Annotated in this window: 50 protein-coding genes, 1 tRNA gene and 1 pseudogene (2 of these 52 only partly in view); 24 read left to right on the top strand and 28 right to left on the bottom strand. The window is 62.4% G+C overall.

Going from position 1 to position 57,005, the window contains the following annotated elements; all coding sequences use genetic code 11:
* Positions 1–702, top strand: the 3' portion of a protein-coding gene (locus H7X45_RS12690) for a M28 family metallopeptidase (protein ID WP_187335204.1). Its footprint begins 657 nt before the window's first position; only the last 702 of its 1,359 coding nucleotides appear in the window; its start codon lies off the left edge, out of view; the stop codon is at positions 700–702.
* Between the two features lie 19 nt (positions 703–721).
* On the opposite strand, the gene H7X45_RS12685 is transcribed toward H7X45_RS12690, so the two are convergent.
* Positions 722–2,977 carry a TonB-dependent receptor family protein gene (locus tag H7X45_RS12685; protein WP_187335203.1) on the bottom strand — a complete coding sequence of 752 codons (2,256 nt, stop codon included), beginning with the start codon at positions 2,975–2,977 and terminating at the stop codon, positions 722–724.
* A 248-nt stretch (positions 2,978–3,225) separates the two neighbouring features.
* On the opposite strand from H7X45_RS12685, the gene H7X45_RS12680 reads away from it, so the two are divergent.
* The 3 genes from H7X45_RS12680 to H7X45_RS12670 all read left to right on the top strand — a co-directional run bounded on the left by H7X45_RS12680 (position 3,226) and on the right by H7X45_RS12670 (position 7,924).
* Complete coding sequence (locus tag H7X45_RS12680; RefSeq protein WP_187335202.1) at positions 3,226–4,554, top strand: TrkH family potassium uptake protein; 1,329 nt, start codon at positions 3,226–3,228, stop codon at positions 4,552–4,554.
* Complete coding sequence (locus H7X45_RS12675; RefSeq protein ID WP_187335201.1) at positions 4,544–5,203, top strand: potassium channel family protein; 660 nt, start codon at positions 4,544–4,546, stop codon at positions 5,201–5,203. The genes H7X45_RS12680 and H7X45_RS12675 overlap by 11 nt, the downstream gene beginning before the upstream one ends.
* An 81-nt stretch (positions 5,204–5,284) precedes the next feature.
* Complete coding sequence (locus H7X45_RS12670; protein ID WP_187335200.1) at positions 5,285–7,924, top strand: sensor domain-containing phosphodiesterase; 2,640 nt, start codon at positions 5,285–5,287, stop codon at positions 7,922–7,924.
* A 37-nt stretch (positions 7,925–7,961) separates the two neighbouring features.
* On the opposite strand, the gene H7X45_RS12665 is transcribed toward H7X45_RS12670, so the two are convergent.
* Entirely contained in the window at positions 7,962–9,269 is a 1,308-nt protein-coding gene (locus H7X45_RS12665; protein WP_187335199.1) for an FAD-dependent oxidoreductase, read from the bottom strand.
* Positions 9,270–9,511: 242 nt separating this feature from the next.
* Complete coding sequence (locus tag H7X45_RS12660; protein ID WP_187335198.1) at positions 9,512–11,068, bottom strand: amino acid permease; 1,557 nt, start codon at positions 11,066–11,068, stop codon at positions 9,512–9,514.
* 198 nt (positions 11,069–11,266) lie between these two features.
* Between H7X45_RS12660 and H7X45_RS12655 the strand changes: the two genes are divergently transcribed.
* From H7X45_RS12655 to lepA, 3 genes are all read left to right on the top strand, one after another.
* Positions 11,267–11,740 carry a hypothetical protein gene (locus H7X45_RS12655; RefSeq protein ID WP_187335197.1) on the top strand — a complete coding sequence of 158 codons (474 nt, stop codon included), beginning with the start codon at positions 11,267–11,269 and terminating at the stop codon, positions 11,738–11,740.
* Positions 11,741–11,891: 151 nt separating this feature from the next.
* Complete coding sequence (locus H7X45_RS12650) at positions 11,892–12,653, top strand: hypothetical protein (RefSeq protein WP_187335196.1); 762 nt, start codon at positions 11,892–11,894, stop codon at positions 12,651–12,653.
* A gap of 136 nt (positions 12,654–12,789) precedes the next feature.
* Positions 12,790–14,592 carry a translation elongation factor 4 gene (gene lepA, locus H7X45_RS12645; RefSeq protein ID WP_187335195.1) on the top strand — a complete coding sequence of 601 codons (1,803 nt, stop codon included), beginning with the start codon at positions 12,790–12,792 and terminating at the stop codon, positions 14,590–14,592.
* Between the two features lie 208 nt (positions 14,593–14,800).
* On the opposite strand, the gene H7X45_RS15185 is transcribed toward lepA, so the two are convergent.
* The 8 genes from H7X45_RS15185 to prfB all read right to left on the bottom strand — a co-directional run bounded on the left by H7X45_RS15185 (position 14,801) and on the right by prfB (position 22,304).
* Positions 14,801–14,980, bottom strand: coding sequence for a hypothetical protein (locus H7X45_RS15185; protein WP_214645498.1), 180 nt, complete (start codon positions 14,978–14,980; stop codon positions 14,801–14,803).
* Positions 14,981–15,314: 334 nt separating this feature from the next.
* Positions 15,315–15,530, bottom strand: coding sequence for a hypothetical protein (locus H7X45_RS12640; protein ID WP_187335194.1), 216 nt, complete (start codon positions 15,528–15,530; stop codon positions 15,315–15,317).
* Between the two features lie 27 nt (positions 15,531–15,557).
* Positions 15,558–15,773: a hypothetical protein gene (locus H7X45_RS12635; protein ID WP_187335193.1), complete on the bottom strand. Its 216-nt coding sequence runs from the start codon at positions 15,771–15,773 to the stop codon at positions 15,558–15,560.
* Positions 15,774–16,399: 626 nt separating this feature from the next.
* Positions 16,400–18,517, bottom strand: a complete 2,118-nt coding sequence (locus H7X45_RS12630; protein WP_187335192.1) for a peptidase domain-containing ABC transporter — start codon at positions 18,515–18,517, stop codon at positions 16,400–16,402.
* A gap of 1 nt (position 18,518) precedes the next feature.
* On the bottom strand, positions 18,519–19,748 hold the full coding sequence (locus H7X45_RS12625; RefSeq protein ID WP_187335191.1) for an HlyD family secretion protein: 1,230 nt from the start codon (positions 19,746–19,748) through the stop codon (positions 18,519–18,521).
* A 482-nt stretch (positions 19,749–20,230) separates the two neighbouring features.
* A complete protein-coding gene (locus H7X45_RS12620) occupies positions 20,231–20,386 on the bottom strand; it encodes a hypothetical protein (protein ID WP_187335190.1) in 156 nt (51 codons plus the stop codon).
* A gap of 68 nt (positions 20,387–20,454) precedes the next feature.
* Positions 20,455–21,177: a class I SAM-dependent methyltransferase gene (locus H7X45_RS12615; RefSeq protein ID WP_187335189.1), complete on the bottom strand. Its 723-nt coding sequence runs from the start codon at positions 21,175–21,177 to the stop codon at positions 20,455–20,457.
* The gene (prfB, locus tag H7X45_RS12610; protein WP_187335188.1) at positions 21,177–22,304 is read right to left on the bottom strand and encodes a peptide chain release factor 2; all 1,128 of its coding nucleotides are present in this window, start codon (positions 22,302–22,304) and stop codon (positions 21,177–21,179) included. Before prfB ends, H7X45_RS12615 begins: the two co-directional genes overlap by 1 nt.
* A 178-nt stretch (positions 22,305–22,482) precedes the next feature.
* Between prfB and gntA the strand changes: the two genes are divergently transcribed.
* Together gntA and H7X45_RS12600 are read left to right on the top strand one after the other, a co-directional pair.
* On the top strand, positions 22,483–23,160 hold the full coding sequence (gntA, locus tag H7X45_RS12605; RefSeq protein ID WP_187335187.1) for a guanitoxin biosynthesis heme-dependent pre-guanitoxin N-hydroxylase GntA: 678 nt from the start codon (positions 22,483–22,485) through the stop codon (positions 23,158–23,160).
* Positions 23,157–23,744 carry a DUF1989 domain-containing protein gene (locus tag H7X45_RS12600; RefSeq protein WP_187335186.1) on the top strand — a complete coding sequence of 196 codons (588 nt, stop codon included), beginning with the start codon at positions 23,157–23,159 and terminating at the stop codon, positions 23,742–23,744. The genes gntA and H7X45_RS12600 overlap by 4 nt, the downstream gene beginning before the upstream one ends.
* A 35-nt stretch (positions 23,745–23,779) precedes the next feature.
* On the opposite strand, the gene H7X45_RS12595 is transcribed toward H7X45_RS12600, so the two are convergent.
* Positions 23,780–24,022 carry a hypothetical protein gene (locus tag H7X45_RS12595; RefSeq protein ID WP_187335185.1) on the bottom strand — a complete coding sequence of 81 codons (243 nt, stop codon included), beginning with the start codon at positions 24,020–24,022 and terminating at the stop codon, positions 23,780–23,782.
* Between the two features lie 187 nt (positions 24,023–24,209).
* Between H7X45_RS12595 and H7X45_RS12590 the strand changes: the two genes are divergently transcribed.
* A complete protein-coding gene (locus H7X45_RS12590; RefSeq protein WP_187335184.1) occupies positions 24,210–25,787 on the top strand; it encodes an alkaline phosphatase in 1,578 nt (525 codons plus the stop codon).
* Positions 25,788–25,795: 8 nt separating this feature from the next.
* Here the strand turns inward: H7X45_RS12590 and H7X45_RS12585 are convergent, their stop codons facing one another.
* From H7X45_RS12585 to H7X45_RS12565, 5 genes and pseudogenes are all read right to left on the bottom strand, one after another.
* Positions 25,796–26,524 carry a ZIP family metal transporter gene (locus tag H7X45_RS12585; RefSeq protein WP_187335183.1) on the bottom strand — a complete coding sequence of 243 codons (729 nt, stop codon included), beginning with the start codon at positions 26,522–26,524 and terminating at the stop codon, positions 25,796–25,798.
* Between the two features lie 108 nt (positions 26,525–26,632).
* On the bottom strand, positions 26,633–27,592 hold the full coding sequence (locus tag H7X45_RS12580; protein WP_214645497.1) for a formate/nitrite transporter family protein: 960 nt from the start codon (positions 27,590–27,592) through the stop codon (positions 26,633–26,635).
* 146 nt (positions 27,593–27,738) lie between these two features.
* Positions 27,739–28,690, bottom strand: a pseudogene (locus H7X45_RS12575) (cation diffusion facilitator family transporter).
* 87 nt (positions 28,691–28,777) lie between these two features.
* Positions 28,778–31,261: a penicillin-binding protein 1A gene (locus H7X45_RS12570; RefSeq protein ID WP_187335182.1), complete on the bottom strand. Its 2,484-nt coding sequence runs from the start codon at positions 31,259–31,261 to the stop codon at positions 28,778–28,780.
* A 121-nt stretch (positions 31,262–31,382) separates the two neighbouring features.
* Positions 31,383–32,585 carry an N-acetylmuramoyl-L-alanine amidase gene (locus H7X45_RS12565; RefSeq protein ID WP_187335181.1) on the bottom strand — a complete coding sequence of 401 codons (1,203 nt, stop codon included), beginning with the start codon at positions 32,583–32,585 and terminating at the stop codon, positions 31,383–31,385.
* A 597-nt stretch (positions 32,586–33,182) separates the two neighbouring features.
* Between H7X45_RS12565 and H7X45_RS12560 the strand changes: the two genes are divergently transcribed.
* The 3 genes from H7X45_RS12560 to H7X45_RS12550 all read left to right on the top strand — a co-directional run bounded on the left by H7X45_RS12560 (position 33,183) and on the right by H7X45_RS12550 (position 38,248).
* Complete coding sequence (locus H7X45_RS12560; protein WP_187335180.1) at positions 33,183–35,939, top strand: Rne/Rng family ribonuclease; 2,757 nt, start codon at positions 33,183–33,185, stop codon at positions 35,937–35,939.
* 100 nt (positions 35,940–36,039) lie between these two features.
* Positions 36,040–37,392, top strand: coding sequence for a M48 family metalloprotease (locus H7X45_RS12555; RefSeq protein ID WP_187335179.1), 1,353 nt, complete (start codon positions 36,040–36,042; stop codon positions 37,390–37,392).
* 43 nt (positions 37,393–37,435) lie between these two features.
* The gene (locus H7X45_RS12550; protein WP_246449460.1) at positions 37,436–38,248 is read left to right on the top strand and encodes a DsbA family protein; all 813 of its coding nucleotides are present in this window, start codon (positions 37,436–37,438) and stop codon (positions 38,246–38,248) included.
* A gap of 18 nt (positions 38,249–38,266) precedes the next feature.
* Here the strand turns inward: H7X45_RS12550 and H7X45_RS12545 are convergent, their stop codons facing one another.
* Both H7X45_RS12545 and H7X45_RS12540 read right to left on the bottom strand, forming a co-directional pair.
* A complete protein-coding gene (locus tag H7X45_RS12545; protein ID WP_187335178.1) occupies positions 38,267–38,908 on the bottom strand; it encodes an RlmE family RNA methyltransferase in 642 nt (213 codons plus the stop codon).
* Positions 38,905–40,002, bottom strand: coding sequence for a Ppx/GppA phosphatase family protein (locus H7X45_RS12540; RefSeq protein ID WP_187335177.1), 1,098 nt, complete (start codon positions 40,000–40,002; stop codon positions 38,905–38,907). The genes H7X45_RS12545 and H7X45_RS12540 overlap by 4 nt, the downstream gene beginning before the upstream one ends.
* Positions 40,003–40,165: 163 nt before the next feature.
* Between H7X45_RS12540 and H7X45_RS12535 the strand changes: the two genes are divergently transcribed.
* Together H7X45_RS12535 and H7X45_RS12530 are read left to right on the top strand one after the other, a co-directional pair.
* A tRNA-Gln gene (locus H7X45_RS12535) sits at positions 40,166–40,239 on the top strand.
* A 202-nt stretch (positions 40,240–40,441) separates the two neighbouring features.
* Positions 40,442–40,681 carry a hypothetical protein gene (locus H7X45_RS12530; RefSeq protein ID WP_187335176.1) on the top strand — a complete coding sequence of 80 codons (240 nt, stop codon included), beginning with the start codon at positions 40,442–40,444 and terminating at the stop codon, positions 40,679–40,681.
* 52 nt (positions 40,682–40,733) lie between these two features.
* Here the strand turns inward: H7X45_RS12530 and H7X45_RS12525 are convergent, their stop codons facing one another.
* Positions 40,734–42,209, bottom strand: a complete 1,476-nt coding sequence (locus H7X45_RS12525; protein WP_187335175.1) for a S41 family peptidase — start codon at positions 42,207–42,209, stop codon at positions 40,734–40,736.
* A gap of 210 nt (positions 42,210–42,419) precedes the next feature.
* On the opposite strand from H7X45_RS12525, the gene H7X45_RS12520 reads away from it, so the two are divergent.
* Positions 42,420–43,559, top strand: coding sequence for a beta-ketoacyl-ACP synthase III (locus H7X45_RS12520; RefSeq protein ID WP_187335174.1), 1,140 nt, complete (start codon positions 42,420–42,422; stop codon positions 43,557–43,559).
* A 9-nt stretch (positions 43,560–43,568) separates the two neighbouring features.
* Here the strand turns inward: H7X45_RS12520 and H7X45_RS12515 are convergent, their stop codons facing one another.
* From H7X45_RS12515 to H7X45_RS12505, 3 genes are all read right to left on the bottom strand, one after another.
* Positions 43,569–43,751: a hypothetical protein gene (locus tag H7X45_RS12515; protein ID WP_187337198.1), complete on the bottom strand. Its 183-nt coding sequence runs from the start codon at positions 43,749–43,751 to the stop codon at positions 43,569–43,571.
* 148 nt (positions 43,752–43,899) lie between these two features.
* On the bottom strand, positions 43,900–44,232 hold the full coding sequence (locus H7X45_RS12510; protein WP_187335173.1) for a PilZ domain-containing protein: 333 nt from the start codon (positions 44,230–44,232) through the stop codon (positions 43,900–43,902).
* A gap of 81 nt (positions 44,233–44,313) precedes the next feature.
* Positions 44,314–44,493, bottom strand: coding sequence for a PspC domain-containing protein (locus tag H7X45_RS12505; protein ID WP_246449459.1), 180 nt, complete (start codon positions 44,491–44,493; stop codon positions 44,314–44,316).
* A gap of 443 nt (positions 44,494–44,936) precedes the next feature.
* Here H7X45_RS12505 and recF point away from each other — a divergent pair, with 443 nt between their 5' ends.
* Both recF and H7X45_RS12495 read left to right on the top strand, forming a co-directional pair.
* Positions 44,937–45,989, top strand: a complete 1,053-nt coding sequence (gene recF / locus H7X45_RS12500; protein ID WP_187335171.1) for a DNA replication/repair protein RecF — start codon at positions 44,937–44,939, stop codon at positions 45,987–45,989.
* A gap of 93 nt (positions 45,990–46,082) precedes the next feature.
* Complete coding sequence (locus H7X45_RS12495) at positions 46,083–46,703, top strand: CHAP domain-containing protein (protein WP_187335170.1); 621 nt, start codon at positions 46,083–46,085, stop codon at positions 46,701–46,703.
* 6 nt (positions 46,704–46,709) lie between these two features.
* On the opposite strand, the gene H7X45_RS12490 is transcribed toward H7X45_RS12495, so the two are convergent.
* The gene (locus H7X45_RS12490; protein WP_246449458.1) at positions 46,710–47,033 is read right to left on the bottom strand and encodes a DUF3297 family protein; all 324 of its coding nucleotides are present in this window, start codon (positions 47,031–47,033) and stop codon (positions 46,710–46,712) included.
* A gap of 278 nt (positions 47,034–47,311) precedes the next feature.
* On the opposite strand from H7X45_RS12490, the gene rpmF reads away from it, so the two are divergent.
* The 5 genes from rpmF to H7X45_RS12465 all read left to right on the top strand — a co-directional run bounded on the left by rpmF (position 47,312) and on the right by H7X45_RS12465 (position 50,265).
* A complete protein-coding gene (rpmF, locus tag H7X45_RS12485) occupies positions 47,312–47,491 on the top strand; it encodes a 50S ribosomal protein L32 (RefSeq protein WP_187335169.1) in 180 nt (59 codons plus the stop codon).
* Positions 47,492–47,524: 33 nt separating this feature from the next.
* Positions 47,525–48,568 (top strand): phosphate acyltransferase PlsX, encoded by a 1,044-nt coding sequence (gene plsX, locus H7X45_RS12480; protein ID WP_187335168.1) that lies wholly within the window; start codon positions 47,525–47,527, stop codon positions 48,566–48,568.
* Complete coding sequence (locus tag H7X45_RS12475) at positions 48,565–49,527, top strand: beta-ketoacyl-ACP synthase III (RefSeq protein ID WP_187335167.1); 963 nt, start codon at positions 48,565–48,567, stop codon at positions 49,525–49,527. Before plsX ends, H7X45_RS12475 begins: the two co-directional genes overlap by 4 nt.
* A gap of 64 nt (positions 49,528–49,591) precedes the next feature.
* A complete protein-coding gene (locus H7X45_RS12470; protein ID WP_187335166.1) occupies positions 49,592–49,891 on the top strand; it encodes an integration host factor subunit alpha in 300 nt (99 codons plus the stop codon).
* Positions 49,892–49,950: 59 nt separating this feature from the next.
* Positions 49,951–50,265 carry a MerR family transcriptional regulator gene (locus H7X45_RS12465; protein ID WP_187335165.1) on the top strand — a complete coding sequence of 105 codons (315 nt, stop codon included), beginning with the start codon at positions 49,951–49,953 and terminating at the stop codon, positions 50,263–50,265.
* Positions 50,266–50,283: 18 nt separating this feature from the next.
* Here H7X45_RS12465 and H7X45_RS12460 read toward each other — a convergent pair whose 3' ends face one another.
* The 3 genes from H7X45_RS12460 to H7X45_RS12450 form a co-directional block, all read right to left on the bottom strand.
* Positions 50,284–51,075, bottom strand: a complete 792-nt coding sequence (locus H7X45_RS12460; protein WP_187335164.1) for a peptidase — start codon at positions 51,073–51,075, stop codon at positions 50,284–50,286.
* 124 nt (positions 51,076–51,199) lie between these two features.
* Positions 51,200–51,745 carry a SixA phosphatase family protein gene (locus H7X45_RS12455; RefSeq protein ID WP_187335163.1) on the bottom strand — a complete coding sequence of 182 codons (546 nt, stop codon included), beginning with the start codon at positions 51,743–51,745 and terminating at the stop codon, positions 51,200–51,202.
* A complete protein-coding gene (locus H7X45_RS12450) occupies positions 51,742–54,510 on the bottom strand; it encodes an ATP-dependent DNA helicase (RefSeq protein WP_187335162.1) in 2,769 nt (922 codons plus the stop codon). The genes H7X45_RS12455 and H7X45_RS12450 overlap by 4 nt, the downstream gene beginning before the upstream one ends.
* A gap of 11 nt (positions 54,511–54,521) precedes the next feature.
* Between H7X45_RS12450 and H7X45_RS12445 the strand changes: the two genes are divergently transcribed.
* Positions 54,522–56,132, top strand: a complete 1,611-nt coding sequence (locus tag H7X45_RS12445; RefSeq protein WP_187335161.1) for a lysine--tRNA ligase — start codon at positions 54,522–54,524, stop codon at positions 56,130–56,132.
* 12 nt (positions 56,133–56,144) lie between these two features.
* Here the strand turns inward: H7X45_RS12445 and argE are convergent, their stop codons facing one another.
* Positions 56,145–57,005 carry the 3' portion of an acetylornithine deacetylase gene (argE, locus tag H7X45_RS12440; protein ID WP_187335160.1) on the bottom strand. 300 nt of this gene lie beyond the right edge of the window, so only the last 861 of its 1,161 coding nucleotides appear in the window; the start codon falls outside the window, past its right edge; its stop codon occupies positions 56,145–56,147.

Here is a 57,005-nt window from a genome sequence, read left to right as displayed (position 1 = left end):
CAACATGTGGCGGATAAGGTGCGCGTGTTCTCCGAGGGCATCCGCGCCGCCGCGGACGAACAGGGCATCGCCATGCAGCGCGCGATCGGCGGAGAGGACGACAGCCCCTCCCGATCGCTGGCCAAGGCGATCGACCGCATTTCCACCGCTGCGCCGGGCCGCCTCGAAGTGCTCGCGATCCGCCGTCCGGACCGCTTCCGCCGCGGCGGGGACCACATTCCTTTCCTGAAGCGCGGCTATCCCGCCGTGCGCTTTTCCGAAGTGGCCGAACATTACGATTATCAGCATCAGGATTTGCGCACCGAAAACGGCCGCGAATATGGCGACACTATCGACAAGATGGACTTCGACTATCTCGCGCGCGTCACCGCGCTGAACGTGGACGTGATCCGCGAGCTGGCGAGCGCGCCGGCCGCCCCCGCCACGGTAGAGATTGAAGGCGCGGTGAGCGCGGATACGAGCGTAAGCTGGACGCCGGTGAAAGGCGCCGCAGGATATCGCGTCCACTGGCGCCCCGCGAACGAGATGGCCTGGGCCGAAGCGATCGACCTGCCCGCCGGACAGACCGAAACGGTGCTGAAAGGCGTCATCATCGACAACAATTTCTTCGGCGTGTCCGCGCTATCGGACAATGGCGCGGAAAGCGTCGTCACCTTTGCCGGCATGCCCGGCGGCAGCGGCGCGAACGGGGCGGCGGAATAAGCCACCAGCCCCGGTCACATCACAGATCGAACGCCGCGCCGATCACGAAGCGGCGCGGACTTCCGGGCCGAAGCCCATAAGGCCGCCGCGCAACCGGATACTGGTTGTCGAGCAGATTATCGACCCGTCCGAACAGCGAGATCGTGTCGGTAAAGGCGAAACGGCCCGCCAGATCGAGCAGGAAGTGATCGTCGATCCGTTCCTGCTGCGGGATCGGCCCGCTTCCGGCCTCGGTCCGCATCGGCGACACATAGCTTGCGCCCAGGGTTAGCGACGAGCGATCGTACCTCAGCCCCGCCTCCACATAGGCGCGGTGGCGCGCGATATAGGGCAGGTCGTCCCCATCCTGAACCGATCCGAAGAATTCGCTGTCGAAGCTGCGATCGAAGCGGGCGTCGGTGAAGGTGTAGGTTACCGAAATCGGTGCGGACAGGCGCTCGGTGATCGCGGGCGCAGCCGCGGCGGTGAACTCGACGCCGCGCGTCGTAACCGCGCCGCCGTTGAACTGATCGCCGATGTCGCCCACCCGGCAACCGACCGAGACCGTGCAGCTGCCCAAAAGGTTGGAATAGTCGTTCCAGAAGCCGATCACCTCGGTACGGAAAGACGGGTTCGCGTAGCGGAAGCCCGCTTCGTAATTCCAGCTCTTCTCCGAACGGGCATCGGTGCTGCCCGGTCCCGGCGGGGAGAAACCGCGCGAGATGCCCGCCAGCAGCAGCAGATCGCCAATTTCGTAAGTGGCGCCCAGCGCGGGCAACCACTCATCGACATTGCTGGTGCGTACGCGCGTCGGGCCGGCTGCACGGGTGGGATCGCTGCCCGCATAATCGAGGCGGGTGAGGTCGATCCCCTCATAACGGATGCCGGGCGTCAGCGTCAGCGCGCCGATCTCGATCCGGTCCTCGACGTAGAAAGCCAGCGCGTTCGCCTTCGCCTCGCGATTGGCCTGCACGCCCGGGGCGGTCTGGGTCACGAAGTTCAGCGTGCCGCCGGTCTGGGTGTAGAACTCGTCGTTCTGCAGGCGGTCTTCCTCATCCTCATGATAGCGGACGGAAAAATCGAGCACGTGGCGCAGCTTGCCGGTCTGGAAGGGTCGCGAAAAGGAGACCTGCACGCCCTTGCTGTCGTAGGTGCGGTTGTTGTTGCGCACGCGCACCGAGCCCGGCGTGCTGTCCGCACCGCGCAGGATGGCGAGCGCGCCCGGATTTCCGGCGGGATCGTCGAACACCGCATTAATCGAATCGAAGCGGCCATCGCCGTTGAAATCGATATCCTGCAGCTTGGACCAGTTGCGCTCGAAATCATTTTTGTAAGCGGTGACGGTCAGCAGCGTATCGTCCACGAACGCCAGCGTGCCGGTGAGGCGATATTGATTCTGCTTGCCCAAAAAGTTGTCCCGCTGGCTGGCGGCGTAGCGGCGATAGGGATCGGCGGCAAAGTCATCGTCCGACAGTCCCAGATAGGTCTCGTTCGCGTCCAGCTCGCTATAACCATAGGTGAATTCCAGCCGGCCATCGACCGACGCACCCGGTGCCGTATGCAGCGCCACCTTGCCGCGATAATCCTGGCGCTGGAAGCCGGTATCGGCATCGGGGAAGAAGTCGATCGTCTTGAAGCCGTCGCTGCCCAGCTGATAGGTCTCGATGAGCGCGCCGACATAGTCGGTGTCGATCCCGGCATAGACATGTCCGGCATAATAATCGCGCGATCCATATTGCCCCATGGCGCGCGCGGTAATGCCGTCTTCGGGGATCGAGGTGGAGCGCAGGTTGATCGCACCGCCGATGGTGCGCGGGCCGTAGCGCACGGACGCCGCGCCCTTGATCACCTCGACCGCTTCCATCCGTCCGATGGCGGGGAAATAATAAGCGGCGGGCGCGGCATAGGGCGCGGGCGCGATCAGCACGCCGTCTTCCATCAGCGTGATATTGCCGGAGCGTTCCACCGGCGTGCCGCGAAGGCCGATATTGGGAAACAGCCCGAAGCCGTCCTCCTCCTGCAAGTTCACGCCGGGCACCTGCCGCAGCACGCGGTTGGGATCGGAATAGTCGAACAGGCGCAGTTCCTGTGTATCGACCAGCGTCGCCGAGCCCGCGATCGCACTCGGATCGATGTGGCCTTCCACCGTAATGATGGAATCGACAGAATTTACCAAAGCCTCCTGTTCGGTCTGCGGCGCGGCTGGCGCAGGCGCTTCAGGAATTTCGGCGGACGCAGCAAAGGGCGCGAACAGGGCGACGGCCATCGCCACCGGCGAGGTCGTGATACGCAGCATGGATATCCTCCAACAAAGCATGCCGCAGGACGCGGCAGTCATCGATCCGATGGCGAACGTCCATAGAGCTGGCCCGTTTGTTGTCAATGAGAGTAATTCGCAGTATCGATTGGTTCACTTGGTTCATACGCGTCATGGGCTGATATGGCCAGCGATCTTTGCGGTTTCACCGCCGCAGCGGCGCCGCCTCTCTCATTCAATTTCTGCCGCTTGTCGGCCCCGCCGCATTCGTACATGGCGAGACTTGCATGAACGCACTGCGCAATCCGATCCGGCTGATCCCCCTGCTGTTTCTTGGCGCGATCGCGATCGGGACGGTACTGCTCAGCCTGCCCATCGCCACCGCGGACGGCACGCGCGCGCCGCTGATGACCGCGCTGTTCACCGCCACTTCGGCGGTGGCGGTAACCGGACTGATCGTGCAGGACACGCCGACCTACTGGTCCGGCTTCGGGCAGGTGGCGATCATGGCGATGTTCCAGATCGGCGGGCTCGGCATCATGACGGCCGCGACGCTGTTCGGCCTGATCGCAGGGCGGGGCTTCGGCCTGCGGGACCGGATGGCGACGCATGTGGAACGCAGCCGCCTGAACCTGATATCCGCGCCGTCGGTGATCCGCATGATCCTAGGCATCACGATCACCGTGGAACTGACCGTGGCGATCATGCTGACGCTCCGGTTCGCCACGCACTGGAACATGTCCTGGGGCCAGGCCGCCTGGCACGGCCTGTTCCAGTCCGTCAGCGCCTTCAACAATGCGGGCTTTTCCACCTTTTCGGACAGCCTCATGAGCTTTCAGGGCGACTGGCTTATCCTGGTCCCGATCGGCCTGTCGGTGATCTTTTCCGCGCTGGGCTTCCCGGTGATGGAGGACTGGCGCGAACATGGCTGGCGCTGGCGGCAATGGACGCTGCATTCCAAAATGACGCTGGCCGGCACGCTCCTGCTGCTGATCGGCGGCTTTGCGGCGATCCTGGGCATGGAATGGAGCAATCCCGGCACGCTAGGGCCGATGGGCTGGGGCGAGAAACTGCTGAACGCCGCGTTCCATTCGGTCATGCCCCGCACGGCGGGCTTCAACAGCCTCGATCTCGGCGCGATGCGAGAGGAGACGCTGGTGGTGAACAATGTGCTGATGTTCATCGGCGGCGGTAGCGCCGGCACGGCGGGCGGGATCAAGATCACCACATTCATGGTGCTGCTCGCCATCGTTCTGGCCGAGATATTGTCGCGGCGCGATGCGGGTATGTTCGGCCGCCGCTTCGGCCACGCTATCGAGCGGCAGGCTCTCACCGTCGCCTCGATCGCGCTGCTGCTGGTACTGTGCGCGACGATGTTCATCAGTTCGGTCACGCCGCTGGCGTTCGAAGATATCCTGTTCGAGGCGATTTCCGCCTTTTCCACCGTCGGCCTGTCCACCGGCATCACCGCACAGTTGCCGCCGTCGGCTCTCTTCGTGCTGGTGATGCTGATGTTCGTTGGACGGGTGGGCACGATCACCGCGGCCACCGCCCTTGCCCTTGGCAGCAGCGAGCGGCGCTATCGCTATCCCGAGGAGAATCCCATTGTCGGCTGATAAGAGAAAACCCGTCCTGGTCGTGGGCCTTGGCCGGTTCGGCAGCGCCGTCGCGACCACGCTGGAGCGCATGGGCCATGAAGTTCTCGGCGTGGACGTGGACGGTGATTTCGTGCGCGAGCACAAGGATGCGCTGACCCAGGTGGTCGAAGCGGACGCGACCGAGATCGATACACTGAAACAACTGGGCGTCGCCGACTTCGACACCGCCATCGTGGCCATCGGCACGAATGTGGAGGCCAGCCTGCTGGTTGTGCTGGCGCTGGTCGATATGGGCCTGAACAATGTCTGGGCGAAGGCCAATACCGATCGCCACGGCCGCCTGCTGGAGCGCACGGGCGCACATCATGTCGTCTTTCCAGAACGCAAAATGGGAGAGCGCGTCGCCCATCTCGTGAACGAGCGCCTGCTCGATTTCATCGCTTTCGATGCCGAGTTCGCCATCGCCCGGCTGAAAGCGCCCGAAACCGTCGTCGGCCTGCCGCTGATGATGAGCGAGTGCCGCAAGAAGTTCGACGTAACGGTGGTCGGCGTGAAGCGGGCGGGCGAAGACTTTATCCATGCAGTGCCCGACACGATCATCTTTCCGGACGACGAGCTGGTCGTTTCCGGCCGCATCCGCGACATCGAGAAATTCGCCGCGATCTGATTTCCAGGCGCGGCCGCCCTCGTCATGTTCCTGTAAGAACATAAAAGTTTAAGGTTATTCCCCTATCGCCGCGCTGTGCAGATGGGGAATCACAATTTCGCGCTAACCGAAAGCGAACGCCTTGCCGCGCTGGCGGACCTGGCGATTCTGGACAGCGGGGACGAACGCGAATTCGATGCCATCACCCGGATGGTGGCCGCCGTGCTGGGCGTATCCAGCGCAGCGGTGAGCCTGATCGACCGGGATCGCCAATGGTTCAAATCCCGCCAGGGCATCGATTTCCGCGAGACCCCCCGCGACGTCGCCTTCTGCGATCAGGTGGTGGAACGGCGCGCGCCGCTCGTCATACTCGACACGCTCGAGGACGAGACGTTTCGCACCAACCCGCTTGTCACCGGCGATCCGCACATCCGCTTCTATGCCGGTGCGCCGCTCTATTTGCGGTCCGGCCATTGCATCGGCAGCCTCTGCGCGCTCGATGGCGCGCCGCGCAGCCATTTTCCGGACGCGAACATCCTGTTTCTGGAAGAACTCGCCCAAGTAGTCAGCGAGCTGATCGAGGCCCGGCGCGCCCGCTATCAGGCGCATATCGCTGCGCAGGTCGTGGCTTCCACGACCGACGCGGTCATCGCGGCCAACCACGCCGGAAAGATCGTTTACTGGAACGAGGCCGCCGCGCACATGTTCGGCCATTCCGCAAAAACCGCGATCGGCCGCGACGTTACAGAATTCATCCCCGATGGGCTCGATCAGGATTACAGCCCGCCCTGTGAGACGGCCTCCGACGAGGAACCTGCACGCGCGCCGACACCCTCCAAAGAGCTTACGGGTGTCCGGCAAGACGGTGCCACATTCCCCATCGAACTTGCGCCCGCACCTTGGGGGGATGAGGCGAATGGTGGCTTCGCCTCGGTCGTCCGCGATATCTCTGCGCGTAAGAAACTCCGCGCCGAACGAGACAGCAGCCGCACGTTTCTCAAGGCGGTCGTCGCGAACCTGCCCTCGATGCTCTATGTGAAGGATTCCGAAACGCAGCGCTATCTCCTGCTCAACAAGAAAGCAGCAGACATGATAGGCCGCCCTGCGATGCACATGATCGGCAAGGACGACGATGAACTGTTTCCGGAACAAGGCGACCGATATAAGCAAAACGATCGCGACGCAATTTCCGGCGGCATGCCCAGGCAAACGGAAACCGAGTTCGAACGGGACAATGGCGAACGGGTCAATATTCGCACGACCCGCGTGCTGATCGACGGCCCCGACCGGCCGGGCCAGTATCTCCTGGGGCTGTCGGAGGATGTCACCGAAATCCGCCGTTCCGAGGCGGACCGCTGGCGGCTATCGCGCTATGATATCCTGACAGGCCTCTTGAACCGCGCAAGCTTCCTGGAACGCGTCGATCAGCTGATCAACGATGCGGAGCCATTTGCGCTGCTCAATATCGATCTGGATCGGTTCAAGTCGGTCAACGATCAGTTCGGCCATGTCATGGGCGACGAAGTGCTGAAGCTGATCGGCCAGCGGCTGAGCATCATCGCCGACGAACATTCGGAAATTGCCCGGATCGGCGGCGACGAGTTCGTCTGCCTTCTAACGGGCGACAACTTGCGTTCGCGCGCGCTGCGCATTTCCGGCAATCTCATAGAGAGCATCTTCGCGCCCATTTCGGTAGGCGGTATTACCGCGCATATCGGGGCTTCGATCGGCGTCGTTCTCCACCCCAAGGACGGCGACACCATCGAGACGCTGCGCCAGAATTCCGATCTTGCCATGTACCGCGCCAAGCAGGAAGCAAAGCGCCAGCCATGCTTCTTCGACGATCAGATGGATGCAGCCGAGCGCGACCGGCGCACGCTGGAGACCCATTTGCGCGCGGCCGTCGATACCGATGAGATCGACGTTGCCTATCAGCCCATCATCGAAGCCAGGTCCGGTGACATCATCGGTTTCGAAGCGCTGGCGCGCTGGACGCAGATCGATCGTGGACCGGTTTCGCCCGATCTGTTCATCGCACTTGCCGAAGATTGCGGGCTGATCGAACAATTGGGCGAGCAGGTGCTGCGCAAGGCATGCCGCGACGCGTGCAGCTGGCCGGCCTCCATCAAGGTGGCGGTAAACCTGTCTCCGCGCCAATTCTATTCGGGCCACTTGGTCGAGACGATCCTGACCGTCCTTGAGGAGACCGGCCTGCCCGCCGAACGGCTTCAACTGGAAGTCACCGAAAACCTGGTGATCCAGAATGCTCATGAAGCCTTCGCGCAGCTCCAGCAACTGCGCGACATCGGCATCCGCATCTCGATCGACGATTTCGGCATCGGCTATTCCTCGCTCAGCTACTTCCAGCGATTTACCTTCGATACGGTCAAGATCGACAAATCGTTCGTTTCCGAGATCGAGGGGTCGCAGGCGGCCAAGGCGATCGTCACGGCCGTTGTCGGCCTGGCTCGCCAATTGTCCATGGCCGTTGTCGCGGAAGGTGTGGAAACCGCCGAGCAGCAAAAGATGCTGGAAGACCTGGGCTGCACCCATCTTCAGGGTTTTCTGTTCAGCCAGCCGATTGCCCGCGAAGAAATCAGCCATATCGTCAGTGCGAGCAGAAAGACCGCGTCTTCCGAAGTCCGGGCGTCCGCCATTCAGAGGACCCCCATCTTGCGCAATCTCCCTATGAAATCGAACCTTGCTCCCTTCAACACGCCGGTAGCGGTTTCGAAGCGTTAGCCAGCCGCGCGGACGGCTGCGGCAGGTTTTTGGTGCCTCATTCGCCCCGATGCGCGGCGATCATGTCTTCCACCCGAACGAATTTTTCGCGCGGCGCCCCCTTCATGGCGCGCGCCACCTCCGCCTCGTCGATCTTCTGCCAATCGGCAAAGGTCACGATATCGACCCCGCGCTCTTCCAGCAGCGCGTCCAGCCCGGCACGGCCGGCCTTGCCTGCCCCCTCGCCGATATCCTGCGCGATGCGATCGACCAGCTCATAGCCATCCGGGCGATTGGTGCCGATCGTCCCCGTCGGCCCGCGCCGCGCCCATCCGACGCAGTAGAGCCCCGGCTGGATGCGCCCGTCCTCATTGGCGAAACGCCCCGCACCTTCATCATAGGGCACGCCCTCGATGCGCGGGCTGCGATAGCCGATGCAGGTGACGACGAGCTGCGCGGGGATATCGTAGGTCTCGCCCGTGCCGCGCGGGCGATGTTCTCCGTCCAGCTCGGTCCGCTCCACCCGCACTCCTTCGACCCGCTCCTCTCCGAGAAGTTCGACCGGTGATGCGAAGAAATCGAACATAATCGTCTTGCCCTTACCCGCGCCGTCCGCGCCCGCGGCGAACTCGCGCAGGATGCCGACCGATTTGCGCTGGCCCGGCTCCAGCCCCTCGTCCTGCGCCTCGGGCGGCAAATCCGACGGATCGACGCTCGGCGCGGCGTTCTCCAGCCGCCCCAGTTCGCCCAGTTCCTTGGGCGTCATCGCGATCTGATGCGGCCCGCGCCGGCCCAGGATCGTGATCGTCCGCGTCCCCGCCGCATCCAGCGCGTCCAGCGCATGGCGCGCGATGTCGCTGCTTTCGAACTCCGCGCGCGTCTTGGACAGGATGCGCGCCACGTCCAGCGCCACATTGCCATTGCCGATCACCACCACATCGCGCCCATCCAGCGGCGGATCGACGGCGGCAAAATCGGGATGGCCGTTATACCAGCCGACGAAGGATGCGCTGCCGTAAACCCCGGCCAGATCGCTGCCCGGCAGATCGAGCGTGCGATCATGCGGCGCGCCGGTGGCCAGCACCACCGCGTCGTACAGCTCCATCAGCTCGGCGATCGCGATATCCTCGCCCACCGAAACATGGCCGACGAAGCGTACATTGTCGCTCAGCGCCACCTTCTCATAACGGCGCGCAACCTTCTTGATCGATTGGTGATCGGGCGCCACGCCGAAACGGATGAGGCCGAAGGGCGTCGGCAGCCGATCGAGAATATCGATCCGCACATCCTCCCCGAACGCCTTCTGCGCGGCCTCCGCGGTGTAATAGCCCGCAGGGCCAGATCCGACGATCGCGATATGGCGCATGGCGGCACTCTCCTTCGCAAGCGAGGCTAGCGACGTGACGCGCGAGGGCAAGGGGGTTGGGCCTTACTTGAAAACATCCGTTCGCCCTGAGCCTGTCGAAGGGCCGTACTGTCTCGCGGTCGGAAGCTAAGCCAAGAAGGAAGACGGTGCTTCGACAAGCTCAGCACGAACGGGATCGGAGACGGGCAACAAAAAGGGGCAGGAGAATATCCCCTGCCCCTCCAATCTCTTCCCGCCCGCAATCAATTATGCGGCGGTACCGGTTCGGGCGGCGCATCGCTGTCCAGCTCGTGAACCTCCACGATGCCGCGCGCGACGTTGCTCTTGCGATATCCGTAGAGGAAATAAATCACCAGGCCGATGCCGCCCCAGATCGGCAGCACCAGCATCGCCTCCACCGGCAGGCTGACATAGAGCCCGACGGTACCGATGATGGCGAGCGGCGCGACGATCCAGATGAACGGCGTCTTGAACGGCCGCTCCCGGTCCGGCTGGGTGCGGCGCAGGATCAGCACCGACAGCGCCACCATGAAGAAGGCGAACAGCGTGCCCGAGTTGGAGATATCGGCCAGCTTGCCCACCGGCAGGAACGCTGCGAACGCTGCCACCGCAACGCCGGTGATCATGGTGATGACGTGCGGCGTGTTCCACTTGGGGTGGATCTTGGCCAAGCCCGTGGGCAGCAGCCCGTCGCGCGACATCACGAAAAAGATACGCGTCTGGCCGAACAGCATGATCAGGATCACCGAAGGCAGGCCCAGGAACGCGGCGATACCGATGGCATTGCCCAGCCAGGGATGCCCCGCCTCGCGCAGCACGAAGGCCAGCGCTTCTTTGGAGCAGACCAGCGGCTCGCGGCCCATGTCCAGAAGGCTCTGGCAGCGCGCGGCGAATTCGGTGCTTCCGGGCTGCAGCAGGCCGCCGTCCGGCCCCATGATCGGCTGCGCGCCCACGGTGCCGATCGCACCAGCGGACACGAGAAGGTAGAACACCGTGCAGATGCCGAGCGCGCCGATCAGGCCGATCGGCACGTTACGCTGCGGGTTGACGGTCTCCTCGGCAGCGGTCGAAACCGCGTCGAAGCCGACATAGGCGAAGAAGATGGAGGCCGCCGCGCCCAGCGCGCCGAGGCCGGAGCCGAGGCCAGGCCCGGTCCAGCCATTGGGCATGAAGGGCTGGAAATTCTGCCCGTTCAGCATGGGAAGCGTGATGACGATGAAGATGACGAGCGCGGTGACCTTCACGGTCACCAGCACCGCGTTTACCCGCGCGCTCTCGGTCGTCCCGATCATCAAGAGGCCGGTGATGACCAGCGCGATCAGCATGGCCGGCAGGTTGATGAACCCGCCCGGCGCGTAAAAACCCTGGGTTAGCGCGGGTGGCAGGTTTATCCCCGCATTCGCCAGCAAGCCGACGAAATAGCCCGACCAGCCGACCGAAACTGCGCTGGCGGATACCGCATATTCCAGGATCAACGCGAAACCGACCATCCAGGCCAAAAGCTCGCCCATCACGGCATAGGTGTAGGTGTAAGCAGACCCGGCAACCGGCACCATCGATGCCAGTTCCGAATAGCAGAGCGCCGCCACCGCACAGACCAGGCCGGCAATGACAAAACTCCACATCATGCCGGGGCCCGCCTTCTGCGCGGCCTCCGATGTGAGCACGAAAATCCCGGTGCCGATGATCGCGCCGACGCCGAGCAGCGTCAGCTGCCACGGCCCGAGTGTGCGCGTGAGCGATTTCTTTTCCGCCGTTGCGAGGATCGCATCGAGCGGCTTTACGCGTCCGAATATCATGTAAGGTTGGACCTCTCCCTGGAACGCGAAGGCCCACCCACCACGTCCGGCATACAGCCGGGAGAAGTGTCTATGCCGATTTTCGAAGCTTGCAATCGGAATTGCGCGGGGCGAGGACATCGGTCGATGAACGCAATCGCTCCGTGCCGCCCGCCCCGATCTGCGACCGCCCGCCACCGGGGCACGCGGCCTGCGTCGATGCTCCGCTCAGGCATGGTCGGCGGGGCGCTGCTTGGGCTTGCCGCCTGCGCGCCAACCGTCAACGGGGTCAGCCGTTCGCCCGCGCCGCTGGTGCGCCTAACGCCTGAGCAGGCGGTGATGAACGCAGCCGAAGTGGCTCCGCAAGGCGTCAGCGGCCTGTTCGAGATGACGGTGCGCGGCAGCGGTGTCGCCGATGCCGGGCGCCTTTATCTGAATTCGCAGCCCGATTACCGCGATCCGCGCAATCTGAGCGTGGTTCTCACCCCCGCCATCCAGGCGCAACTGCGCGAACGCTTCGGCGCGGACCCGGCCGAGTTTCTGGACGGCAAACGCATCGCCGTTCGCGGCACCGCGCGGCGCGTGCGCATTGTGTTCGTAGCCAATGGCCGGCCGACCGAGAAATATTACTACCAGACCCATCTGGTGCTGCAGCGCGCAAGCGACCTCAGCGTAGCGCCCCCACCGCTCTGATCGGCGCGCCCCCCGCATTGGCTGCGCGCGGCCTCGAGACAGCGGACAGGAGCGGAACTCCGCCTTGTATCGCCGCGTTATGCGGGCTCGCCCGCCGATAAACTTCCGGCCTTCCGCTGGATCGGTCTGGGCCTGAAGAAAGGTCTTCCCCATGCGATTGATTAAACTCGCCCTCTGCGGCGTCGGTATGGCCGCGCTTGCCGCCTGCAGCGGCGGCGGCGAACAGCCCGAAGCGCAGCCGTCCACCGAAGCGGCCTCCGATGCCGGCGCGGCGCAGGCACCCGCCGTCGCCGCCGACCATGTGCGCGGCGCGCTGACCGCGATGACCGATGCATCGCTCACCGTGCAAACCTATGATGGCCAGAGCGTGGACGTGCCGACCGGCAACGACACCGCTTACGCCTGGGTGGTTCCGGCAACGCTCGCCGACGTAAAGGACGGCGACTTCATCGGCACCGCGACGACGGGCCCGAAGGACGCGCTGCGCGCCGTGGAAGTGGTGATATTCCCCGAATCCATGCGCGGTAGCGGCGAGGGCCATTATGAATGGGATACCCCCGGCGTGATGGCGGCCAGCGGCGGTGGTAGCGGCGGATCCAGCGCTATGACGAATGGTACGGTCCAGCAGCAGAGCGCCATGACCAACGGCACCGTTCAGCAGCAAAGCGCCATGACCAACGGCACGGTGACGAACGCGACCAGCGCAGGCAATGCCGGAAAGGCGCTGACCATCGCCTATGAAGGCGGCACCGCCGAGGTCGCCGTTCCCGAAGGTACACCGATCGTGCGCTTCGAGCCTGCGGACCGGTCCATCCTGAAGGCGGGCCAGAAGCTTTTCGTCAAAAAGCCCGCCAATGTAGCCGCGGCGCAGTTCGTCGCTGTCGGTAAAGACGGTCTAACCCCGCCGATGTAAGGCAGCATCGACAAAACATTCCGGAAGCGCATCTTCCGAAGACAGCGCGCGGGCTGGCCATGTTCCGGCCCGCGCCAATGGCACCGCCACATGCCGGATGACAGCCGCGCCCTCGCAGGCTATTTGCGCGCTCGACATGACAGACCTCTCCAAAATCCGTAATTTCTCCATCATCGCGCATATCGACCATGGCAAATCCACCCTGGCCGATCGCCTCATCCAGCTGACCGGCGGGCTGACCGAGCGCGAGATGTCGAGCCAGGTGCTCGACAATATGGATATCGAGCGCGAGCGCGGCATCACCATCAAGGCGCAGACCGTGCGGCTGGATTACACCGCCGCGGACGGAGAGACCTATCAGCTGAACCTGATGGACACGCCCGGCCATGTCGATTTCGCCTATGAGGTCAGCCGCTCGCTCGCCGCGTGCGAGGGCGCGCTGCTGGTGGTCGACGCCGCGCAGGGCGTGGAGGCGCAGACGCTGGCCAATGTGTACCAGTCGATCGAGCATGACCATGAGATCGTGCCCGTCATCAACAAGATCGATCTGCCCGCGGCCGAGCCCGACAAGGTCCGCACCGAGATCGAAGATATCGTCGGCATCCCCGCGGACGATGCGGTGCTCACCAGCGCCAAGTCCGGCATCGGCATCGAGGATGTGCTGGAAGCCGTCGTCCAGCGCATCCCCCCGCCGACGGGAGACCGCGACGCGCCGCTCAAAGCCATGCTCGTCGATAGCTGGTACGATCCCTATCTGGGCGTCGTCATCCTGGTGCGCGTGATGGACGGCGTGCTGAAGAAGGGCATGAACATCCGCTTCATGCAGCAGGGTTCGCAGCATCTGGTGGACCGCGTGGGCTGCATGAAGCCCAAGATCACCCAGCTGCCCGAACTAGGCCCCGGCGAAATCGGCTTCATCACCGCGCAGATCAAGGAAGTGGCCGACACCGCGGTGGGCGACACCATCACCACCGTGAAGGGCGGCGCGGACAAGGCGCTGCCGGGCTTCAAGGAAGTGCAGTCGGTGGTGTTCTGCGGCCTCTTCCCGGTGGACGCCGCGGACTTCGAGAAGCTGCGCGAAAGCATCGGCCGCCTGCGCCTCAACGACGCCAGCTTCACCTTCGAGATGGAAACGAGCGCCGCGCTCGGCTTCGGCTTCCGCTGCGGCTTCCTGGGCCTCCTGCATCTGGAGATCATCCAGGAACGCCTCACCCGCGAATATGATCTGGATCTCATCACCACCGCGCCGTCCGTCGTCTACCGCATGACGATGACCGACGGCAGCGTGCAGTATCTCCACAACCCGGCCGACTATCCGGACCCCGTCCATATCGATCATATGGAGGAGCCCTGGATCAAGGCGACCATCTACACGCCGGACGACTATCTCGGCTCCATCCTGAAGCTTTGTCAGGACCGGCGCGGCATCCAGACGGAGCTGACCTATGTCGGCGGCCGCGCGCAGGTGGTGTACGAGCTGCCGCTGAACGAGGTGGTGTTCGATTTCTACGATCGGCTGAAGTCCATATCGCGCGGCTATGCCAGCTTCGATTACGAGCAGATCGGCCTGCGCGAAGGCGATCTCGTGAAGATGAACATCCTGGTGAACAACGAGCCGGTCGACGCGCTCGGCATGGTCGTCCACCGCCAGCAGGCCGAAATCCGCGGCCGCCAGCTGTGCGAGCGCCTGAAGGACCTGATCCCCCGCCATTTGTTCAAAATCCCGATCCAGGCCGCCATCGGCGCCAAGGTGATCGCCCGCGAGACGATCAGCGCCATGCGCAAGGACGTCACCGCCAAATGCTATGGCGGCGACATCAGCCGGAAGAAAAAGCTGCTGGAAAAGCAGAAAAAGGGCAAGGCGAAGATGCGGGAGTACGGCAATGTGTCGATCCCCCAGGAAGCGTTTATCGCGGCGTTGCGGATGGGGGAGGAGTAGGGTCCGGATCAAAATGGTGCTTTGATCCGGAGTGAGCAATTACCTCAAAAGGTAACCGCTATTTTGGACTGACCAACGACGAGCTTCTCAGCGGTTTCGGGACGTGAGCCAACTGCCTACAGCAACGAGACTGCTCGCAAGGCGACTTCCTCCTGATTTTCCACTTCCTTACCGCACGGATGCGAACGCTTTCGTTGGACAATACATTTCACAACGCGTTTACACGCACCATGCGGTTCGTTGCCAATTGCCCTGGCATGAAGTGTGCCATTGCTAAGGCGGCTACTTGACTGTCCACGGCGTCAAATAAACGTAGTACAGCCGCGACCTGCGCCGAGCTGAAAACGCAATAGAACGGTTCTTCGCCCGGCATGTCGGTGAGCATCACACCCTAGGCGAGCCCCCTCAAATAGATCCGGGACAATCATCTCTCCAAATGAGTTGGTTGTACGATAGTACACAGAGGTGGAATTAACAATCAGCGATCATTAGTGCGATCGCGCACCCAATAGTTCCAACCACCGACGATCGCCATAAACACCAATATGGCCATTATCGCAATCCATATAACGTCCTTTATCATTCTGTTTTATTCCCAGGTATTGGCGTACAAAACCATCTCCGACATGAGTTCGCAGCCGCGGCCAATCCTAATGACTTAATGAATATACAAGTCTTAAAAACGGTTCAGTGCGCAGCATTGGCTGCGCACTGAGGAGATCTTAACTACAGCTTGACTGAGCACTTCCCGCCCCGACTCCAATCGCCAATCCAGCTGCAGCCGCGACTGCGAGGCTAGCTCCAAATGTGAGCGGAGCAGCTACAATAGCAATGGTTGCAGCTACTCCAGCAGCAGACAACGCAATATCCTGCGTGCACTCATTGCCGCCTGATATTTCATCAATTTCCGAGTATCCCAGCTCTACGATATTTTTCATTATATTTCTCCGTATCAATATAGCTCATCAATCAAATGCGAGCCCCATCACTACAACTGCTAGACCGATTGTAGCAATTGCACCGGCTGCCGGCGGGACGGCCGCCACGTAAAGGCTACTCGCCATGATTGTCGCTCCTGCAGAAACGACCTTCGCATCGGCAGCTCCATCCACTAAATCAATTTCGTCTAAACTCAGGTTTTCAATGAGAAGACCCTGACCCTTGATCGCTGTATTTTCCATAATTACGATATCCGTTAATTAGTACCGCGAAATGCGACGAAGCTGCGCCGCCACAGTCTGATAATGGTGGCACTTAGACAGAAGGCAGCGGCGCATCCGTTAAACAATGTAAAGGAACTTGAGATTTACATCATCACGACAATTACATTACTATCTGACGGAAATCCGCCAGACGTGTCATCGTTGTCATCGCGGGGCTCAGTGCAGCCCTCGCCGTTCGGACCCGGAGCAACGCCGCCAACAACACTATCAATCTCGAGCTCAGAAAGGCTTTCAACACTATTCACAAATATATCTCCGTTAATTCAATTCAGTTAAGATACCGGGATATCAACGCACGCAACTATCCACTCTCCCGGAAATCATGCTTCCGCGAAATTAAGCACCATCCGATGTAACGGATGATCAATAAATAGCTGGGACTCCCCCCCAAGCTTCGAGCTCACCTTGAGCAATCATCATGCTAGCTTGGAAGATACAGTTGTCAACTTCAGTGGAGGCATTTTTAGATCATTTTTTCGGTTGACAGGCTCTAAGCTCGATTGCTGTCCGGCGAAAATGCGGCGGCCAGCATCGAAAAAAGCGCAGCTCGCGCCCGGTTTTTTACAAAATGTTCACGGTTTCAATTAGGAAACGTTTGGCCGTTTGCGCAGCTTTTGTGCGTTTAATTCCCAAACAGTCCCTGCCGCGGAAATCGTTTCGCTACGGTGAGCGATAACAATGCGCGTAATACCGATCTGACTGATCGCCGCATTTACCGCTTTCTCGTGCTCACTGTCGAGATGGGCGGTGCCCTCGTCCATGACGAGAAGCTTAGGACGCCTGTAGAGGGCACGTGCGAGCAGGACGCGCTGCTTCTGCCCTCCCGATAGGGTCGATCCCATGTCGCCGACCAGCGTCTCATATTGCATCGGCATTCTGGCGATATCGTCATGGATGGCAGCAGCCTGCGAAGCGGCCATCACGAGTTGCATATCCGGCGTATCGTCGAACAGCGCTATATTGTCCGCCAGTGTTCCGGCGAATAGCGTGTCTTCCTGCAGTACGGCGGCGATCTGCTCGTGAAAGCTCTTGTAGCCGAAGCGCTCGAGCGGCATCCCGTCCACAAGCATTTCACCGCCATCGGGCTGGGTAAGGCCAAGAAGAATTTTGACCAATGTAGACTTTCCGCCGCCCGACGGACCGGTTATTGCGATATGATCGCCAGGCTCGACCACAAGATCCACCCCGTCGAGCACAAGCGGATCGCTGGGCGCGTAGCGAAATTGCACGCCGCGTAGTTCGATCCTGCCCTTCAGTTCAGTATGCGCCTCTGCACTAGGCCCGAAACTGATATCTTCGTCTGCAAGCGCGATGTCCGAAAGCCGCTCAAGGTGGAGGCCGATCATGCGAAAGGCAATGAATTGATCGACCAACCCCGCTGCTTTCTGAGTGAACTGGGTTTTATAAGACATGTATGCGAAAATCATGCCCACACTGAAGCCGCCACCAAGCGCGAACCGAATCGCGAGATAAACGGTCAGAATATTCTCGATGCCGAATAGCAGAGCGTTGGCAGTCTGCTGCCAGATTCCAATTCGCGCCCTACGCACATCGGCATTTACATTATCCGTCAGCTTACTCTGCCACATCGCATGGCGAAGCGCCTCGCGATTGAACAAGCGAAGGGAAGTGATGCCCCGCAGCGTCTCAATCAGTGTCGACTGCTCGGCAGCGCTGGTCGTGATCGTTTCCTCGATCGCGTCACGCTCGAACGCGAAGGAGATCGTACGCACAACAAGATAGAGGCCGAACGCGAGCAGCGCGATCATTGCCAGCACCGGAGAGTAAAAGAACATCACGGTGAGGGTGAGAACGGCCATCGCACCATCGACCAACGCGGCAATTGCGCCTGTTAGCAACAAATCCTGAATTGGCTGGATCGATTGGAAACGCGACAAAATGTCGCCCACGTGCCGTTTCTCGAACCATTCAACCGGCAGGCGGAACAGTCGGCGTGCAATATTCGTGGCCAGACCAAAACCGAGCGAGGTGCCGGCCCAAAGCAGAACAAACGAACGAAGCATGGTCGCAGCGACGTTAATCAGCATAAAAAGTCCGAAGCCGATCGCGAGCACCACCAGCAGATCCAGATCCTGTCCGGGCAGCACGCGATCGATCGCAAGCTGCATATAGTAGGGCAGGGCTAGAACGAACGCCTGAAGCAAAAGACTGAGAATCAACGTCTGCACCAAGGCGCGTTTCAGACCAGACATATTGCGCCACAACTGAGACAATTTCAGTCGCTGACGCTCGTCGCTTCGCGTGAAATCATCAACGGGTCTCAACTCCAGCGCGACGCCCGTAAAATGCTTGGAGACCTCTTCGATGGGCAGCCATTTGCTGCTGCTCGCAGGATTATGGATCAGCGCCTTGCCATTCTTGACCGCTTCGAGAACGACATAATGGTTGAGATCCCAGTGCAAGACTGCCGGAAGATGGAGGTTGCCCAATTCTTCGAGTGGCAACTTAACGGGTCTGGGAGCCAATCCGATGCGATCCGCTATCGTGATAAGCGCTTTCAACGGTGCTCCGCGCATGGAGGGCGCAAAACGCCGACGCATGGTACCAAGGTCGATTCTTCGACCGTGAAAGTTTGCGACCATTGCGAGGCAAGCAAGCCCGCATTCAGCCATTTCCGTCTGGCGCATCAATCGCACGCGGCCGCGGCTGAGCAAGCCGAGATTTAATCCCTGCGCGCTCATATCAGCGCCTGCCAACAGCAAATAGCGGCTCGAAAAGCCATTCAATGAGGCTTTGCCTCTCGGTAACGATACGGGCCGTCAACGTCATTCCAGCCAACAACGACTCCTCATTCCCATAAGCGCGTACATGGCTTTCATCGAGCCGCGCGATAACGAGATAGCCCGGAATGGTGCCGCCCTCCGAAGTTGGAAAAGCAATTGGCGTGCTGGCGATTGAGGTGATTGTTGCCGGAAGAGTACCGAAGCGTTGGTAAGGAAAAGCGTCTAGAGAGATGCGAACCTGCTGGCCAACGCGCACAAAGCCGATTGCAGAGCTTGGCACAATCAGCTCTGCTTGCAACCGTGAACTTTCCGGCACAATCGACATGACCGCTGCTTGAGGTCCAACTGCCTGCCCCTCGCGCCCGGTCAGTGCAGATACCACGCCGTCCACGGGCGCAGTCAGTGCGATTGCGCTTGCAACTTCAGCACTGGTCCGTTGCTGTTCAATTTGCTCTCGCTGTCCAGTAAGCGCAGCAATCTGGCTGCCTGCGTCCGCCTGGGACTGGCGGATCGCTGCACGGGCCTCGCTGATAGCGGACTGTTGAGCAGACAGTGATTGGCGCAGCTCCGTCAGTCGTTGTTTGCGCCCAAGATAAACCTCCTCGCGCTGCTGGATATCGCGGCGACTTACAAAACCCCGCTCGCCAATCTTGCGCGCCAGCTCTAGTTCGTTTCGCGCGGTGTCGACGAGACTTCGCTGCACTTCAATTTGTTCGGCCAAACCCGCTGTTGCCGCCTGCAGACCAGTGATCCGGGCCAGCTGCTGCGCTTGCACAGCCTGCGCCGATGCATCAATCTGCCCCTGCTGAAGGGAAAGCCCCCGCTCCTGTTGATTAAGAGAATTAAGTACCTGCTGTGTGCCGATGCCTCCGTTGGCTAGCCTATCTTCACTGCGCACAAGCCCCAAAGTAGCCCCTTTACTGACAACTTGTCCTTCCTGCACAGCGAGGTTGGTGAGAATGCCAGGTCGAGTAGGTAAAATCTTGGCAACACCACCCCTCGGCTCGATAGTGCCAGTCACGACCTCGATCCGCGAATAGCCTGCTAGAGAGAGAAACAGAATAGCAGCAATCAACGCGACAAAGAACAACCCGCCAATCATCTGCCACGATATCGGCAGAACCATGTTGACATCGCCGTGAAGCGATTCCTTGCGATGATCTAGAACCTCGGAACGAAAAAGTGGCATGCGCGCCCCCACCATGAATTGATGAGCAGAGCAATCTATTTTCTGGTCGAAATGGAGATAATTCTAATCAGCTTTTACGTTTGTTTGTTCTAAACAGATCGCGCTTGCGCGAGCGCGCTGATAGTGAGAATTCCGCCTCCAACTTCACCGCCACGTTTTGAAAGCCGAAACGTAAGCTTTCAGGTTCGCACAAGCGATGAAAAATTTGGAAAGTACCCGGCCCGCAACCAGCGTCGCTCGGTAGGCGATTTACGCTCAGATCTCTCACTTTTAACGCAGACGCTAATCGATGTTCTCAAATTGTAGCTGTCAGGGTGCGATGGAGGATGCCGTTTGCACCTCTCTAAGTCGCAACCTAGCCCCCTACTCGAAACCTCACGGCATGAGGCTTGTGAGCTTGGCCATGCGCTGGACGAGCGCTCGGGACGGAGCACGAAACTGGCGCTGCCCCATCCCTATTCTCGGCGCTTTTCGGCCTTCAATTAGTCGTTGCGGTCTTCCGGCATCACCGGCTCGTTGCGCTGCTTCTGCGGGTGGCTGCTGTCCGATCCGCGGCGTTCGTCGGGGCTCAGCTTGCCGGTCGGGTCGCGCGGGGGCGGGCTGCTCGTGGCATCGTCCTGCTTGGGGTGGTCGCTCATGGCATCGCTCCTTGGTTGGTGGGATGCCGGGTCAACGGGCGGGGGCGTGCTTGTATCCGGCGGGCCGGTCAGCCAGCGGCGGGCTCCGGCGCCGGGCAGGGCCGGATCGCGCCCGGATCGGGGCGCTCTCCGCTGGGGCGGAAGCGGGCGATGTACGCGCCGATGTCCGGCCGCAGCTCGAACCCGGTGCGGGTGTAGCCCACCGCCTCCAGCTCGCAAGTCAAGAGCGCGGGCGGGGTGCCGTGGCGGTTGGTGGGCCGGTCCGCATCGACCACTATCACCTCGCCATCCGGCTTCAGCGCGGGCCGCAGGCGCCACAGGAAGGCGTAGGGCTGCGCGATCTCATGGTACATGTGGACCATGAACACGCGGTCGAAGCTGGCTTCCGGCAGGCGCGGATCGTCCGGCGCGCCGAGCTTGATGGAGACGTTGTCCAGCCGGTCGCGCGCCACGCGCTCGCCCAGCCGCGTCAGCACCGCCTGGTCGATGTCCTGCGCCAGAACGCGGCCCTTGCCGCCCACCCGCTCGCCCAGGCGCACGGTGTAGTAGCCCTCGCCCGCGCCGATGTCCGCCACCGTCATGCCGGGCCGCACCCCTGCCCAGTCCATCACCACCTGCGCTTCGTTCGCGGCCTCGCGCGCGGGCTCGTTGCTGAACTGGGTGGCGACGACACTTGCGACAGGCCGGTTCGCCTCCGGGAAAGCCGCGTCGCCGGGCGCGCCGGCGCCGCCGTTCTGGCACGCGGCCAGCGCGAGCAGCATCAGCAAGGGCGCGGGGCGGCGCTCCTCCATCAGTCGACGTCCTCGACCTCGACCGCCTCTCCGGTCACGCGCTGGGCGAGCGCGGCGGCCATGAAGGGATCGAGAGCGCCGTCCAGCACATCGCCGGGCGCGGTGCTGGTGGTGCCGGTGCGCAGGTCCTTCACCATCTGGTATGGCTGGAGGACGTAGCTGCGGATCTGGCTGCCCCAGCCGATGTCGGACTTCGACGCATGCTCAGCCATCGCGCGCTCCTCCCGCTCGCGCAGCTCGGCCTCGTACAGGCGGGCCTTCAGCATGCCCATCGCCTCGGCGCGGTTCTTGTGCTGGCTGCGGTCGTTCTGGCTGGCGACGATGATGCCGCTGGGCACGTGGGTGATGCGCACGGCGCTGTCGGTGGTGTTGACGTGCTGCCCGCCCGCACCGGATGCGCGGTAGGTGTCGATCTTGAGGTCGCTCTCGTTGATCTCGATCGAGATGTCGTCGTCTATCACGGGGTAGACCCAGACGCTGGAGAAGCTGGTGTGGCGGCGCGCGGAGCTGTCATAGGGGCTGATGCGCACCAGGCGGTGCACGCCGCTCTCCGTCTTGGCATAGCCGTAGGCGTTCTCGCCCTTGATCAGCAGCGTGGCGGACTTGATGCCTGCACTGTCGCCACCCTGATACTCGACCATCTCCACCTTGTAGCCGCGCCCCTCGGCCCAGCGCTGGTACATGCGCAGAAGCATCTCGGCCCAGTCATTGCTCTCGGTGCCGCCGGCGCCGGCGTGGATCTCCAGATAGGTGTCGTTGCCGTCCGCTTCGCCGCCGAGCAGCGCCTCCACCTTGTCGCGGTCCGCGCGTTCGGCGAGCGCGGCGAGCGAGGCCAGTGCCTCATCCGCCATCTCGCTGTCGCCCTCGGTATCGGCCATCTCGATCAGCTCGACCGTATCAGCTTTCTCCGCCTCAATGTCCTTGGCCGCGCCGATGTTCTTGTCGAGCCGCTGACGCTCGCGCATCACGCTTTCGGCCTTCTTGGGATCGTCCCACAAGGTCGGGTCCTCGACGCGGGCATTCAGCTCGTCCAGGCGGCGGAGCGCGCGCTCCCAATCGAGCGAGCGCCGGACGAGGGCGAGGGCGGCGTCGATACGGTCGACCAAGGCTTGCGCTTCTGCGCGCATGAAGAAACTCCGCTTTTGGATGTGTCTAGTGGAATTAGTCGATCGCGCGATGAAGTAAAGGTTAGGCCGATTGCGAGGAACGGCAGCATGGTGGCGGCGTTGGCCTGCTAAATCCCCCTTTCTTAACCGCTTGCGCGCCGATCGGCAGCGCGGGCGGCTCTCCCGAAAAGCGCAGCGATTGACCCACCCTACCCCGCCCGACGCCTTGCGAAACTTTATCTCGGACACGCGCTTCCCGTGCGTCGGCGCCAAATCGGCGCTCGGCAAGCGGCAGCTGGAAATCGTGACCGCCCGCTCGATCGCATCGAGCTGGAACGATCTGGAAGTGCACCGGCGGCTGATGGCGTTCGCCGCCCACGATCAGGCCGAGCCGAAGCTGTTCCGCTCCTTCGCCGTAATTTACGGCGCGCCGCGGGTGATGAGCGAGAAGACGTTCGAGCAGCATATGTGGGCGCGCATCCAATCAATGACGGACAAGGACGTCTGGCTCGGTCAGCGGCAGGACAAAGACATCAGCGCCGATCCGGACAATCCGCATTTTTCGCTCAGTTTCGGCGGATCGGCCTTCTTCGTAGTCGGCCTGCACCCCGGCGCGAGCCGCAAGGCGCGGCGCTTCCGTTATCCCACGCTGATCTTCAACCTGCATGGTCAGTTCGAGCGGCTCCGCGAGGCCGGTCGCTATGAGAAGCTGCGCGGTGCGATTCTGGCGCGCGACCGGTCGCTGCAAGGCTCGGACAACCCGATGCTTGCGCGCCATGGCGAGACGTCCGAAGCGCGCCAATATAGCGGACGTGCGGTGCCCGCCGGCTGGTCCGCGCCCTACCGTCGCCCGAAACCGACAGAGGAATTTGCATGACCGAGATGACCCGCATTCCCCGCCGTAGCGGCACGGCCTTCGAACTGAAGCGTGGCCAACGGCTTACCGTCTGCGATCCGGAGGGCGAGCAGGTGAGCGATATGGTCGCCTACAGCAAGGCGGACCCGCGCGAGCTGATTTCGAACGGGCGGACCTTCGACTATCAGGACACGATCTATCTGACGACGGGCCACAAGCTCTACTCGAACCGCAGCAACATCATGCTGCATATCGAACGCGACGATGTCGGGCGGCACGATTTCCTGCTGACGCCCTGTTCGAAGGATACCTTTCGTATTCTCTACGGCGATGATGATCCGCATCGCGGCTGTTTCGGCAATCTGGCCGCGGCGCTGGAGCCGTTCGGTATCGGCGCAGATGCCATTCCTTGTGCGTTCAACATCTTCATGAACGTGCCCGTGAACGGAGAAACAGGCCGCTTCAGCGTAGAACCGCCGCTGTCCAAAGCCGGCGATTGCATCAGCTTTCGCGCCGAAATGGATCTGATAATCGGCCTTACGGCGTGCAGCGCGCCGACCAGCAATAACGGGACGATGACGCCAATCGATTACCGGATCGATTAATCAATGCTAGCGCCGCCGTCCTTGCCGATGGCGTCTCAGCGGTTTTCGGCGCTTGCCCCTTCCCCACCGGGTTCACCACCGGTCTGCATCCGGCCCATGGTCCAGTTATTCTGCATGCGCACCTTCGGGTTCGGTGCGCACCAGATTTCACCGGTGCTGTCGATTGCCGTGACCCAGATGATGTTATGCTCCGGCCCGTAATCGATAACCGCGAAGGCCAAGCCCTTCCCGCGATCGATCACCGTAACAGGCAGCGGCGGATTGAGCTGGGTGAACATCGGATCGGTCTCCTGCCGGCGAGATAGCCGGGCTGTGTCGATCAACGCGCGATGGCCGGGATTCGCCTGCCTGATAAATGTTCGCCGGGCACCCTCCCCGCTCATCGCGGCGACGCGCGTGCCGTCTTGCAGCTGTAACGGGCCTGTGGGAAAGCGCCGGCAATCCCGTCTTTCGGAGTCATGATCGATGCGCGCTGTCCTTACCCTTCTTCCGCTTCTCTTTGCAGGCTGCGCCGCCAACGCCCAGATGGGCGGCAGCACGGCAGCGCCGCCGCCGACCGATGCAAGCCTTCCGCAGGCGGAGAGCGTGCTGTCCGGCGAAGTGCCGCAGGAACCCGCCGCCGCACGCGCCAAGACCGCCGCGCAATATCGCGCAGAGGCTGCAGCCTATATCCAGCGGCAAGTTGCGCGGCAGCGGATCGAGGGGCCTGCCAAGAACCTGATCATCTTCATCGGTGACGGCATGGGTGTGGGCACCATTACCGCCGGCCGCATCTTCGAGGGTGAACAGCGCGGCGAGGATGGCGAGAGCCATGTCGCGGCGCTAGACACCCTGCCCTACAGCGCCATCGTCAAGACCTACTCGACCGACTTTCAGGTACCCGACAGCGCGGCCACTGCCACGGCAATTTTCAGCGGCACGAAGACGCGCAGCGGCACGCTTGGCATGGCACCATCCGTCGTGACCGATGACTGCGCCGCCTCGCTCGCCGCGCCGGTCGAAAGCCTGTTCGAGCAGGCCGCCGATGCAGGCCGCGCGACGGGGATCATCTCGACCGCGCGGATTACCCACGCAACGCCGGGCGCCACCTATGCGCATGTCGCCAATCGCGACTGGGAGAACGACGCCGTGCTGCCGGACAAGGCGAAGGCGGCGGGCTGCAAAGACATCGCGCAGCAACTAGTCGACTGGAACCATGGCGGCGGTTTCGATGTGATGATGGGCGGCGGGCGCGCGAACTTCCTGACGGTTGGTCAGGCCGATCCCGAATATCCCGGCAAAACCGGCGCGCGGAAGGACGGGCAGGACCTTGCCGCCGCCTGGATGGCCGGAACGCAAGGCCATTACATCTGGAACGGTGCGCAATTCGCGGCGCTCCCTGCGGACGGCAAGCCCGTGCTGGCGCTGTTCGAGCCCAGCCATATGCAGTTCGAGGTAGACCGCGTGGAGGATCCGGGCAAGGAACCGTCCATTGCGCAGATGACCGCGGCGGCGATCGAGCGGCTGAAGGGCAATCCCAAAGGCTTCGTGCTGCTGGTGGAGGGCGGGCGTATCGACCATGCGCACCACGCCGGCAACGCCTACCGTGCGCTCAGCGATTTCGCGGCGATGGATGAGGCGGTTGCGACCGCGCTGGAGCTGACCGATCCGAAGGATACGATGGTTCTCGTCACGGCGGACCACAGCCATGTCTTCACGATGGCGGGCTATCCGGTGCGCGGTAACCCGATCCTGGGCACCGTCAACGCCGGCGAGGACGGTGCGCCGGGAACCAAGGACGGCAAAGCCTACACCACGCTGGGCTATGCGAACGGGCCGGGCGCGGTGAGCACGGCCGAGCGGCCCGATCCCGCCGACGTGGACACCACCGAAAAGGACTATCTTCAGCAGTCGCTCGTCCCAACGAGCGCGGAGACGCATTCTGGCGAGGATGTGGCGCTGAAAGCGAGCGGGCCAGATGCCTATCTGGTCAGCGGTACGATCGAGCAGAACGCGATCTACGCGCTCATGGCGCACGCGCTGGGACTGCCGCTGGAGAAATAAGGTTCGGCTCAGCCGTGGGCCAGAAGCGCGACTGCGGCTATCAGGGCGAAGCCGAGCGCGGTAGGCCATCCGGTCGACTCCGCGTGGCGCTCGCCCGAAAAGTGCCAGTGGACGGTGCCGAAATGCAGGAAGGTGCCTCCGCCCAGCGCCAGGATCGTGGGGATGACGAGCGGCCATTCCTGATCGAGCGTCAGCGCCTCCGCCCCGGCAATCGCTCCGATCGGTAGGGCCAGGACGAAGATGACCTGAAGCACCACGGCGCTTCGCCGCTCAAGATCGCTGTCGGTCAGCAATTTCGCCAAGGCAAAGGACGCCGCGCCTTTGTGCGCGATCAGCGTGACGAACAGGATGAGCATGGCGGAGCGCCCAGCCATCGCGCCGAGCGATGCCCCGGCGAGCAAGCTGTGGGCAGTCAGCACGCCCACCACCAGCAGCGGCGGCACACCTGCCCCCCGATTTCCCCCGTGCCCTTCGAGCCAGGCGAGCAGGATCATCACGCTGCCTGCGATCAGGAAGGGCGCTGCAAAACCATTCCCTGTCTGCACGAAACCATGCACCGCATCGGGCATCATATGGAGCAGACCAACGCCCAGGAATATTCCGGCGGAAAGCTGGCCTGCGCGCTTGCCTTCCGCCCAGCGCCAGCCGGCCGATGGACGGAAAGCGGGCAGCGCCGCCACGATCGCCACGATGACGAGAACTGCGCTCAGAAGAAGCAGGAGCAGCTCGCGGCTCATCCCATCCACCAGCTGCGATGTAATACTATATCATATTGCATCACACGCTAATGGCGATAGGGCAGCTTCCTTTCAAGCGCTGCCTCCGAATTTAGCTCGGTAGTCCCATCAATCGTGGACTTTTCCGTTGCCGAACAGCCAGGCCCGCACGCCCAGCTTGTCGCCATAGCGTTCCAGCATCTTGCCGTCCTTGTGCTCAGCAAATTGCGCATAGTTCAGCACCGCGACGAACACGATACCGCCGATCGTATTGCCCAGAAGAACGGGCGCCACGAAGCTGGGCCACAGCGCCCAGAAGCTCACCTCAGGATCGGAAAACGCCGCGTAGAACGCCTCGATCGAGGAGGTGATGACGTGGAAGAACGATCCCACACCGATGAAATACATCAACACATAGATCACCATCGCCCGGCCGATCGAATCGCGCACCGCATGGACCAGCCAGACCATCGCGGCCACGATCGAGCCTGCGATGATGCCGCGGTAGAAGATTTCCAGCCACGGCGTCTCGACTGCGTGATGGCTCATTTCCATGGCTTTCAGCGTTCGCTCGGGCGTCAGCACATTGGAATAGGCAATTGCCGCAGCGACCAGGATCGCGCCCACCATGTTCCCAACGAACACCACCACCCACAACCGCAGCAGATTGGCAAGACTGGCGAGCCGCGTCAGCACCAGCACCACCGGCGTCAGCGTATTCTCGGTAAACAGCTGATAGCGGCCGAGTACAATGATAAGAAAGCCGATGGGATACAGGATGTTGCCGACGATCCCCGGCTCCATCTCGCCCGCACTTTCGGTAAAGATGACGCGAGCCAGAAAGGTGAGGCCGAGCGCTCCGCCCGCGCCCAGCGCGCTCCAGAACAGATAGAGGTTGCTCGCTTCCAGTTCGTGATCGGCGGTGGAGAGCACACGCTTGAAGATTTCGGTGAAGGCGAAGTAATCCGATACCGCCGCGCCCTCTTCCGGCGCGTGAGAGACCTGCCCTTCCTCGCCCCCCTTCTCTTCCATCGTCATGTCTTCGGGCGCGCGTTTTTCATGGCGGGAAGTCGAGAGGCCGTCATTCATACGGGGTCATCCTGAAAAGCCCGCCGCTTCGGACTGCCTAGGCAAACGGGGCGTGACTTTCGGAAACACCGCGACGCTGGATCGGTTCCGTAACGACCTGCCTAAGGGTCGCCGCGGGTCAGGACAGCCCCTTCATGGCGATGGTGTTAGCCCTCTTTGCCGCCCTTCGGCTTGATGGCGGCGTTTTCCGCCTTTTCGGGCCGGATATAAATCGAGGTGAGTTCGGGCATTTCCTCCCGCAGGGCATCTTCCAGTTCCTCGATCAGCTGTTCCGTCGCCCATGGTCACCTCGTCGTCAAAATCCGCGCTGATCGCGACAAACACCTGTTTAGGCGCGGTATGAATGGTGCGCACATGGTTCACCCCGCTGACCCAATCCTGCCGGCCGACGATGGCGCGGATATTCTCAATCATCTCCGGATCGGCCCGTTCGCCGATCAGCAAACCCTTGGCTTCGCGCGCCAGAAGCACTGCCACGATGCCCAGGATCAGACCGATCACGATGGAGGCTGCACCGTCGAGCTTCGGCATGTTGAAATAATGGCTCGCCCACACACCGAGTGCGGCGACCGCCAAGCCGCTCAGCGCCGCGGAATCTTCGAACAGAACGATGAATACCGAAGGGTCTTTGGACTGCTTGATCGCCGCCCACCAACCCTGATCGCCCTTAGCCTGGGAGAATTCGCGCACGGCGATTGACCAGCTGGTTCCTTCCATCAGGAAGGCGACACCCAGTACGATGTAATTGACCGTCGGGTCCGTGAGCGTTTCAGGGTTGGTCCAGTGGCTATAGCCTTCATAAATCGAAAGCCCCGCGCCGACGGAGAAAATCAGAATAGCAACCACAAAGGCCCAGAAATAAAGCTCACGGCCATAGCCAAAGGGATGCTCATGGTCCGGCGGCGCATCGGCGCGGTGTTCGCCGTAAAGCAGCAATACCTCGTTCACGCTGTCGACGATCGAATGGAAACCCTCGGACAGCATCGACGAAGAGCCGGTGATGCTGGCGGCAACAAACTTGGCGATGGCGATACCGATATTGGCCGCCAGCGCGCCGAACAGGACGATGTTTTCCTTGATCTTGGAGCCGAGCGACATGAGCCCTCAATGCTCAGGCACAGTCATCGGCTCCCCGGCACGGGAATTTCCCACCGGGCGCGCGCCACCGCCCAGTAGCTGCACGCCTTAGTAAATGCCGCCCTCGGCCGCCATGAAGTCATTATCACGCTGCGTGCCGCTGACACCCTGGACAGGTGCGGCGCGAGTCTTCGATCCGGAGGCCTGCCGACGCTTCTGGCGCTCGGTTCGCTGGGCGATTTCTTCGGTACGGATGGTGCGCTTGGGCTCCGTCTCCGGCTTGAAAGCTTCCCAGATCACCGCATCCATCGGCCCGCCTTCGGGCCATGCGCCATAGACGCGGCGGCCCGAGCGGCGATCGATCCGCACCATGCGCACGCCATCGGGCGCCGTGAAGGGCCGCGCGGGCATGTCTTCGAACGCCTTCTGCGCGAACTGCTTGAAGATCGGCGCAGCAAGCCGCCCGCCCTGCGCATAGCCTCCAAGGCTACGCGGCTGATCGAAACCCATATAGACGCCTGCGACAAGGTCCGGCGATCCGCCGATGAACCAGACATTGGTGGGGCCTGTCGTGGTGCCGGTCTTGCCAAACAGCGGGCGGTTCAGATCGCGCAGCACGGTAGCAGTGCCGCGCTGGACCACGCCCTCGAGCATATGGACCACTTGATAGGCGGTTACCGGGTCCATCAGCTGTTTGCCGTCCGGGGTGAAGCGCGGCATCGGCTGGCCATTCCAGTCGTCGGCGTTACAGCCCTTGCACGCCTTCCAGTTCTTCGGCCAGATCACCTTTCCGCTACGATCCTGCGCGAAGTCTATCACGGTAGGATCCAGCTTGCGGCCGTGGTTCACGAGCATCGAAAAGGCGTTCACCATTTTCTCGACGGTGGTGTCGCCCGCGCCCAGGGCAAAAGAAAGGTAGGGCTTATAATCGCCGATCCCCATTGTCTTGATGGTTTTCACCACATTGGGCATGCCGGTGTCGTTGGCCGCGCGAACGGTCATCAGGTTGCGCGATTGCTCCAGGCCCCAGCGCATGGTGTGCGCGCCCGATCCGCCCGCATTGCCGAAATTGCGGAAGCATTTCTGGCCCAGCGCCGCGCCCTGGTAGACGCAGAACGTGCCATCGACGATCATCGTAGCGGGCGTCATCCCCTGATCGATTGCCGAGGCATAAACGAACGGCTTGATGGTCGAACCGGGCTGGCGCATCGCCTGCGTCGCGCGATTGAAGCTCGACAGGCGATTGTCGAAGCCGCCCTGCATTGCGAAGATACGGCCCGATGTGGGTTCCTCCACCACCATACCGCCGCCCACTTCGGGAATTTTGCGCACGGCCCAGCTGCTGCCGTTCGGCGCGGCGGCGGTCAGCATGCCCGGTTCCATCGCTGCGGGCACCCCGGTTAGCGTCGCCCGGCTGCCGTCGCTGAAGCCGATCTCATCACTGCCCAGATAGACGCCGATGCGCCAATCCTTGTAATCTGTGCTCTTGCCGGACGATGAGAGCTGCGAGGCCCAGTTACCCTCGGCCAAATCGATCGTGCCGATATTGTTCTTCCACGGCTTGCCTGCGTCGTAACGCTGCAGTCCATCGCGCAGCGCCTCGGTCGTCCATTCCTGATATTGCGGATTGAACGAACTGCGCACCCACAGGCCGCCGGCATAGACGCTGTAGGGGCCGTTCTCGGCGGTTTCGCCGAACCGGTCGATCAGGCGGCGGCGCACTTCCTCTACGAAATAACCGCCTTCGGATGCGAACTGGTTGCCCTGCCGCGCTATGGTGCCGAGCGGCATGGCAACGGCTTGGGCGTACTGCGCGTCCGTAATCCAGCCATTGCTGCGCATCTCGCCCAGCGCCCAATTGCGCCGCTCGATCGCCCGCTGTTCGTTATTTTCAGGTCGATAGTTGCTCGGCCCCTTGGGCAGGATGGCAAGATAGGCGATCTCGTTCAGCGCCAGCTGGTCCACATCCTTGCCGAAATAGGCCTGCGCTGCCGCCTGCACGCCATAAGCGTTCCGCCCAAGGTAAATCTCGTTAAGGTACAGCTCCAGGATTTGCTGTTTGGTGAGGACATCCTCCATCCGGAAGGCGAGGATCGCCTCCTTCAGCTTGCGGGTGTAGCTATATTCGTTGGTCAGCAGGATGTTCTTGGCGACCTGCTGCGTGATAGTGGACGCACCACGCGCGCGGCCAGACGAGGTGACGTTATCCAGCATCGCCGACGCGATGCCCGGATAATCGAGCCCGCCATGTTCGAAAAATGTGCGGTCTTCCGCTGCCAGATAGGCGCGCACGAGGAGCGGCGGGAAATCGGCATATTGCAGCTGCACCCGCCGTTCGCGGGCGTAGCTGTGGAACGGCTCCCCGTTCACATCGCGGACGATGGTGGGCAGCGGCGGCTCATATTCCAGCAGCGCATTGGCGTCAGGCAGCCCACGCGCAAAGAAGAACCACAGCGCGACGAGGCCCAGAATGCCGAGCAGGCCCAGATAGATCAGGTAACGCAGCCAGCGGTTCTGCCAGATCCTGGACAGCATGCCGCCCGCGTCACGGCGCAGGCGATAGGCGAAATTGGGTGTGTCGGCCTCTTCCATCAGGCGGTTCGTCTACCAGCTTTCCCCATATGTGCCAGCCCTGTGCGGCAAATTGCAGGCCGCAGCGTTACGCGAGCGCTTGTGGGGAAATCAGCAACCCGGACCGTCCGCCCCCAGCGGCTCAGCGCATGGCGAGCTTCTTGGCGAAATGCACCTGAACCGCCGATGAAATCCCGCTGGCCACTTTCCTCTGGCCCTCGGCGGAAGCGAGGAAGGCGACATCGTCCGCATTGGTAAGATAGCCGGTTTCGAACAGCACGGAGGGCGTGTCCGGCGCTTTCAGCACGACGAAGCTGGCAAAGCGGTGCGCATGCTGCTTCACCTTCATGTTCTGCTTGGCCTCACGCGCCAGCAACTGAGCAAAATCACTCGACACGTTCATGGTCTCGCGCTGCGTCAGGTCGATCAGGATTGAAGAAAGATCGTCACCGGCAACGCCCAGATTAATACCGTTGATGATATCCGCCTTGTTCTCGCGCGCTGCCAGCTTCTGTGCCTCCCGATCGGACGCCACTTCGGACAGGGTATAAACGGTGGCTCCCGTGGCCTCCTCGTTCTCCGCGCTGTCCGCGTGGATCGATATGAACAGGTCCGCCCCAAGTTTGCGGGCAATGGCATAGCGATTCTGCAGCACGATGAAGCTGTCGTCGTCCCGCGTCAGCGCCACGCGTGCCTGACCGCTTTTGACCAGCTCGTCGCGCACCCGCTTTGCGATGGCCAGCGTGACGTCCTTTTCGCGCTGGCCGCCAAAGGGGCTGATCGCGCCCGGATCATGGCCGCCATGCCCCGCATCGATCACCACCAGCGGCAGGCGCGGATCGTCGCGGCCGTAGATCTTCGGCAGGTTGCCGCTGGAACGCGGACGGGCCAGTTTCATCGAGACACTGTAGCCGCGGTGCTCAGGAGCACGGCGCGCCATGGCGGGCGCGAGAATGGATTGCCGACCAAGGCCGAGCAGCCGCGCAAACTCCGCCGCGTTCGCCTTGGCCAGTTCGATGGTCAGACTGCGCCCATCCGCCGCGAAACGCAGGTCCGACACGGTTACCGGCCGGTCGAGATCCAACACGATACGCGCGGTGTCGGCATCGAATTGCCCGCCGCGCAAGTGACCGAAAGCAAGGTCGCGGGCACCGAGATCGTCCGCACTGGCGCCATCGATGTCGATCGCGAGCCGGTCAGGCCCCTCCAGCCCGAAGATGGAGGCGCTTTCCACCTGATCGTCAAACTGGACGACCAGCGAGCCTCCTTCGGCGCGGATGTCGGTTACCCGGCTTGCATGAGCGGGCCAGACGGCAAACAGCAGCGAGAGGAACAGCGCGGCCATAGCCCCCCTATGACGGCTTTGCCGCCGAAGCGTCCACAAGTTTCTCCGATGCACCCTGCTGACCCCGCTGGCTTGACCGCCGCTGTCACACGCGGCGCCAACGGGATAAGGGACAAGGTGCTTAGGCGGAGTTGGCGAACGCGGTTAGCGATCAGGCTTAATCGCAAAGGTTAATGAATTCGCACCACTTAATTCCAACGCCTCACAAGCCCTTAACGGCCGCTCTCGCATCCAAATAAGTTGCGATATCCACAAGGCGATGCTAGCCATCGTCCCGACCCGGTCTCCTGGACATTTTCCCGGCCACCGGCATCAAGCGGCACTTTTTCCGCCGCGACCAATCAGGTTGACGCTGCATGAGGCATCAAATTCGGACATACGCCGCCTCCCAAGGGACGCGCGGCGCATGGCAGGCGGGCTATGCCCCCCGATCGGATTTCGCCTGCGCCACGCGCGCAGGAAATGCCGCTGCGGCAGAAGCATTTCTTACACAAACGCGCCGGACGACGGAGCCTCTGTTCCGTCCCTCCGGCCTCAAGCCTATCGGCAGAGCCGCGCCCGTTGCAGACCGCGCCCGCCCTGCCCGGAGAACATTACATGACGACGCGTATGCTGATCGACGCGCGCCACCGGGAAGAGACCCGTGTCGCCGTCGTCAAAGGAAACCGGATCGAGGAATTTGATTTCGAATCCGCAGAGCACGAACAGCTCAAGGGAAATATCTATCTAGCCAAGGTCACACGGGTCGAACCGTCGCTGCAAGCGGCGTTTATCGACTATGGCGGCAATCGCCACGGCTTCCTGGCCTTTTCCGAAATCCACCCTGATTACTATCAGATCCCCAAGGAAGATCGCGACCGCCTCCTCGCCGAGGAGGCAGAGGCCGCCGAGGAAGAAGCCGCAGCGCGCGAGGCCGAGGATCTGGACGCCGAAGCCGACGAGCATTCGGGCGACGATGAAAACGGCCTTGATGAGCCGGAGCTGGTTGAGGTCGACAAGGACACTTCGGTCGACACGATCGACGTCGATGAAGGGGAATTGCCCGATCTCGATGGCGAAGATGCTTCTGACGATGGCGACGACGACCATGGCGATAAAGGCAATGGTCGCGGGCGCGGCAGGGGTCGTGGGCGCGGCCGCAAGGGCGGTGGTCGTTCGTCAGCTGCCAAGGCTAGCGACGCCGCGCGTGCAAAGCGCCAGGAACTACGCCGTCGCTACAAAATCCAGGATGTCATCCATCGCCGTCAGGTGCTGCTTGTCCAGGTCGTAAAGGAGGAACGCGGCAACAAGGGTGCGGCCCTTACCACTTATCTGTCGCTTGCCGGGCGTTACTGCGTCCTGATGCCCAACACCTCCCACGGTGGCGGCATCAGCCGCAAAATCTCGTCCGCTTCGGACCGCAAGCGCCTGAAGTCTATCGTCGATGAGCTGAACCTGCCGCGCAGCATGGGCTGCATCGTGCGCACCGCGGGTCTTTCGCGCACCAAGCCGGAGATCAAGCGAGACTTCGATTATCTCGCCCGCCTGTGGGACGAAATCCGCGAGCGTACGCTGAGGGGCTCCGCGCCCGCGCTCATCCATTCCGACAGCGCGCTCATCAAGCGTGCAATCCGCGACATCTACAGCCGTGAGATCGACGAAGTGATGGTCGAGGGCGAGGATGGCTACAAGTCGGCCAAGTCCTTCATGAAACTGCTGATGCCGAGCCATGCGCGCAAAGTGAAGCAATATGCCGATCCGGTGCCGCTGTTCCAGCGCCACGGCGTGGAAGACCAGCTGTCCGCGATGTACAATCCGGTCGTGCAGCTGAAATCGGGCGGCTATATCGTCATCAACCCGACCGAGGCGTTGGTGTCGATCGACATCAACTCCGGGCGCTCCACCAAGGAGCACGGGATCGAGCAGACCGCGCTGTCCACCAACATGGAAGCGGCGAAAGAAATCGCACGTCAGCTGCGCCTGCGCGACATGGCCGGTCTCGTCGTGATCGACTTCATCGACATGGAGAAGCATAGCAACAGCCGGAAGGTTGAGCGGTGCCTCAAGGAATCGCTCAAGAACGACCGGGCGCGCATCCAGGTCGGTCGGATTTCCAGCTTCGGCCTGATGGAAATGAGCCGCCAGCGCCTGCGCACCGGCGTGCTCGAGGCTTCGACCCGCGAATGTCCGCATTGCGAAGGAACCGGGCTGGTGCGCACCGCATCGTCCGCCGGCCTCACCGCGCTGCGCCACATCGAGGAGGAAGCCGCCAAGGGCAAGGGCCGCGAAATCGCGCTGCGTGCCAGCCAGGAAGCCACGATCTACGTGCTCAACGCCAAACGCGCGGAGCTCGCCGAAATCGAAGAGCGCTACGGCGTCTCGATCGAGATCCTGCCCAACAGCGAGGCTGAAGGCGCGAAGATGACCGTCAGTAGTTCGGGCGGTAAACCCGAAAAGCAGGTCGCCTTCGAACCGATCATCGACGAGGAAGACATCGCCGAAGACGTGATCGACGAGCGCGATGACGACGAGGAGGAGGCCGAAGAGCGTCCCCGCCGTCAACAGCGCAATCGCGATCGCGAGGAGCGCTCCGAGGAGGACGAGGACGGCAAGCCCAAGCGCAAGCGGCGCCGTCGTGGACGCCGTGGCGGCCGCGGTCGCAAGCGCGAGGACGAAAATGGCGAGCAGGGTGCTGAAGGCCAGGCCGTCGACGGTTCCTCCGCGAAGGACGAGCCCGAAACCGCTGCTTCTGAAAACGCCGCCGAAGCCGCTGGCACAGAAGAGGAGGCCAAGCCCAAGGCCCGCCGTGGACGCCGTCGCAAGACTGCCGAGCAGGGCGATGACAGCAGCGACGCTAGCGAGGCCAAGGACGATAAGTCCGACGAGGCGGATGCGCAGGATGTGAAGTCCGAAGACGAGGCGCCGAAGAAGCGCACACGTCGCCGCTCTACCAAGGCCAAAGCGACCGAGGAAGCCAAGAGCGAAGACGGTGCAGCCGAGAAGGACGGGAGCTCCGAAAAGTCGGATGCTGCCGAAGATGGGAAGTTCGAGGAAAAGCCGAAGCCCAAGCGTCGCTCGCGCGCCAAAAAGGCGGATAGCGAGAAGACGGACGACGCGCCTGCCGAGGAAGCCGGAGCTGCGAAGCCGAAGCGTCGCTCACGTGCCAAAAAGGCCGAAGCTACCGACGCGCCCGAACCGGCCATCGAAGCCGTCGAGCATAAGGAAAAGGCCCCGGCCGAAGCCGGCGACGCTGGCAGCGAAAAGTCGCGTGCCGAAACCGAAGTTGAGGGCACTGACGCGTCTTCATCCGAGACGGAGAGCAAGGCGGATGACGGCCCGCCACGGCGCGGCTGGTGGCAGCGTACTTTCGGTTGATCGGTTGACCTGTAAGAAGCGCGCGGCGATGATCCGGTTCATGACCGGTTCGCCGCGCGCTTCATTTGGCATTCAGGGCTTGACCGCCAGGACTTCCGTCATGGCTCGCATCGCGCTCGCGTTACTCCTGTCCCTGGTTATCGCGATCCGCCCCGCGGCGGCGCAAAGCGTGCTGCGCGACGCCGAAACCGAGGCGTTTTTCAGGGAAATCAGCGAACCGATCATTCGCGGAGCAGGCCTGAAGCCCGCCAATGTCGAGATTCTGCTGGTCGGCGACCAATCCATCAATGCGTTCACCGCGGGCGGACAGACGGTGTATATCAATGCCGGCCTGATTGCCGAAGCCGATACCGCGAATGAAGTTCAGGGCGTCATCGCACACGAGTTGGGTCATGTCGTCGGCGGCCATGCGATGCGCATCGGCGACGGTGCCAGCACCGCAACCGGCATCTCCATCGGCTCACTCCTGCTCGGCGCGCTAGCCACGCTTGCCGGAGCGGGCGATGCAGGAATGGGCATCATGATGGCCGGACAGCGGGCGGCAATGGGCAAGTTTCTCGCCTATACCCGCGTTCAGGAAACCGTCGCCGACTCGAGCGGCGCGGAATATCTGTCCAAAGCCGGTATCAGCGGGCGCGGCTCAATCGACTTTTTCAAAAAGCTGCAGAGCTACGAATTCCGTATCGGCGTGCCGCAGGATGACGATTCCGAATTCGTTCGCAGCCACCCGCTGTCCGGCAATCGTATCCAGTTTCTGAAGGATATTTACGAAAAGGACCCGGCCTGGGAAACGCCGCTCAATCCGAAATGGGAGCGCGATTTCCAGCGCGTGAAGGCCAAGCTCGAAGGCTATATGGCACGGCCCGAGGAGACTCAGCGCGACTATCCGGAAAGCGATCAGAGCGTTTCCGCCCATTATGCGCGTGCTTACGCCTGGCATAAAGCCGCCTATCCCCAAAAGGCCGAAGCCGAAGCACGGCAGCTGATCGCGAGCGATCCGGACGATCCTTATTTTCACGAGCTTTACGGCCAGATCCTGCTCGAATCGGGCAAACCGGCAGAAGCCCTCGGCCCGCTGCGTAAAGCGGTGGCGGGATCGGACAACAACCCGCTGATCGCTGCGCTGCTCGGTCATGCGCTGGTAGCGACCGAGGATCGAAAGAATCTGGCCGAAGCGGAGGATGTGCTGAAATCCGCTGTGGTGCGGGACAATCGCAATCCTTTCGCCTGGTACCAGCTGGGCGTGGTGTACGAACAACGCGGCGACGAAGCGCGGGCCGCGCTCGCCAGCGCGGAGCGTGATCTGATGACCGGCTCACCCGATCTGGCGCTGCGCCATTCGGACCGGGCGATGAATGGTCTGCCGGATTACACGCCGGACTGGCTTCGCGCGCAAGACATTCGCCTGATCGCCGAGGCCCAGTTGGAAGACGACAAGAAGCGTCGCCGCTGAGCCGCGCTGGACAGCCGGTCCGCGCCTGATAGGATATGTCCGCATGATCAACAGTGCCAAGCCCGCAACGCGTAATCCTCTGCTCTACGTCATGCTGGGCGGTTGCCTTCTGGCTTTGGCAGCGGCGCTTTATCTGACATTTTCCGCCGATGCGCGGTCAGCTTCTGCCAGCGACAACTCCGATCCGGTGGCTGCAGCGGACAGCGCCGTGCGAACCGCCAATATCAGCCAGAACGAGCGCCGGGCGATGGAAGCCATCGTGCGCGAATATATCCTGACCCATCCGGAGATCATTCCAGAGGCGGTCGACGTGCTGCAGAAGCGCGATACGCAGGGTCGACTCGCAGGGAGCCGCTCGGCCATCGAAACCCCCTTCCCCGGCGCGGTCGCCGGCAATCCGAACGGCAGTCAGGTGCTCGTCGAATTCTTTGATTATGCCTGCGGCTTTTGCCGGGCGAGCCTGCCGGACCTCAACCGCATTATCGCAGAGAATAACGACGTGAAGGTTGTCTTCCGGGAGTTTCCGATCCTCGGAGAAGGCAGCCAGAAAGCGGCGCGCATGGCGCTGGCGGCTGCCGAACAGGGCAAATATCGCGCGTTCCACGACGCGATGTTCGCCGCCGGCAAACCCACGGATCAGAACATCGCCGCAGCGGCGCAGGCGGCCGGGCTTGATATGGCGCGGGCACAAAAGGTCGCGGGATCAGACGCGGTGACGCAGGAGCTGCAGAAGAACTTCCAGCTCGCCCAGAGCGTCGGGTTCAACGGTACGCCGACCTGGGTGACCGGCGATCACGTGCTGGAAGGCGCTGTGGGCTATGACGCGCTGAACGAGGCAATCACAAGCCCCTCCTGATGCGAGCCGTTCAAGGCCTCAGCTCTTTCGGCCTTTCGCGACAACATACCATTCGACGGAGCCCTTGCGGCTGGCGGGTGGCTTTGCGTGTTTGACGGACATGAAATTCCGCTTCAGCTCGGTCAACAACGTCTGATCCGATCCCCCGGCAAAGGATTTGGATAGAAACGAGCCGCCCGGCTCCAGATTTTCGATCGCGAACTCCGCCGCCGCTTCCACCAGGCCCATCGTACGCAGGTGATCGGTCTGCTTGTGGCCGGTGGTGTTGGCCGCCATGTCGCTGATGACGAGGTCGGGCGGACCGCCCAGGGCGTCGATCAGCAGGCCTGGCGCGGCGTCATCCATGAAATCCATTTCGAACAGCGTGACGCCTTCAATCGGATCGACCGGTAACAGATCGATGCCGACGATCGCTGCCTTGGGATGGTGCTTGCGGATCACCTGTGCCCAGCCGCCCGGCGCGATACCCAGATCGACCACGCGGCGCGCGCCCTTCAGCAGGGCGAACTTTTCGTCCAGTTCGATAAGCTTATAGGCCGCCCGGCTGCGATAGCCCTCGGCTTTTGCGCGCTTCACATAAGGATCGTCGAGCTGGCGTTGCAGCCAGCGGGTCGATTGGGCGCTGCGCTTGCGGGCGGTACGGACGCGTTCCTTGGTCATGACGGACGGTTCGTCTCGCCGGCCATCAATGTGCGCAGGATGCCTTCGCGAATGCCCCTATCCGCCACCCCGAGCCGTGCAGTGGGCCAGATTTCCAATATAGTCTCCAGGATCGCACAGCCTGCCACCACAAGATCGGCACGCTCACGCCCAATGCAGGCCAGCTTCGCGCGCTCTTCCGGAGACATACCGGAAAGGCGCGTACAAATCTGCTGTAGCGATTCGGACGGGACGATAAGACCGTCGATCTTGTTGCGGTCATAGCTCGGCAGCTCGAGATGCAGGCTGGCGAGCGTCGTCACCGTACCGGAGGTACCGAGCAGACGGTGATTGCCTCCCTTGGGAAGCCGAGCCGCAAAATCGGCAAAACTTTCCCTCACGCGCGCTTTCATCCGCTCATAAGCGGCGAGGCGCCCTTCGCGGGTCGGCTCGTTCGGCATCTCACTTTCATAGAGCGAAACCACACCCCAGGGCGCGCTTTTCCAATCCATGATTTCCGGCACCGGGCTTTCGGTCGATACCAGCACGAGTTCGGTCGAGCCGCCCCCGATGTCGAAAATGAGCGCCGGGCCTTCGCCGGGCTCGAGCAGCACATGGCAGCCGAGCACCGCTAGACGCGCCTCTTCCTGCGCGGTGATAATATCGAGCCGGATGCCGGTTTCTTCCTGAACCCGATCGATGAAGTTCTGGCCGTTGGAGGCACGTCTGCAGGCCTCAGTAGCCACCGACCGCGCGAGCGTGACATTGCGGCGCCGCAGTTTTTCGGAGCACACGCTCAGCGCGCTCAATGCCCGCTCGATCGCCGCGTCGCTTAGCACGCCGGACGAGGCCAGCCCCTCGCCGAGGCGTACCACGCGCGAAAAAGCGTCGATCACCACGAAGCCATCCGCGGATGGCTTGGCGATCAGCAGCCTACAATTGTTCGTGCCCAGATCCAGCGCGGCATAGGCCCGCCGGGCCGGCCAACGCGATGTCGATGCGGCGCGCCTTGCACCGCCTTTGGTTTTCCCTGCGTCCGCACCGCCGCGCTTGGCCCTGCGACCCTTTTTTTCCACGCGACCGGTTTGCGGCGCGGGCGTCATAGCTTCGCCCATGCCGTATCTACTTTTTTCTCGCCGAACGGCAGATGCCGCCGGAACCTGGCGCCAAGTCTATGCCGAATCGGACGGACAAACAAGCCGCCGCCCTGAGGATGTCGATTTCGACGCTCACGAGGCTTGACTCGGCCCCGGCTCGATTCTATTCGGCCCACCCTATTCCCCTGTCCTCTAATGGTAAGAGAGCGGACTCTGACTCCGTCAATCGAGGTTCGAGTCCTCGCGGGGGATCCATTCACATCTCCAGAACTAGTAATGCGCAAATCCATAGCGGTGCATTGGATGGCAAGTTTCGTCGACTGCAGGGCTCGGCTCAGCGCAATTTCAACGATAGTTCGGGTATTTTGAAAATTAACTCTAAGTAGACGCAACCAAGCCAAACAACGGTGCGTTAGAGTTTTGAATGCAATCGTCCCAACTCTCCCGAGGAGTAACTATGTCCAAATTCATACTTGCCGCGGCTGCCGCCGCTTCCATGGTCGCAACGCCGGTGCTTGCTGCCAGCACTTCTGCTGACGCACTTTCCGTTCAGCGCTCTGGTGCAGCTACGAGTGAAGTTTCTGAACTCAGCGCGCCGGGTTCGACGATCGGCCTCATCCTTTTCGCAGCGATCATCGCTGGCGGTATCTATCTTGCTGTAGATGGCGACAACGATAGCCCGCCTGTCAGCCCCTGATAGGCTTTGCGATTATAGAATTGGAAAGGCCGCGCTTCGTCGCGGCCTTTTTTTAGTACAAACCAGGTGTTTCGCGCTGCGGCGCGCTGGGCATTCGCGGAGTGAGCAGCTTCATCTGACCGAGCGCGACTTGCTGAGTGCCTCCAAGCGTTGTCGTACCCGCACGCGATGTCGACGCCGTGCTGATCGGCGTACAGGTCACCCGGCCCGCAAGGAAATCCAGTGCCTGCTTGGTTGACGCTTCACGCGGATCACCCATCTGAAAGCTGATATCGTCAGCTGCGACGCAAGTTGTCTTCATCACATTGGCAAGACCATTGTAGTAATCGCCTTGTCGGTCGGCATTTTCCGTGCGCAGCGCCACTACACGCAATCGATCGTCGCATTGCGGCCTGTCACGCGCGATCTGCCCCACCGGCTTACCGTAAGTGTTCGTGCCGATTAGCGCAGCATTTGTCCCGAGATAAGGGATGAACGAATTCATCAGCAGCTCGCTCGCAGACGCGGTGCCACCCCGGCCGATAAAGGCAATTTTCATGGGCGCGATCGATTGAGGTTGCGGCTTGAAGTTTGTTTGTTGATTGTTGTTCGACAGGCTGGCGCGATATGTCGTGTAAGTGAAGACGTCAGATCCACTGCGTCCACCACCCAACAAATTTCCAAAAGTTTCAGCAACAAAAATCAGGCCACCGCCATTATATCGAAGATCGACCACGATGTCGTTGATGCCCTGACTGCGGAATTCCGCAAAAGCCTCGGTGAGCGGCTGCTCGGCGTTCTCGATGAACGTTCGCAAATTAACATAGGCTACCTTGCGACCGCCATCGTTAATGATCTTCGCGCCATAGCGTGATGAAACTGCTTTCAGACTGTACTCTGACTTCGTGACTTGCACGACAGTCTCTGGTCCATCCGTTTTCCGGATGCGATAATAACGGCTGACCCCTGCCTCACTCGGGCCAAGCGCGTTATTGATCCCCGCGTCTCCTTCCGTCGCGTAAATGTCAGCTACGTTGCGCAGATTGGAACTTGTGGTACCGATCGCGACAATTTCCGTTCCACGATCCATCCCGGCGGCATAAGCTGGCGCGCTTTCAAACGACTCAAGGACGTAGAGGCGCGAATCTGGTGCCAAGGCGAGACGCACGCCGATGCCGGCGTTCGACCCGCTCTGATAATAAGCGTTCTCCTCCGCGATCGAGGTAATGTGAGTGAAGTACCGGTCTTTCCCCTGCGCACGGGCAGTAGCGGTCAGGTAATCAATATAATCCTGGACCGTCGAATAGCCGGCAGGATTCCGGTTGGCCGGCAGCAAATCAGGAAACAGATAATAAGTATCCATCTCGCCTGCGACCCAGTTTTGGCGCTCGGTGACCGAACAGCCCGCCGTCGAGGTTGGCGGCGGCGGGGCCGGGGTTGGGGCGGAGGGTGGTACGGTGGCAATGTTGCCGCCGGAATCGCTACCGCCCCCACCGCAGGATGTCAGGACGGTGATGATACCAGCCAAGGCGCCGATCTGTTTACGCATAACAATTTCTCCCCCCGCTTTCCTGACGGCGGGTCAGTGACGAACCTGCCATCTCTCGCGCGGACCATGACTCTCCAAGAGGGCGGACCATATCGACGCGTTTCTGTGCTGACCATGAACAAAATGAGACTCTTCGCCGTGCCTTATCCGCTCGCTTGCCCGGCAAGCGGTGCGACCCTAAGGTAATGGACCATGCGCAGGAGTTTTGAGATGTCCGAACGGTCGACCGCGGAGCCGGTTATTTCCGCAACGGGGCTGTTCACGCCGCCTCACAGCATTTCGAACGAAGAACTCGTCGAAAGCTACAATAGCTACGCCGAGAACTGGAATGCCGCGCATGCCGACGCGATCGCAGCGGGCGATGCCGAGCCCAAGGTGCCGAGCTCCACCGAATTCATCGAGAAGGCGAGCGGCATCAAGGCGCGCTTTGTCATGGAGAAGGACAGCGTTCTCGACCCGCAGATCATGGCACCGCGGTGGCCCGAGCGCAGCAATGAGGAGCTGTCGATCCTGGCCGAAATCGGAGTGAACGCAGCACGGCAGGCGCTTGAGCGCGCGGGACGCGAGCCGCAGGATGTGGACACCGTTCTGTGCGCCTGCTCCAACCTGCAACGCCCTTACCCGGCGATGGCAGTGGAGATTCAGGACGCGCTGGGAATGGGCGATGGCTTCGGGTTCGACATGAATGTCGCCTGCTCCTCGGCCACCTTTGGCATCCAGACAGCTGCGGATTATATTCGCGCCGGCCACGCCCGTTCGGTCTTGGTCGTCAGTCCCGAAATCACGTCCGGGCACCTGAATTGGAAGGACCGCGACAGTCACTTCATTTTCGGTGATGTTGCCACCGCAGTACTGGTGGAGGCGGCGGACATAGCCCCATCGCCGCACTGGCAGATTCTTGGAACGCGGCTGAAAACCGTCTTCTCGAACAATATCCGCAACAACTTCGGCTTTTTAAACCGCACTGCTCCCGAAACCCGGGACGAAGACGATAAGTTGTTCGTCCAGGAGGGCCGTAAGGTTTTCAAGGAAGTTGTGCCGATGGTAAGCGCCATGATCGCGGATCAAATGGCCGAGCTCGGTCTGGAGGGTGCCGATATGCGGCGCCTTTGGCTGCACCAAGCCAACGCCAATATGAACCGGCTAATTGCACACAAGGTTTTGGGGCATGAAGCCAGCGCCGATGAAAGCCCCACTGTGCTGGATCGCTATGCCAACACCAGCAGCGCAGGCTCGATCATCGCATTCCACGAACATTCCGATGATCTTGAAGTCGGTGATACAGGCCTGATCTGTTCATTCGGCGCCGGCTACAGCGCCGGCACCGTGTTTGTTCGCAAGGTTAGCTGAAATGGGGGTTTAGGGCTGCGTGCTGCTGGCCGGGTCCGATCCGTCCATGCTGTCCTCTAACCCTTCTTCCAGATTCTCTTCATCACGCGGCGCATTCTTGGCTTCGCCGTCATCCTTGTCGGGCTCCCCGGGGGCAACCGACATATCTTTCATGCGCTTTTCGGGGACGAGTTCGTCATCATTCTTGGCCATATCGCAAATTCCTTTCGTTCGAGAAACGGAGTGGTCCAGACGCGGTTCCGTCACCAAGGGTAGCCTCTAACCACCGCGGCAGGTGTCGCACCCCAATCGCAGCCAAAGATATACACGATAGAGAAGCGCCGTCCGCGCCGAAACACGCTCAATCCTCGCCGAGGGAGGGGAACCGGCTCACGATATGATCGAACACTGCAGGGTAGAGCGGGTTATCGAAGTGGCATCCATAATAATCGCCCTTCGTCCATGCCACCTGCGCCGCCAGCGGTGCCATGCCGGGCATGGTGAGATAAACGCGCGATTCAGGATTGATGAAGGCCAGCGAATGCATCCGGAAACCCGTGACCGATAGATCGAGCACATCGATCTTGGTCTTCCCGCCGCCAGCCTCACGAATTTCGGCGGCAATGCGCACGTCTTCCCTGCGCGTGAACCTGCTGTCAGCCGATTGGGCCCGCCTCGTTTCGCGATCTTCCATTTGCCCCGCCAAGTTGGATTGTTGGTCGCTTATAGGGCTCTTATAAAAGCGGTTCTACGCCTTGGCAAAAGCGGGAGAAAATTAGTCAGCCACCAATTCGATGGCGATATAGGCGAGCAGCGGAAGGCCGAAGCCGCACAGAGTGGCGAGCACGAAGCCGATACGGATCAATGTGGCGTCAACGCCTGACCATTGCGCGAGGCCGGAACACACGCCGAAAAGGATGGCATTGGATTTATCGAGGCGAAGGGTTTTCTGCACGAGGGATAACTTTCCTGGGAATGTGTTCCGCGGCTGCGAAAATTCGCCGGCCGCGGAAATCGGAGGGATTGGGGTGATTGCATCCATCTCAGGCAACCAGGCCGGTGGCGGGGCTGATGGCGGGAGCGACGCTCATGCTGATGGTGACGACAGCGCAAAGGCAAGCTGCGGTGACCGCCATGATGCGGGTGCGGAACTGTTCGGTCATTGGATAATCTCCTGTGTTTTTGATGTCAGCCCCGGCCATTCCGGGGCACACAAATACCGTTGCAGGAGCCGTGCCAAACCGCATTTTTGGCAGAAAACCGCCATTTCGTTCGAAATCGAAGATGAGCGCAAGATGAACGAAAACCAACTTTAGGCAAAATTCACCTAGTATTGGTTTTGCGCTTCATCTTCGGCACGCTTGCGTCGCCCTCGCCGCTCCCGCAGGAGCAATCGCCATGGCGATTACGCGTCTCAGCTTGACCGATTTCCGCAATCATTCGCGGCTGGAGATCGCCGCGCGCGCCGGGTTCGTCTTGCTTACCGGCCCCAATGGCGCAGGCAAAACCAATGTTCTGGAAGCGATATCGATGCTTTCGCCCGGGCGGGGTCTCCGCCGCGCGCCGCTCTCCGCCATGGCGCGCGAGGGTGGGCCGGGCAATTTTTCCGTCTTCGCCGCATTGGACCAAGCCGATCTGGGCGTAGGGACCGAACCAGGATCGCCGGATCGGAAAAAGGTGCGGATCAATGGTGCGGGCGCCAGCGCCTCCGGCCTGTCGGAGTGGCTGGCGCTGGTCTGGCTGACACCCGCAATGGACCGGCTGTTTGTCGAAGGCGCTTCCGGGCGGCGACGTTTTCTCGACCGGCTGACCTATGCGCTGGTACCCGAGCATGCTGCGGCGACGACGCGGTATGAGCGCGCGATGCGCGAGCGCAACCGGCTCCTGAATGCCGATCGCCCCGCCGATCCCAGCTGGTTCGATGCGCTGGAAGCCCAGATGGTCGAACATGGCGCTGCGATCATGCAAGCTCGCAGAGAGCTGGTCTCTCACCTTTCCGCACGTTTGACGCAGGAGCCGGAAGGGCCGTTTGCACGCCCCCTTCTTTCGCTGGACAAAAGCAGTGATGCGGATCCGGAAGCGCTTGCCGCAGCCATGCGCGCGAGCCGCCCCGCCGACCGCGCAGCCGGGCGCAGCCTCGTCGGCCCGCATCGCACCGATCTGACGGTCATCCATGCCGGCAAGGGCGTTGCCGCCGAGCGCAGTTCGACCGGAGAGCAGAAGGCGATGCTCTTGGCCATCGTGTTGGCTCATGCGGACGCGGTGGCAGAAGCGCGGGACATGCGGCCGATCCTGCTGCTCGACGAGGTTGCCGCACATCTCGACCCGGCGCGCCGCGAAGCACTTTATGACCGCCTTGCCGCGCGTGGTGGCCAGACCTGGATGACCGGAACCGAGCCGGCCCCATTTGCCGCAATTCGGGAGACCGCAACGCACATCGAACTCGCTTAACGGTTCGCTAACCTCAAGTTCTAACCATAGGGCTTAGCACGGTGTTTCCCCGAAAGCGGCAGAACCTCGCTCCATAAGAGGGACCGAGGGGCCATGCTGAAATTGCCGCGCTTACTGCTGATGCTCGTCCTGGCCTGCTGCGCCGCGCCAGCAATTGCCGAAGATGATGACGGGCTGCAGTGCGTGCCCTATGCACGCCAGGTCTCCGGCATCCAGATTTACGGCGATGCCCATACATGGTGGGGACAGGCAGCCGGTCGCTATGAGCGCGGCAGCGTGCCGCAGGTAGGCGCCGTCATGGCGTTCAGGCCTCACGGTATCATGACGCTCGGCCACGTCGCCGCCGTTAGCAAAATCGTCGATTCGCGCACCGTTCTCATTCGCCACAGCAATTGGTCGACGATCAACGGAAGACGCGGCCAGATCGAGGATGACGTTGCCGTCGTCGATGTTTCGCAGGCCAATGACTGGAGCGAAGTGCGCGTCTGGTACACGCCGATCGGCGGCCTCGGCACCACCCATTATCCGCTCGCCGGTTTCATCTACAAGGGCAAGGCCCCGAAACAGCCGAAGCGGATCGAACGCCCGCTTTTCCAGGTCGCCACGGCGGCCCCTGCGCCGCGTCGACCCAAGCCGCTGGCTCCGACGCCTGCTGCCGCGCCCGCCCCGCGGGCCGATCCGATCGGAGACCTGATCGGCTCGCTGGGTAGCTGAGGACGGTCAGTCTTCCTTTTTGGCGACCGGCGGATTGTCACCCAGATCTTCGTACCAGGCTTCTACCGGTCCGGAGAGCTTGATGGTCAGCGGCTGGCCGCGCCGATCGAGCGACTTGCCGGCCTGAACGCGCACCCAGCCTTCGGAGATGCAATATTCCTCGATATTGGTGCGCTGCTCGCCCTTGAAGCGAATACCGATGCCGCGCGAAAGCTTCTCCGCATCATGAAATTTGGAACGCGGCGAGATCGCCAGATGATCCGGTGGCACGTCTGCGCCGCTGGCGGTCTCTGCCGGCATGCTGGTGTCTTCATTAGGGGTATCGGTCATGTCCATTCCTCTGATCGCTCTGGATCGCTTGATCGTTCTGGCGCGCGCCCTAGCGCCATCCTGAAGGCCCGTCACCGTTTTTGCGGCGCTATGGTTCGAAGCAATGGCGTATCGGGGCCACTGCGGCCTTGCAAAATCCGTAGCACCCGTTATGTGCGCGCTTTCGCTTCCGTGATCGGAACACCCAGTCGCCGCCCGGCGGGCCGCTTGCCAGCCGGGTGCTTCGGGCGTATCGCGTTGGCAACAGATCAAATTGTATAAAGAGAACAGGTGCCGAGATGGCCGTACCCAAGAGAAAGACGACCCCGTCCAAGCGCGGCATGCGTCGCTCGCACGATTCGCTGAAGCCGATGGCATTCCAGGAATGCCCCAATTGCGGCGAGCTGAAGCGCCCCCACCATATGTGCGGCGAGTGCAATCATTATAACGGGCGCGAAATCCTCGCGCCGGCGTTCTGATCCGCCCGACTCCGAAAGGACGGTAATGTGCCCATGAAGCCGCGTATCGCAATCGATGCGATGGGCGGTGACGAGGGCGTGCGCGTGATGATCGCGGGCGCAGCTCTGGCACGTCACCGGCATCCCGATTTCAGCTTCCTGCTGGTCGGCGACCAAACGCGAATCGAAGCCGCGCTGGAAAACCACCCCGGGCTGCGCGCGGCCTCTGAAATTCAGCATGTCGATGGCGTCGTCGGAAGCGATGAAAAGCCGACACAGGCTATTCGCAAGGCCAAGTCCACTTCCATGGGGCAGGCGATCGAGGCGGTGAAATCAGGCGCCGCGAGCGCCGCCGTCAGCTCCGGTAACACCGGCGCGTTGATGGCGATGAGCAAGATCGCGCTGCGCACCATTCCCGGCATCGATCGCCCTGCTTTGGCCGCTCTGCTGCCGACGCTGGAAGACAATGATCTGGTCATGCTGGACCTCGGCGCGAATACCGAGGCGGATGCGCGCAACCTGGTCGAGTTCGCGGTCATGGGCGCGGCCTATAGCCGCATCCTCTACGGCTATGGTCGCCCGCGGGTGAAACTGCTCAATATCGGCACCGAAGACATGAAGGGCACCGAGGAGCTGCGCGATGCGGCCGCAGCGCTCAGCCGCGCGGATCATCTTCCGCTCCATTTTCAGGGCTTCACCGAAGCCGACAAGCTCAGCCGCGGCGAAGTCGACGTCGTGGTGAGCGATGGCTTTTCCGGAAATGTCGCGCTGAAGGCGGTCGAGGGCGCAGCACGGTTCGTGACCGATCTGCTCCGCAGCGCCTTTTCCAGCTCGGTCCGGTCCAAGATCGGTTTTCTCATTTCGCGTCCCGCGACCGAATTGCTGCGCCACCATCTCGATCCGAACAATCACAATGGCGCGGTTTTCCTGGGTCTCAACGGCATCGTGGTGAAGAGCCATGGCAGTGCCGATGCCAAGGGCGTTGCCAACGCCGTGGCCGTCGCGGCGCGGCTGGTCGAAGATTCGCTGATCGACCGGATCGGCGAAAGCCTCTCCGATATCGCGGCCGCCATCCCGAAAAAGGGCGATGTTGCATGAGCCAGCGGCGGGCCGTGATAGCGGGCACCGGCTCCGCGCTTCCGCGCACGCGCGTCTCGAATGCAGAGCTGGCGCAGCGCGTCGATACATCGGACGAATGGATTACCGAGCGGACCGGCATCAAATTCCGCCATATCGCCGAGGCGGACGAAACCACTGCGACCCTGGGTGCTGACGCCGCCCGCAAGGCGCTGGAGGCAGCGGGGATCGAAGCGAACGATATCGATCTGATCGTGCTGGCGACAGCGACGCCCGATAATACCTTCCCTGCCAGCGCCACCAAAATACAGAAAATGCTCGGCATTCGCGGCTGCGCAGCGTTCGACGTCGCGGCGGTCTGCTCCGGCTTTCTTTACGCCCTGTCGGTCGCTGAAAGCATGATTCGCGCCGGGTCGGCCAGCAAGGCTCTGGTGATCGGCTCGGAAACGTTCAGCCGTATTCTCGACTGGGAGGATCGCGGTACTTGCGTGCTGTTCGGTGACGGCGCAGGTGCAGTCGTGCTCGCCGCTGAGGAAAGCGAACGCGGCGTGCTTGCCACACGGCTTCATGCCGATGGCGAGCATGGTGAGATGCTTTATGTCGATGGCGGCCCGTCGACCACCGGCACGGTCGGCAAGCTCCGCATGAAGGGCCGGGAGGTCTTCCGTCATGCGGTCGTGAATCTTGCCGAGGTGATGACCGAAACACTGGAAGCAGCCGGTGTCGGCGCTGATCGGGTGGACTGGGTCGTCCCGCATCAGGCCAATGCCCGGATCATCGATGCCACGGTCCGCAAGCTCGGATTGCCGGCCGAGAAGGTCGTGGTCACGGTGGACCAGCATGCCAACACATCTGCCGCATCAGTCCCGCTCGCGCTCGACGTCGCGGTGCGCGATGGCCGTATCCAGCGCGGCGATCTGATCGTGCTAGAGGCAATGGGCGGCGGCTTCACCTGGGGCGCGGCGGTGGTTCGCTTCTAAATCTTTTACAGATTCGCTGCAAAGCGCTATGTTATCGCACAGAAAATCAGATGGAGACGCCGCCATGCGATCCGAAGGCACCCTGACCCGCGCCGATCTTGCAGATATATTGAACCGGCAGGTCGGTCTTTCCCGCGCTGATGCGTCGGGGATGATCGAATCGATCCTCGGCCATATTGGCGATGCGCTTCTGGGCGGTGAGAACGTCAAGATTTCCGGCTTCGGCACTTTCGTCCTGCGCGACAAGGGTGAGCGGATCGGGCGCAATCCCAAAACCGGCGTCGAAGTGCCGATCGCCCCGCGCCGCGTGCTGACGTTCCGGCCCAGCCAGCAGATGCGCAGCCGCGTGCTCGCCAATGATTAATCCGTCGGCCAACTGACGTGACCGACAAAGCCGAAGACGCGTTTCGTACCATCGGAGAAATGGCCGACGAAATCGGCGTGAAACCGCATATTCTGCGTTATTGGGAAGAGCAGTTCCCGATGCTGACGCCGCTCAAGCGCGCGGGCGGCCGCCGCCATTATCGCGCCGAGGATGCGGCGCTGGTGCGCGAGATCCGCGCGCTGTTGCAAGAACGCGGCTTCACGATCAAGGGCGCGCGCCGCCATCTCGAAGCTGCCGGCGGCTCACAAGAGGCGTCCGCTGCAACGGAAAACGACCCGGCCGAGATGGACCGGGTCGTCAAAGAATTGGAAGCTATCCGTCAGCGCCTCGAGAGCGCCCTCGACGCCAGCTGATATCCGCTATCGGCTGTTTCAGTCCGGCCGAACCCTGGATTGAAGCCGCGGATCGCGAAGTTCGCGCATCCGCTCTCCCCTTTCGCGAACGGCCTCCGCCCGCCTCGCCACGGCGGCGGCACGTGCTTCCGCGGTGCCCGCGTTTCCGCGGCGACCGGGCTGCTCTGCCCCCGCGTTAGCGCGTCGCGCCTGCCGAGCTGCGCGCGCTTGGGCAACTGCCTGGGCGCGCGCCTCTTCTACGCTGACATTGGCACCGGCAGCCACGCCGCCCTGATATCCGGCACGATCGTCCCTACGATAACGACCACGACGGTCACGATCACCATCGCCGTCGCGATCACGACCGCGCCAGCCGCGCCGGTCACCATCGCCATCCCGTCCGCGCCAGCGACGCCCGTCGCCGTCACGATCTCCGCGGCGATAATCGCCCCGGTCATAACGGCGCCGCTGATCCCTGTCGAAATCACCCCAATAGCCATCGCGCCGATAATCCCCGCGCCAGCTATTGCGCCGCTGGATCCAGTAATTTCGCTGATAATCGTTCCAGCGGTAAGGCCGGCGATAGCGATCGTAGACGTAATATCCTGAGCCTGGATAGTAATAATCACCATACCAACCCCAATAGGGATCACCGAACTGGCTGTAATTATTATACCCATAATAGCCATCATTGTAGCCGTAGCCGTCATAATAGCCGGTACCTACCGAGACTCCGGTATAAAGGCCGTCACCGTAGAGACCGGTACAAGCGCCCAGTCCAAGACTGGTGGCAGCGAGCAAGAGGGCATTGCGAACTTTGAACACGGACATTTCGACTCTCCAGATGCGCATGCTTCAAATAAAGAGGCTATCTGCTGAACAGCCGCTGAAGAATTAATACATTGGAAAGACTTCGGTTCAACTCACCCGACCGGGCCGTGCAGAACCGGGACAGTCAGCGCAGATATTGCGGACCCAGATCGGGGGCAAGATCGCGCGGCCGTGTGAACCGTTTCAGGCGCCCCTTGCGATTGTCCAAGTCGGCCCAATCGTCGATATCGAGCGCTATCTCAGCAACGGATGCGGTGGGGAACTTCTCTTCCACATCCTCGCGCGGGCCGCCAGCGCCGTTATCGGGCACCAGATCCAGCACGAGGTCTTCCATGCCCGGATTGTGGCCGCACATCATGACATGCTCCGCCGCGCCGCCGCGGTCACGAAGCACCTCGATCAGCGTGACCGAGGACGCCAGATAGATGCGCTTGTCGATCTCCGGCTCAAGCTTGCGTCCATATCCTTCGACCAACCCGTCAAGCGTCTCGGCGACGCGCACGGCAGGGCTCGCCAGCACAAGATCGAACAGCAAGCGCTGCTCGGCCATCCAGTTGCCGATCACCCGCGCCGCCCGCCAGCCGCGCTCGTTGATCGCGCGGTCCACATCGCGCAGGCCTTCGTCCGACCAATCGGACTTGGCGTGGCGGATCAGCGTCAGTTTCTTCATCGGTCGATCAGGTCCTCGCCCAGCAGCTTTTCCAGCCCCACCCCTTCTTGCCCGCTTTCGCGATGCTCCGAAAGGCCGCTTATGCTGGAAATCGCTTCAGCCAGCGTCACACGGCGAACCGGCGTGCCCGCTGGGAAGGCGTCGAGGAAGCGCGAAGGCATGGCCGCGGAGAGCATCACGAAGCGTCCGCGGTCGTCGGCCCGGCGAATCAGGCGGCCGAAAGCCTGCGCCAGCCGGGCGCGAATGATTCGGTCGTCATAGGCGCTGCCGCCCGCCGCCAGCTTGCGCGCCCGGTGCAGGATATTGGGCTTGGGCCAGGGCACGCCCTCCATGATAACGAGCCGCAGCGAATGACCGGGGACGTCGACGCCGTCCCGCAGCGCATCGGTGCCGAGGAGCGAAGCGCGCGGATCGTCCCGGAAGATATCTACCAGCGTTCCGGTATCGATCGGATCGACATGCTGCGCGTAGAGCGGCAGGCCGGACCGCGCGAGCCTGTCCGCGATTCGCGCATGTACGGCGCGCAGGCGGCGGATGGCGGTGAACAGGCCTAGCGCCCCGCCCCCGCTCGCCTCGATCAATCGCCCATAGGCGTTGGCCAGCGCCGCGGTGTCGCCGCGCTTAATGTCGGTGACGATCATTAGCTCGGCCTGGTTCGCATAGTCGAACGGGCTGACGGCGGTGAACTGATCGGCGGGCCTGTCCAGATGGATAGCGCCAGAGCGTGCCTGCGCATTGTCCCAATCCCCGCCGCCGCGCAGCGTGGCGGAGGTGACAATCACGCCGTGCGCGGGCTTCAGCACGATTTCGGCCACCGGCCGCATCGGATCGAGCCAGTGCCGGTGCAGCCCGACGTCGAAATCGCGGCCCTCGAACCGATCGACCGCCATCCAGTCGACAAAGTCGGGATCCGCCGCGCCGACCGCGTTGGAAAGCAGCGCGATCCAGCCGCCCAGCAGATCCACGCGCCAGTTCATGCTCGCCATCGCGCCATCGATACGCGCGCGGGCCTGCGCGTCCATCCAGTCGGGCGGATCGGCGAGGATCGCCTCCAGCCGCCGCCCGAGCACGACCAGCGGGCGCTGTAGCATCTCCAGCGCCTCGATCGCGCCGTTGATCGCTTCCACCGTGGGCCCGTCGAGATCGGCGATCTCGGTTTCCAGCCCATAGCCCGCCTCGGCCGATTTGCTCTCATCGCGGGCATAGACGAAGCCGCGCACCGCCCAGAGCAGCCGCTCAAGCGGACCGAACGGATCCCCCTCGGCGACGCGCTGTAGCCAGCCATCGGACGGCAGCGCGGTGGCGGCCGTGCGGGCCGCCTCGATGGCGCGGCCGCCCTCATCGTCATAGCTCGCCACATCGGCCAGGCGCGCGGCGAGGCCTCGGCGGCGGCCGCGCGATTTGCCTTCCGGGCCGATGATCCAGCGTCTGAGCTCGATCGTCTCCTGCCCGGTCAGCGCCGCAGCGAACATCGAATCGGCGGCATCGAACAGATGATGTCCTTCGTCGAAGATCAAGCGCGTGGGCTGGCTCGCCTGCTCGCGTCCGCGTGCGGCATTGACCATCACGAGCGCATGGTTGGCGATGACGATGTCCGCGTCCGCGCTCGCCCGCGCCGCGCGTTCGATGAAGCATTTGCGGTAGTGCGGGCAGCCCGCATAGACGCATTCGCCGCGCCGATCGGTCAGCGCCGTCGTGCCGTTGCGCCGGAACAGGGTGACGAGCCAGCCGGGCAGATCGCCGCCGATCATGTCGCCGTCGCGGGTATAGGCGGCCCAGCGCGCCACCAGCTGCGACAGCACGGCGGCGCGGCCCTGAAACCCACCCTGCAGCGCGTCCTCCAGATTAAGCAGGCACAGATAGTTCTCGCGGCCCTTGCGCACGACCACCTTCTCGCGAAACTGCGCTTCGTCCGGATAGATACGCCGCGTCTCGCCGACCAGTTGGCGCTGCAGGTTCTTCGTATAGGTGCTGATCCACACACCCCCGCCCGACTTCTCGGTCCAGCGATGCGCAGGGGCGAGATAGCCCAAAGTCTTGCCGATGCCCGTCCCCGCCTCGGCCAACAGCATATTCGGCTGCCCCTTCACGGCGCGCGGATTGAATGCCTTGGCTGCCTCTACAGCGTAGGAGCGCTGCCCCTCACGTCGCTCCGCGCTCTCTCCTGTGAGCTTCGCCAGGCTTTTGAGCGCTTCATCCTCGTCGACCCGCACCTGCTTGGGCTGCGCGCGCGGTGGCCGCTCTTCCCACTCGGGAAGCTTGGCGAACAGCCAGCGCTCCGCCTTTTCCGGGCGCTTGATTCGGCGCGCGACTTCGGCTGCCCAAGGCCAGCGCAGGCGAAACAGCGCCTGCGCAGCGTTCCACGCGCCCTCGCGCTCCGCCCATGCCGGATCGCCGAGCGTTTCGAGCAACGCTTCGGCCGCCGAGAGGTAGAGCGATGGGATGTCGGCATCCGCGGACGCAGATGTTCCGAGTGGATTTTCAGCGCCGGTTTCGAGCCGCAACGCCCGCGCCAGCCCGGCGGGTGTCGGCACCATGAAGCGGGCGGGATGGACGAACGCGAATAGCTCCAGCAGGTCCAGGCCCGACAGATCGGGATAGCCCAGCCGCCGCCCCACCAGTGGCGCATTCATCAAAATCACCGGCGTTTCCGCCGCCCTGCCGATGGCATCGCCCTTGGATATCGCGCGCGGCGCGGCGCCCGGTTCGGCCAGCCAAATGCCCGCATGACTTGCATGCAGCGCGGGGAACGGTAGGTGAGTCACGCCTCCCGCTTATGCCATTCGGGAACGAAAAGGAAACAGCACACGTGGATTATCGCACCGCCGCATCGGACAGCAAGGCTTGGGTATTCGAAGAGGCGCGCAAGCTTCTGAAGCGCTATCCCGATGGCAAGCCCGGCGGCGAACCAGTGCTGTTCGAAACCGGCTACGGCCCATCGGGTCTGCCGCATATCGGCACCTTTCAGGAAGTGCAGCGCACCACCTGGGTGCGTCAGGCTTATACGATCCTGACCGGCGGCGCGCCTAGCCGACTGGTTGCGTTCAGCGACGATATGGACGGCCTGCGCAAGGTGCCGGACAATGTCCCCAATCAGGCGATGCTGACAGAGCATCTCGGCAAGCCGCTGAGCCGCATTCCCGATCCGTTCGGCACGCACGAAAGCTTTGCCGCGCACAACAACGCGCAGCTGCGCGACTTCCTCGATCGCTTTGGCTTCGACTATGAGTTCATCAGCGCGAGCGATCGCTACAACAGCGGCGCGTTCGACGATGCCCTAAGGAACGTGCTGCGCCGCTACGACGCGATCATGGACATCATGCTGCCGACGCTGCGCGAGGAACGGCGTAAGACCTACTCGCCCGTGCTTCCGGTCTCGCCGACCAGCGGCGTCGTGCTGCAAGTGCCGGTCGAGGTGGTCGATGCCGAGGCCGGTATGGTCCGTTTCGAGGACGAGAACGGCGAGACGGTCGAGCAGTCGATCCTGGCCGGTAACGCCAAGCTGCAGTGGAAGGTCGACTGGGCGATGCGCTGGGTGGCGCTGGGCGTCGACTATGAGATGTACGGCAAGGACCTGACCGACAGCGGCGTCCAGTCCGGCCGCATCGCCAAGGTGCTGGGCGGGCGCAAGCCGGAGGGGCTGATCTACGAGCTGTTCCTGGACGAGAAGGGCGAGAAGATCTCCAAATCCAAGGGCAACGGCCTGACCATCGAGGAGTGGCTGACTTACGGCTCGGACCAGTCGCTGGCCTTCTACATCTTCCCCAACCCCAAGTCCGCCAAGCAGCTGCATGTCGGCGTGATCCCGCGCGCGGTCGATGACTACTACCAGTTCCGCGCGAACTGGCAGGATCAGGACGCGGCTAAGCGGCTCGGCAACCCGGTGCATCACATCCATGACGGCGACGTGCCGGATGTGGAGCTGCCCGTCACCTTCGGCCTGCTCCTCAACCTCGTCGGCGTGATGGGTGGAGAGGCGGACAAGGACGCCGTCTGGGGCTATTTGCGCAACTACGTGCCGGATGCCTCGGCGGAGCGCTATCCGGAGCTGGACGGCCTGATCGACAACGCTCTGGCCTATGCCCGCGACTACATCGCCCCCACGCTGAACCGGCGTGCACCGCAGGGCGGCGAGGTGGCCGCGCTGGAGCGGCTCGATGCCGAACTGGCCGAGCTGCCGGAAGACGCCGCCGCCGAGGACATCCAGACCATCGTCTACACCATCGGCAAGGATGAGAGCTACGGCTTCGCGAGCCTGCGGGACTGGTTCAAAGCGCTGTACGAGACGCTGCTCGGCTCCAGCCAAGGGCCGCGCATGGGCAGCTTCATCCAGCTCTACGGCATCGCCAACACGCGCGCGTTGATTGCCGAGGCGTTGGGACGCTAACCCGCCCCCGCCTCACGCCTGCAACCGCGCCGCCAGCCGTTCCATGAACGCCGCGCCGCGGTCGATCTGCTCCAGCGCGATCCACTCGTCGGGTTGGTGCGCCTGCTCGATCGAGCCGGGGCCGCACAGCACCGTGGCGAAACCCGCCCGCGCGAATTGCCCGGCTTCGGCGGCGTAAGAGACCGCCAGTGCCGGGCCGTTGTCTCCGGTCAGCGATCGCACAAAGGCTTCGGCCGGGCCGTCGGGGACGGGGGCCAGCGGCGGGGTGTGCGACAGCCGCTCCACGCGCACGCCGCATTCCGGGAAGCGCGCCTGCAGCTCGGCGTCCACCGCCGCGATCCGCTCCATGAACGGCGCCAGGATATCCAGCGGGTCCTGCCCCGGCGGGCAGCGCAGATCGAAGACGAAGCGGGCATCGCGGGCCAGGATGTTGCTCGCCGTGCCGCCGTTCATCATGCCCACCGTCAGCGTGGCGTGCGGCGGCGTGAAGGGGCTGTCCGGATCGGCGCGTCCCTTCAGCCCCTCCGCCAGCGCCGCCAGCTCGCCCATCAGGCCAATCGCCACCATGTTCGCCGACACGCCCAGATGCGTGAGGCTGGAATGCGCCTCATGCCCGCGCACGCGCACCTCGTGCAGCGCGATGCCCTTGTGCCCCGTCACCACCGCCATCGATGTCGGCTCGCCGACGATGGCGAGCGCGGGCGCGGGCACATGGTCCGCAATGCTAGCGATCAGGTCCGGCGCGCCCTTGCAGCCCACCTCCTCGTCATAGCTCAGCGCGATGTGCACCGGCCGCTTGCCGCCCCGAAAGCGCGGCACGGCGGCCAGCGCCAGCGCGATAAACGCCTTCATGTCGCTCGTCCCGCGACCGTG

The sequence above is a fragment of the Novosphingopyxis iocasae genome, from assembly GCF_014334095.1.
GTDB classification, from domain to species: domain Bacteria; phylum Pseudomonadota; class Alphaproteobacteria; order Sphingomonadales; family Sphingomonadaceae; genus Novosphingopyxis; species Novosphingopyxis iocasae.
The sequence above is the reverse complement of the archived record's forward strand: the minus strand, read 5'-3'. Positions and strand labels throughout refer to the sequence as shown.

What these genes read in the sequence shown, in the direction of transcription:
- H7X45_RS12685 (WP_187335203.1), bottom strand. Translation starts at nt 2,977, where the DNA reads ATGCTGCGTATCACGACCTCGCCGGTGGCGATGGCCGTCGCCCTGTTC.
- H7X45_RS12680 (WP_187335202.1), top strand. Translation starts at nt 3,226, where the DNA reads ATGAACGCACTGCGCAATCCGATCCGGCTGATCCCCCTGCTGTTTCTT.
- H7X45_RS12670 (WP_187335200.1), top strand. Translation starts at nt 5,285, where the DNA reads ATGGGGAATCACAATTTCGCGCTAACCGAAAGCGAACGCCTTGCCGCG.
- H7X45_RS12665 (WP_187335199.1), bottom strand. Translation starts at nt 9,269, where the DNA reads ATGCGCCATATCGCGATCGTCGGATCTGGCCCTGCGGGCTATTACACC.
- H7X45_RS12660 (WP_187335198.1), bottom strand. Translation starts at nt 11,068, where the DNA reads ATGATATTCGGACGCGTAAAGCCGCTCGATGCGATCCTCGCAACGGCG.
- H7X45_RS12655 (WP_187335197.1), top strand. Translation starts at nt 11,267, where the DNA reads ATGCTCCGCTCAGGCATGGTCGGCGGGGCGCTGCTTGGGCTTGCCGCC.
- H7X45_RS12650 (WP_187335196.1), top strand. Translation starts at nt 11,892, where the DNA reads ATGCGATTGATTAAACTCGCCCTCTGCGGCGTCGGTATGGCCGCGCTT.
- lepA (WP_187335195.1), top strand. Translation starts at nt 12,790, where the DNA reads ATGACAGACCTCTCCAAAATCCGTAATTTCTCCATCATCGCGCATATC.
- H7X45_RS12640 (WP_187335194.1), bottom strand. Translation starts at nt 15,530, where the DNA reads ATGAAAAATATCGTAGAGCTGGGATACTCGGAAATTGATGAAATATCA.
- H7X45_RS12635 (WP_187335193.1), bottom strand. Translation starts at nt 15,773, where the DNA reads ATGGAAAATACAGCGATCAAGGGTCAGGGTCTTCTCATTGAAAACCTG.
- H7X45_RS12630 (WP_187335192.1), bottom strand. Translation starts at nt 18,517, where the DNA reads ATGAGCGCGCAGGGATTAAATCTCGGCTTGCTCAGCCGCGGCCGCGTG.
- H7X45_RS12625 (WP_187335191.1), bottom strand. Translation starts at nt 19,748, where the DNA reads ATGCCACTTTTTCGTTCCGAGGTTCTAGATCATCGCAAGGAATCGCTT.
- H7X45_RS12620 (WP_187335190.1), bottom strand. Translation starts at nt 20,386, where the DNA reads ATGAGCGACCACCCCAAGCAGGACGATGCCACGAGCAGCCCGCCCCCG.
- H7X45_RS12615 (WP_187335189.1), bottom strand. Translation starts at nt 21,177, where the DNA reads ATGGAGGAGCGCCGCCCCGCGCCCTTGCTGATGCTGCTCGCGCTGGCC.
- prfB (WP_187335188.1), bottom strand. Translation starts at nt 22,304, where the DNA reads ATGCGCGCAGAAGCGCAAGCCTTGGTCGACCGTATCGACGCCGCCCTC.
- H7X45_RS12600 (WP_187335186.1), top strand. Translation starts at nt 23,157, where the DNA reads ATGACCGAGATGACCCGCATTCCCCGCCGTAGCGGCACGGCCTTCGAA.
- H7X45_RS12595 (WP_187335185.1), bottom strand. Translation starts at nt 24,022, where the DNA reads ATGTTCACCCAGCTCAATCCGCCGCTGCCTGTTACGGTGATCGATCGC.
- H7X45_RS12590 (WP_187335184.1), top strand. Translation starts at nt 24,210, where the DNA reads ATGCGCGCTGTCCTTACCCTTCTTCCGCTTCTCTTTGCAGGCTGCGCC.
- H7X45_RS12585 (WP_187335183.1), bottom strand. Translation starts at nt 26,524, where the DNA reads ATGAGCCGCGAGCTGCTCCTGCTTCTTCTGAGCGCAGTTCTCGTCATC.
- H7X45_RS12580 (WP_214645497.1), bottom strand. Translation starts at nt 27,592, where the DNA reads ATGAATGACGGCCTCTCGACTTCCCGCCATGAAAAACGCGCGCCCGAA.
- H7X45_RS12570 (WP_187335182.1), bottom strand. Translation starts at nt 31,261, where the DNA reads ATGGAAGAGGCCGACACACCCAATTTCGCCTATCGCCTGCGCCGTGAC.
- H7X45_RS12565 (WP_187335181.1), bottom strand. Translation starts at nt 32,585, where the DNA reads ATGGCCGCGCTGTTCCTCTCGCTGCTGTTTGCCGTCTGGCCCGCTCAT.
- H7X45_RS12560 (WP_187335180.1), top strand. Translation starts at nt 33,183, where the DNA reads ATGACGACGCGTATGCTGATCGACGCGCGCCACCGGGAAGAGACCCGT.
- H7X45_RS12555 (WP_187335179.1), top strand. Translation starts at nt 36,040, where the DNA reads ATGGCTCGCATCGCGCTCGCGTTACTCCTGTCCCTGGTTATCGCGATC.
- H7X45_RS12550 (WP_246449460.1), top strand. Translation starts at nt 37,436, where the DNA reads ATGATCAACAGTGCCAAGCCCGCAACGCGTAATCCTCTGCTCTACGTC.
- H7X45_RS12545 (WP_187335178.1), bottom strand. Translation starts at nt 38,908, where the DNA reads ATGACCAAGGAACGCGTCCGTACCGCCCGCAAGCGCAGCGCCCAATCG.
- H7X45_RS12540 (WP_187335177.1), bottom strand. Translation starts at nt 40,002, where the DNA reads ATGGGCGAAGCTATGACGCCCGCGCCGCAAACCGGTCGCGTGGAAAAA.
- H7X45_RS12530 (WP_187335176.1), top strand. Translation starts at nt 40,442, where the DNA reads ATGTCCAAATTCATACTTGCCGCGGCTGCCGCCGCTTCCATGGTCGCA.
- H7X45_RS12525 (WP_187335175.1), bottom strand. Translation starts at nt 42,209, where the DNA reads ATGCGTAAACAGATCGGCGCCTTGGCTGGTATCATCACCGTCCTGACA.
- H7X45_RS12520 (WP_187335174.1), top strand. Translation starts at nt 42,420, where the DNA reads ATGTCCGAACGGTCGACCGCGGAGCCGGTTATTTCCGCAACGGGGCTG.
- H7X45_RS12515 (WP_187337198.1), bottom strand. Translation starts at nt 43,751, where the DNA reads ATGGCCAAGAATGATGACGAACTCGTCCCCGAAAAGCGCATGAAAGAT.
- H7X45_RS12510 (WP_187335173.1), bottom strand. Translation starts at nt 44,232, where the DNA reads ATGGAAGATCGCGAAACGAGGCGGGCCCAATCGGCTGACAGCAGGTTC.
- recF (WP_187335171.1), top strand. Translation starts at nt 44,937, where the DNA reads ATGGCGATTACGCGTCTCAGCTTGACCGATTTCCGCAATCATTCGCGG.
- H7X45_RS12495 (WP_187335170.1), top strand. Translation starts at nt 46,083, where the DNA reads ATGCTGAAATTGCCGCGCTTACTGCTGATGCTCGTCCTGGCCTGCTGC.
- H7X45_RS12490 (WP_246449458.1), bottom strand. Translation starts at nt 47,033, where the DNA reads ATGACCGATACCCCTAATGAAGACACCAGCATGCCGGCAGAGACCGCC.
- rpmF (WP_187335169.1), top strand. Translation starts at nt 47,312, where the DNA reads ATGGCCGTACCCAAGAGAAAGACGACCCCGTCCAAGCGCGGCATGCGT.
- plsX (WP_187335168.1), top strand. Translation starts at nt 47,525, where the DNA reads ATGAAGCCGCGTATCGCAATCGATGCGATGGGCGGTGACGAGGGCGTG.
- H7X45_RS12475 (WP_187335167.1), top strand. Translation starts at nt 48,565, where the DNA reads ATGAGCCAGCGGCGGGCCGTGATAGCGGGCACCGGCTCCGCGCTTCCG.
- H7X45_RS12470 (WP_187335166.1), top strand. Translation starts at nt 49,592, where the DNA reads ATGCGATCCGAAGGCACCCTGACCCGCGCCGATCTTGCAGATATATTG.
- H7X45_RS12465 (WP_187335165.1), top strand. Translation starts at nt 49,951, where the DNA reads ATGGCCGACGAAATCGGCGTGAAACCGCATATTCTGCGTTATTGGGAA.
- H7X45_RS12460 (WP_187335164.1), bottom strand. Translation starts at nt 51,075, where the DNA reads ATGTCCGTGTTCAAAGTTCGCAATGCCCTCTTGCTCGCTGCCACCAGT.
- H7X45_RS12455 (WP_187335163.1), bottom strand. Translation starts at nt 51,745, where the DNA reads ATGAAGAAACTGACGCTGATCCGCCACGCCAAGTCCGATTGGTCGGAC.
- H7X45_RS12445 (WP_187335161.1), top strand. Translation starts at nt 54,522, where the DNA reads ATGCCATTCGGGAACGAAAAGGAAACAGCACACGTGGATTATCGCACC.